Consider the following 57,158-nt stretch of genomic DNA (forward strand, 5'->3'; position numbering starts at 1 on the left):
GATGCCGGCGGTGACGGCGGTAACGATGCCGGCGGTGACGGCGGTAACGATGCCGGCGGTGACGGCGGTAACGATGCCGGCGGTGACGGCGGTAACGATGCCGGCGGTGACGGCGGTAATGACGCCGGCGGTGACGGCGGTAATGACGCCGGCGGTGACGGCGGTAATGACGCCGGCGGTGACGGCGGCACGTCCACCGACGGTGGTTCCTCCACCGACGGCGGCTCCGGCACCTGCACCGTCGAGCTCGACGGCGTCGAGTGCGTCGCCGACGGCTCGACCGGCTCCAACGGTTCGACCGGCTCCAACAACAACACCGACACCCAGCAGGCCGGCAGCCAGCCGGTGCAGCAGGGTGAGGCCAAGGAGGAGCTCGCCGAGACCGGTGCGGCCGAGACCTCGTTCCTGATCATCGGCGCCGCCACCATGATCGCCGGTGGCATCGGCTTCCGCTTCCTGCCGCGCCTCGTCGCGGGCGGGCGCGGCGCCGCCGCCTGATCGACCCAGCGGGCACACAGAAGGGCCGGGGAGGCTTCCTCCCCGGCCCTTCGACCGGTTCCGGCTCGTGTGCGGCCCGCGGGCCCTCCGCGACCCCTGGGGCCGCGGACACCTACACCGTGCGGACCGCCGCCAGCAGTGCCAGTGTCGCCAGCAGGGCGATCACCAGCGTCAGTACCATCGCGGGGGACAGCCCCTGCGGCTCCAGGCGCTCGCGGTTGGCCCTGCAGACGGGGCAGCGACCCTCGGCGACCGGGGCCGCGCAGTTGGCGCACACCAGTCGGTCGTAGGTCATACGCTCTCCTCCTCCCGCACGGGGCTCACACCAGGACAACGCCCGGCACGATCCGGACGTTCCCCCTACCACTCTGCCAGCTCCGCGAGGTTCCGGCGCGCCCCGGCGGCGAACGCCTCTCTTCCGCCCCGAACGGCGAAAAAGGATAAAGCACGCAAGCCAGGACCGCGACTGCGCGGGGCTTCCCGGTTCGCGTAAGGTCACGCACACCTACTCCCGGCCGACCGTGGTGCATTCGTGATCCGATTCGACAACGTCTCCAAGTCCTATCCGAAGCAGAACCGCCCCGCGCTCCGGGATGTCTCCCTGGAGATCGAGAAGGGGGAGTTCGTCTTCCTCGTCGGTTCGTCCGGCTCCGGAAAGTCGACCTTCCTCCGGCTGCTCCTGCGTGAGGAGCGCGCCAGCCAAGGGCAGGTGCACGTCCTCGGCAAGGACCTCGCCAGGCTGTCCAACTGGAAGGTGCCGCACATGCGGCGCCAGCTCGGCACCGTCTTCCAGGACTTCCGCCTGCTGCCGAACAAGACCGTCGCGCAGAACGTGGCCTTCGCGCAGGAGGTCATCGGCAAGCCGCGCGGCGAGATCCGCAAGGCCGTCCCCCAGGTGCTCGACCTGGTCGGCCTCGGCGGCAAGGAGGACCGCATGCCGGGCGAGCTGTCCGGTGGTGAGCAGCAGCGCGTCGCCATCGCCCGCGCCTTCGTCAACCGTCCGATGCTGCTGATCGCCGACGAGCCCACCGGCAACCTCGACCCGCAGACCTCCGTCGGCATCATGAAGCTGCTCGACCGCATCAACAGGACAGGGACCACCGTCGTCATGGCGACCCACGACCAGAACATCGTCGACCAGATGCGCAAGCGCGTCATCGAGCTGGAGAAGGGCCGCCTCGTCCGCGACCAGGCGCGCGGCGTCTACGGCTACCAGCACTGACGGCGGGGGAACCAGAACACCATGCGCGCTCAGTTCGTGCTCTCCGAGATCGGCGTCGGTCTCCGGCGCAACCTGACGATGACCTTCGCGGTCATCGTCTCCGTGGCCCTGTCGCTGGCCCTCTTCGGCGGTGCCCTGCTCATGCGCGAGCAGGTCTCCACGATGAAGGACTACTGGTACGACAAGGTCAACGTCTCCATCTTCCTCTGCAACAAGACGGACGCCGCGGGCTCGCCGAAGTGCGCCAAGGGCGCCGTCACCAAGCAGCAGCGCGAGCAGATCCAGGCCGACCTGCGGAAGATGGACATCGTGGAGAACGTCATCCACGAGACGGCCGAGGAAGCCTTCAAGCACTACAAGGAGCAGTACGGCGACACCGCCATCGCCTCCGTCATCACCCCGGACCAGATGCAGGAGTCGATCCGGGTGAAGCTGAAGGACCCGGAGAAGTACCAGGTGGTCGCCACCGCCTTCGCCGGCCGGGACGGCATCGAGTCCGTCCAGGACCAGCGCTCCATCCTGGAGACGCTCTTCAACATGATGCGGAGCGTCAACTACGCGGCCGTCGCGCTGATGCTGCTCATGCTGGTCATCGCGCTCATGCTGATCATCAACACGGTCCGCGTCTCGGCCTTCAGCCGGCGCCGCGAGACCGGCATCATGCGGCTGGTCGGCGCCTCCAGCTTCTACATCCAGATGCCGTTCATCATGGAGGCCGCGTTCTCCGGTCTGATCGGCGGAGCGTTCGCCTGTGTGCTGCTCCTCGCCGGCCGGTACTTCCTCGTCGACCACGGCCTGAACCTCGCCGAGCAGATGCCACTGGTCAACTTCATCGGCTGGGACGTGGTCTTCGCCCAGCTGCCGCTGGTGATCGTCATCGGCCTGCTGATGCCGTCCGTGGCCGCCTTCATCGCGCTGCGCAAGTACCTGAAGGTGTGAGAAGAGACCTCCGGGAGCGGATGGCGTCCTGAGGCCAAAGCCTCTGTGCGCCGCCGCCTTGTCCTAGAGTGGGCGGCATGCCGGCCGGCCCCGCGCCCCTCTGTCTCCGGCCCCGCGGTCTCGTCCGCGGGGCCGTTCTCACGTTGGTCTTCGCCGGAGTCCTCGCCACCGCCGCCGCGACCGGCGCGCTGCCCCGCGAGGACGCCGGGCCCGAGCCCCGTGCCGGTGCCGGGGACCGGGCCGCCTACGACCGGGCGGCCCTCCACCGCGCCGCCGCCGAGGCCGTCGCCGACGGCAAGTCGGGCAAGCAGGCCGCCGAGGAGTTCGTCAGCCGCAGCGGCGACCGCTGGGGCGCCGTCTACGACCCGCGGGAGTACGCGGAGTTCGAGCAGTCCCTCGACGGCGCCTACACCGGCGTCGGCCTCTCCGCGGGGTCCGCGGGGTCGGCGGGGAACGGGAGGACGCGTACGTCCTCCGATGACGATGACGATGACGGCGACAGCGGCGGCAGCGGCGGCAGCGGTGACTGTGTCCGGGTCACTCGTGTGAGGGACGGCGGGCCCGCGGAACGGGCCGGCCTGCGGACCGGCGACCTGCTGCTGGCCGTCGACGGGCGGGCCACCGACGGCCTGTCCGTCTCCGAGGTCGTCTCGCTGCTGCGCGGCGACGGCGTGCCCGGCTCCGCCGTGACCCTGAGGGTCGGCCGGTCCGGCATGACCTGGACCCAGACCCTGCGCCGGGAGCGGCTCGCGACCGACCCCGTCACCGTCTCCCGCCCCGACCCGAAGACCGTCGTCATCCGGGTCGCCGCCTTCAGCAAGGGCGCCGGCGACCGGGTGCGGGACGCGGTCCGCACCGCCCCGGCCGGCGCGGGGGTCCTGCTCGACCTGCGCGGGAACTCCGGCGGACTGGTCGACGAGGCGGCCGTCGCCGCCTCCGCCTTCCTCGACGGCGGTCTGGTCGCCACGTACGACGTCGAGGGCGAGGAGCGGTCCGTGTACGCGGAGCGTGGCGGCGACACCGGCCGGCCCCTGGTCGCGCTGATCGACGGCGGCACCATGAGCGCCGCCGAACTCCTCACCGGGGCGCTCCAGGACCGGGGGCGGGCGGTCACCGTGGGCTCCAGGACCTTCGGCAAGGGCTCGGTGCAGATGCCGAGCACCCTGCCCGACGGCTCCGTCGCCGAGCTCACCGTGGGCCACTACCGCACCCCCGCCGGGCACGACGTGGACGGGCGGGGCATCGCACCCGACCTGCCGGCCGACGAAGGGGCGGAGGAACGGGCCCGCACGGTATTGAGTGGCCTCGGAGGGGGCTCCTAGTGCGAAAATGACCGCACTATGGCTAAGGGACTCGTCAACGTACAGGGCAAGCCTGCCAAGAAGGCCCAGGACAAGGGGCCCGAGCGCAAGCTGATCGCGCAGAACAAGAAGGCGCGCCACGACTACCTCATCCTCGACACGTACGAGGCGGGCGTGGCGCTCATGGGTACGGAGGTGAAGTCGCTCCGGATGGGGCGGGCCTCGCTGGTGGACGGCTTCGTCCAGATCGAGGGCAACGAGGCGTGGCTGTACAACATCCACGTCCCCGAGTACATGCAGGGCAGCTGGACCAACCACTCGGCGAAGCGGAAGCGGAAGCTGCTGCTGCACCGGGCGGAGATCGACAAGCTGGCGCAGAAGGCGTCGGAGACCGGTCACACGATCGTGCCCCTCGCGCTGTACTTCCTGGGCGGCCGGGTGAAGTGCGAGATCGCGCTCGCCAAGGGCAAGAAGGAGTTCGACAAGCGCCAGACGCTCCGGGAGAAGCAGGACACGCGGGAGACCGCGCGGGCGATCGCGGCCGCGAAGCGGCGCCAGCGGGCCCAGGCGGGTTAATCGCTGGCAACCGTGGCCGCGGGTCACGTACGATGGGCCACGCACCCCACAGAGGGTGCGCGGATTGAAAAATCAACATGGGGATGATCGGTTTCGACAGCGGATGTCGAAGCAGGGGAAGCGTGTCGAGGAAGCGGCAATGATCTCGTTAACCACGCGCCGAAACCAATAATCGCCAACACCAAGCGCGATTCCTTCGCCCTCGCTGCCTAAGTAGCGACTTGCGAAGTGTCAGCCCGGGGCTGTTCCCGACCCGGATCCTGGCATCATGAAGGGGACTAAACCTTGATCCCGGTCACGGGGTGAAGAGGGAAATCAAACAGTGACTGAGCCCGTTCCGGACTTGTCTGGGTGATCCGGAGGGCTGAGAAACTCGTACCAGACTGCACACGGAGAAGCCCTGATTCCGCACCGTTGGACGCGGGTTCGATTCCCGCCATCTCCACTCATCCCATGTGGGCAGAGGCCCGGTGGTCGCGCGAGCGACCGCCGGGCCTCTGTCATTTCCGCGTCCCCCTCCGCGCCGGGCGGCCGACGCCGGTCGCCACGCACAGGGTCAGGGCGAGGGCCGCCGCCGTCACCGGGAGGGCGAAGCCGAGGACGGGGTCCGGGGCGTGGTCCGCCGTCCAGCCGGCGGTGGCGGAGCCGGTGGCGACTCCGGCCAGGAGGGCGGTCACGGCCAGGGTCATGCCCTCGTTCAGCTGCGCGGGCGGGGTCAGCCGCTGGACCAGGGCCATGCCCGTGACCATCGTGGGCGCCGTCGCCATGCCCGCCACCAGAAGCCCGGCGGCCAGCGCGAGGAGGGAGTCCGTCCGGGCCGCGAGCAGCGGCGCCGTCATCACCACCGTCATCGCCAGCAGGCAGGTGCGCAGGCCGGCGGTGCGGCGGGCCCGGCCGTAGAGCAGGCCGGCCGCGCAGGAACCCGCCGCCTGGAGCGCCAGGACCGGGCCCGCGACCGGACCGTCCACGAACGCCAGGGCGGTCACCTCCAGCGAACCGAAGATGGCGCCCGTGGCGAGGAAGACCACGAGCAGCGGGACCATCCCCGGCGCGCGGAGCGGTGAGCCCGCCGCGATGCGCGGGGCGACCGGCGGCTCGGTCGAGCGCTGCGCGGTGAAGAGCAGCACACCGGTCAGCAGCAGCACGGCGGCCATCAGCGTGCCCGCCTGCGGGAAGAGCCCCGAGCAGACCACCGCCGCGAGCACCGGGCCGAGCATGAAGCACAGCTCGTCGGCGGCCTGCTCGAAGGCGTTCGCCGTGTGCAGGGACGCCGGGTCGCCGCGCAGCAGGTGGGCCCAGCGGGCCCGGGACATGCCGCCCGAGTTGGGGGTGGTCGCGGTCGGCAGGATCGCGCAGAACAGCGCCCACGCGGGCGCGTGCCCCCGGACGCACAGCAGGAGCAGCAGATGCCCGAGGACGGCGAACGCGGCGGCCGGTACGGCCACCCGCCGCTGTCCGTGCCGGTCGATCAGCCGGGCGACCAGGGGCGCCGTCAGCGCCCCCGCCACCAGGCCGGTCGCGGTGACCGCGCCCGCCAGGGCGTAGGAGTCGTACGCCGCCGAGATCATGATCACCGCGCTGATGCCGAACATCCCCGAGGGCAGCCGGGCGATCAGGTTCCCGGCGGTGAAGGCGCGCGTACCGGGCAGGGCGAAGAGACGGAGGTAGGGATTGCGGGGGAGCGCGGCGGGGCGCTCCCGGTAGCGAGGGGCCAGGCCCGGGCCCGCCGGGGTGGGGACGAGAAGCTGGTGCGGCATGGCACCAGGCTCCGGCCCGTCCGCCGGAACCGTCCAACACCTGTACGGTCGCCATTCACGCACCTGTGTTGTTGAATGCGGCGGGTGGCCACACCGTACGACATCGACCCCCGGCTGCTGCGCGCCTTCACCGCCGTCGCGCAGGAGCTCCACTTCACCCGCGCCGCGAGCCGCCTCTTCGTCGCCCAGCAGGCGCTCAGCCGGGACATCCGGCGCCTCGAACGCGAGGTGGGCGCACCGCTGTTCGCGCGGACCACCCGGCAGGTCGCGCTCACCCCGGACGGCGAACGGCTCCTCCCGTACGCCCGCCGGGTCCTCGACGCCCACGACGCGCTCCGCGACGCCTTCCGGACCGAGCACCGCCCGCTCCTCGTGGACCTCAACTCACCCGGCCTCGTCCACGACCGCATCCTGCGCCGCGCCCGCGAACTCGCCCCCGAGCAGGAGCTGATGGCCCGCTTCGAGTCCGGGCTCACCGGCGCCGCGGGGGAGATCCTGGCCGGGCGGCTCGACGCCTCCTTCGGACGGTACGGCGGGCTCGCGCCCTCCCTGCGGGCCCGGCTCGACGCGCAGTTCGTGCGGTACGAGCCGATGGCGGTGGTCCTGCCCGAGGACCACCCGCTCGCCGCCCTGCCCGAGGTGCCGCTCGGCCGGCTCGCCGGCGAACACCTCTACGCCGGCGCGGGCAACGACCGCACCCCCGAGTGGACCGACCTGGCCGTCCGGCTGTTCGACGGGCGCGGCATCCACCTCGCGCCGCCCGCGCCGCTCGCCGTCGGCACGGAGGAGTTCCAGCGGATCATGGCCAAGCACCGGCACCCGGTCCTCGCCGTCGTCGGATTCCCGCCCATGCCCGGCTGCGTCCTGCGGCCCCTCGTCGACCCCGTCCCGCTCTCGCCCGTCAGCCTCGTCTGGCGCAAGGGCCTGCGCCACCCCGCCCTCGACGCCCTCCGCGCGGCCGCCGCCGAACTGGGGGAGCGGGAGGGCTGGCGCGACCGGCCGTCCGGCTCCTGGCTGCCGGCGCGGGAGCCGGGAGTGCCGGCGTAGCCCGCCCGCCCCCGCCCATGGCGGCGACTCACACGGCGGCGACTCACACGGGGCGTTTCGTCCGGGTGAGAGCAAGGTTCCGCCGACGTCACCTTGCGGCACCGGGCCGAAACGCGTCCTCCTTAGGGTCGGGGGCACCAGGATCCGGCACCGGATCCGACACCGTGGAGGTGCGAGATGCGCGGGCGCTGGATCGACGTCTGGGAACCCGAGGACGAGACCTTCTGGAAGGAGAAGGGCGAGCGGATCGCCCGGCGCAACCTCGTCTTCTCCGTCCTCTCCGAGCACATCGGCTTCTCCATCTGGAGCCTGTGGTCGGTGATGGTCCTCTTCATGGGACCGGAGTACGGCATCGACGCCGCCGGGAAGTTCTTCCTCATCGGCACCGCGACCTTCGTCGGCGCGCTGATCCGCATCCCGTACACCTTCGTCGTCGCCCGCTTCGGCGGACGCAACTGGACGGTCTTCAGCGCCCTGCTGCTCCTGCTCCCGACCGGCCTCGCCTTCGCCGTGATGGAACCCGGCACTTCCTATTCCACCTTCGTCCTGGTCGCCGCCCTCACCGGCGTCGGCGGCGGCAACTTCGCCTCCTCCATGACCAACATCAACGCCTTCTTCCCGCTCCGGAAGAAGGGCTGGGCGCTCGGCCTGAACGCCGGCGGCGGCAACATCGGCGTCCCCGTCGTCCAGCTCGTCGGCCTCCTCGTCATCGGCACGGCCGGCGCGATGCACCCGAGGATCGTCCTCGGCGTCTACCTGCCGCTGATCATCGTCGCCACCGTCTGCTCCGCCCTCTTCATGGACAACCTCACGCCCGTGAAGAACGACACCGGCGCCTTCCGCGAGGCCGTCCGGGCCCGCCACACCTGGATCATGGCCTTCCTGTACATCGGGACCTTCGGCTCCTTCATCGGCTACAGCTTCGCCTTCGGCCTCGTCCTCCAGACCCAGTTCGGCCGCACCCCGCTCCAGGCCGCCTCGCTCACCTTCGTCGGCCCCCTGCTCGGCTCCCTCATCCGCCCCTTCGGCGGCTCCCTCGCCGACCGGCACGGCGGCGCCCGCATCACCCTCGCCACCTTCGCCGCCATGTCCGCCGCGACCGGCATCGTGATCTGGGCCTCCGTCATCGAGTCGCTGAGCGTCTTCCTCGTCGGCTTCATCGCCCTCTTCGTCCTCAGCGGCCTCGGCAACGGCTCCACCTTCAAGATGATCCCGGCGATCTTCCTCGCCCAGGGGCACCGCAAGGGCCTGAGCGGCGAGACCGCGGAGGCGTACGGACGACGGCTCTCCGGCGCCTCCATGGGCCTCATCGGAGCCGTCGGCGGCCTCGGCGGCCTCGGGATCAACCTCGCCTTCCGCCAGTCCTTCCAGACCGCCGGCAGCGGCACCGCGGCCTTCGTCGCCTTCCTCGCCTTCTACGCCGCCTGCATGATCGTCACCTGGGCGGTATACCTTCGCCGCCCGCCCGTGGTGCCCGACACCGCCGAGGGCGCCGAGGAGCCGGAGACGCGGCCCGGATACGCGAAGGTGTGAGGCGGGGTGCCGGGCGCGTACCGTAACGACCAGGAAATACGCGTGAACCCCGACCGTCACGCGTCCGCGCCACTCTCGATGCCCATGGACCAGCACGAACACGGACCCCTGGCCGGCTTCACCGTCGGCGTCACCGCGGCCCGGCGCGCGGACGAACTCATCGCCCTGCTGCGCCGGCGCGGCGCGGCCGTCGTGCACGGACCCGCGCTGCGGATCGTCCCCCTCGCCGACGACACCGAACTCCTCGCCGCCACCAAGGAGATCATCGGCAACACGCCGGACGTCGTCGTCGCCACCACCGCGATCGGATTCCGCGGATGGGTCGAGGCGGCCGAGGGCTGGGGGTGCGGCACCGAGCTCCTCGACACCCTCCGCGGGGTCGAACTCCTCGCCCGCGGGCCCAAGGTCAAGGGGGCCGTCCGGGCCGCCGGACTCACCGAGTCCTGGTCGCCCTCGTCCGAGTCCATGGCCGAGGTCCTCGACCGGCTCCTCGCCGAGGGCGTCGCCGGGCGGCGGATCGCCCTCCAGCTCCACGGCGAACCGCTCCCCGGCTTCGTCGAGGCGCTCACCACCGCCGGGGCGAGCGTGGTGGGCGTGCCCGTCTACCGGTGGATGCCGCCGGAGGACATCGGGCCGCTCGACCGGCTCATCGACGCGGTGACCGCCGGCTCCGTCGACGCGGTCGCCTTCACCAGCGCGCCGGCCGCGGCGTCGCTCTTCGCCCGGGCGGCGGAGCGGGGGGTACGGGAGCGGGTCGTCGAGGCCCTGCGGCACGAGGTGCTCGCGGTCTGCGTCGGGCCGGTGACGGCGCTGCCCCTCCAGGCCGAGGCCGTCCCCACGTACCAGCCCGAACGGTTCCGGCTCGGGCCGCTCGTGCAGCTCCTCTGCACCGAGCTGCCCGCGCGGTCCCGGGTGCTGCCGGTCGCCGGGCACCGCGTCGAGATCCGTGGCCACGCGGTGCTGGTCGACGGGGCGCTCCGGCCGGTGCCGCCCGCCGGGATGGCGCTGCTCGGACTGCTCGCCCGGCGGCCCGGGTGGGTGGTGTCCCGCGCGGACCTCCTGCGGGCGCTGCCGGGGGCAGGCCGGGACGAGCACGCCGTCGAGACGGCGATGGCCCGTCTGCGTGCCTCCCTCGGGACCCCCAAGCTCATCCAGACGGTCGTCAAGCGCGGCTACCGCCTCTCCCTGGACCCGCTGGCCGACGACGCCGGGACGGGCGGGCGGTAGCGTACGGCGTATGGGTGACGGGGTGGCGATCAGGGAGGCCCGGGACGGGGACGCGGAGGCGCTCGCGGACGCGCTGACGCGGAACCGGGCGCACATGCGGGCCTACGAGCCCGTCCGGGCCGAGCGGTACTACACCGCCGAGGCCCAGGCCGAGCGGCTGGCGGACGGCGGGCGGCGGTGGTTCGCCGTGGACGGGGAGCGGATCGTCGGCGCCGCCATCCTCTCCGGCATCGTGCTCGGACCGTTCCGGAGCGCCAGCCTCGGGTACTGGGTCGACGGGGAGTACAACGGGCGGGGCATCGCCACGGCGCTCACCGAGGAGGTCCTGCGGGCCTCCCGCGACACGCTGGGGCTGCACCGGATCGAGGCGTCCACCATGCTCGACAACCACGCCTCCCAGCGCGTCCTCGCCAAGGCGGGCTTCGAGCGGATCGGGACCGCCCCCCGGTACCTGCACATCGCCGGCGCGTGGCGCGACCACCACCTCTTCCAGCGGATCCTGCACGATCAGGCGCCGCCCCTCGCCTGACACGGCGGCCACCGGTGGCGTACCTTTGACGGCTGCCCAGTGCACGTCAGAAGGGGGCCTTAGTGGCCGCGCAGGAAGCCGTCGACACGGTCAGAGACCGTGAGATCGGCGTCGAGCAGGAACATCTGGACCAGGTCTACCGCCGCCTGGAGGAGAAGATCCACGAGGCGGAGTTCCTGATGAACGACGCCGCCAAGAAGGGACACGTCGGCACGCCCGGCGCCCTCGCCGAGCGCGACGCCCAGGTCTTCCGTGCCGGAGTCCACCTCAACCGGCTCAACAACGAGTTCGAGGACTTCCTGTTCGGGCGGATCGACCTCCTGGACGGGAAGGACGGGGTCAAGGGACCCGACGGGGCCTACACGTCCGTGGAGCCCGCCGACGACGCCATCCGCGCCGACAACACCGCCGACATCGGCGAGACCCTGCACATCGGCCGCATCGGCGTCCTGGACGCCGACTACTCCCCGCTCGTCATCGACTGGCGCGCCCCCGCCGCCGCGCCCTTCTACCGGTCCACCCCCGTGGAGCCGGGCCGCGTCGTCCGCCGCCGGGTCATCCGGTCGAAGGGGCGCCGGGTCCTCGGCGTCGAGGACGACCTGATGCGCCCCGAGCTCAAGGCGAGCCTCCGCGGCGCCGAGCTGCCGGTCATCGGCGACGGCGCGCTCATGGCCGCCCTCGGACAGGCCCGCGGCCACACCATGCGGGACATCGTCTCGTCCATCCAGGCCGAGCAGGACCTCGTCATCCGCGCGCCCGCCGCCTCCGTCACGTATGTCGAGGGCGGTCCGGGCACCGGGAAGACCGCGGTGGCGCTGCACCGGGCCGCGTACCTGCTCTACCAGGACCGCAGGCGGTACGCCGGCGGCATCCTGATCGTCTCGCCGACCCCGCTGCTCGTCTCCTACACCGAGGGCGTGCTGCCCTCCCTCGGCGAGGAGGGGCAGGTCGCCATCCGGGCGCTGGGCGACCTCGCCGAGGACGCCGCCGGGGCCGTCGCCGACGCGTACGACGAGCCCGCCGTCTCCCGGATCAAGGGCTCCTCGCGGATGCTCGCCGTGCTCCGCAAGGCCGCCCGGGGCGCCCTCGACCGGCCCGACACGCCGAGGCTGCTCCGCGTCGTCGCCTTCGGGCGCCGCCTCGAACTGGAGGAGGGCGACCTGCGGCGGATCCGGCAGAACGTGCTCTCCGGCACCGCGCCCGTCAACCTGCTGAGGCCCCGCGCCCGCAGGCTCCTCCTCGACGCCCTCTACGCCCGCTCGGGCGCCGCCGGCCGGCACAGCGACCCCGAGCTCGCCGCCGAGCTGCGCTCCTCCTTCGACGAGGACGTCTCCACCGAGGACGCCTTCATCGGCTTCCTCGACGCCTGGTGGCCCGAGCTGACCCCGCGCCAGGTCCTCGACGCCATGGCCGACGAGAAGCGGCTCGGCCGCTGGGCCCGCCGGGTCCTCAACCCCGGCGAGGTCCGCCGGATCGCCCGCTCGCTGCGCCGCCCGGGCGTCTCCGTCCACGACGTCGCCCTCCTCGACGAGCTCCACACCCTGCTCGGCGCCCCGGCCCGGCCGAAGCGGAAGCGGGAGTACGACCCGCTGGACCAGCTGACCGGTCTGGAGGAGCTGATGCCGGTACGGGAGGAGACCCAGCGCGAGCGGGCCGAGCGGCTCGCCGCCGAGCGCACCGAGTACGCCCACGTCATCGTCGACGAGGCGCAGGACCTGACGCCCATGCAGTGGCGGATGGTCGGCCGCCGCGGCAGGCACGCCACCTGGACGATCGTCGGCGACCCGGCGCAGTCCTCCTGGTCCGACCCGGACGAGGCGGCCGCCGCCCGGGACGAGGCGCTGGGCTCCCGGCCGCGCCGCCGCTTCGAGCTGACGGTGAACTACCGCAACCCTGCCGAGATCGCCGAGCTGGCCGCCAAGGTCCTCGCGCTCGCCATGCCGGGCAAGGAGTCGCCGAGGGCGGTCCGCTCGACCGGTGTCGAGCCGCGGTTCGTCGCCGTCGGCAAGGGCGGCGACACGGCTGGAACCGTGCGGTCCGAGGCGGAGCGGCTGCTCGCCGAGGTCGAGGGCACGGTCGGCGTGGTCGTCGCCATGGACCGCAGGAAGGAGGCGGCCCGCTGGCTCGACGGCCTGGGCGACCGGGTGGTGGCGCTGGGCTCGCTGGAGGCCAAGGGCCTGGAGTACGACGCCACGCTGGTCGTCTCCCCGGCCGAGATCGCCGACGAGTCCCCGGCGGGCCTGCGCGTCCTGTACGTGGCCCTCACCCGTTCGACGCAGGCGCTGACGGTGCTCGCGGGGGAGCGCGACCTGCCGGACGAGGCGGGCGTCCCGGACCTCCTGCGGGACTGAGCGGAGGGCCGGACGGGGGTCTCAGGGTGGCGAATTCAGGTCAACACGCGCCGGGGGAATCACCTTCGCGGAGGCTTTGTTAGCCTGGTTCGTGACACCGGCTCGATCCAAGCCCCCGGGCCCAACCTTCGTCCCTCAGAGGGACCACTTGCCGCGAGGCGAGCATGGCGGGCCGGTGTCACTTAGACGTACATACGAAGTTGAGGCCCCGGTCGTCTTCCGATGACCGGGGCCTCTTCTGTTGTCCGTGTGACTCTCGTATGGTGGAAACTACTTTCCGAAAACAAAATGACCGCATTACCTGCTACCGGCGGGTAGGTGCGACGATCGGAGGGCGCCGCCAGGGCAACCAGCCGGGGCGGCGTGAGCAACGAAGCTAGGGAAAGCAGAGGAATCCGGCCATGGCAACGGCGCCCAGCGTCTCGTACTCGATGACGGTCCGGCTGGAGGTGCCCGCGAGCGGCACCGCGGTCTCGCAGCTCACGGCGGCGGTCGAGTCCCACGGAGGTTCCGTCACCGGCCTCGACGTCACGGCCTCGGGCCACGAGAAGCTCCGGATCGACGTCACCGTCGCCGCGACCTCCACCGCCCACGCCGACGAGATCGTCGAGCGGCTGCGGGACATCGAGGGCGTCGTCCTCGGCAAGGTCTCGGACCGGACGTTCCTGATGCACCTCGGCGGCAAGATCGAGATGGCGTCCAAGCACCCCATCCGCAACCGTGACGACCTCTCGATGGTCTACACCCCGGGCGTCGCCCGCGTGTGCATGGCGATCGCCGAGAACCCCGAGGACGCCCGCCGCCTCACCATCAAGCGCAACACGGTCGCGGTCGTCACCGACGGCTCCGCCGTCCTCGGCCTCGGCAACATCGGCCCGCTGGCCGCCATGCCCGTCATGGAGGGCAAGGCGGCCCTCTTCAAGCGCTTCGCCGGCATCGACGCCTGGCCGATCTGCCTGGACACCCAGGACACCGACGCCATCGTCGAGATCGTCAAGGCGATCGCCCCCGGCTTCGCGGGCATCAACCTGGAGGACATCTCCGCGCCCCGCTGCTTCGAGATCGAGGCCCGGCTCCGCGAGGCCCTGGACATCCCGGTCTTCCACGACGACCAGCACGGCACCGCCATCGTCGTCCTCGCCGCCCTCACCAACGCGCTCCGCGTGGTCGGCAAGGGCATCGGGGACGTACGGGTCGTCATGTCCGGCGCGGGCGCGGCCGGTACGGCCATCCTGAAGCTCCTGCTCGCCGCCGGTGTGAAGCACGCCGTCGTCGCCGACATCCACGGCGTCGTCCACGCGGGCCGCGAGGACCTGGTGGCCGCCCCGGCCGACTCGCCGCTGCGCTGGATCGCCGACAACACCAACCCCGAGGGCGTCACCGGCACCCTCAAGCAGGCCGTCGTCGGCGCGGACGTCTTCATCGGCGTGTCGGCCCCGAACCTGCTGGGCGCGGAGGACGTGGCCGCGATGGCCGAGGACTCCATCGTGTTCGCGCTCGCGAACCCCGACCCGGAGGTCGACCCGGCCGCCGCCCGGCAGACCGCCGCCGTGGTCGCCACCGGCCGCTCGGACTTCCCGAACCAGATCAACAACGTGCTGGTCTTCCCCGGCGTCTTCCGCGGCCTGCTCGACGCGCAGTCCCGCACGGTGAACACCGAGATGATGCTCGCGGCCGCCAGCGCCCTCGCGGACGTCGTCACCGAGGACGAGCTGAACCCGAACTACATCATCCCGTCGGTCTTCAACGACAAGGTCGCGGGCGCCGTCGCCGGAGCGGTCCGCACCGCGGCGAAGGCGGCGGGCGCGGGCGCCTGACGTCAACGGGGAGCGGTACCCCTAGGCGTGTCGCGATTCGCGGAGCCGTAAACCCGCCTTTAGGGTGGCTTTTCGGCTCCGCACCGTTTGGGCGGAGTCGACGCTACGTCACCACCAGGGGGCTCCGGCGCTTTTCGTGTGACCCCAGGGGGCGCCGGATTGGCGTTCCCGCCGCTGGTGGGGGCAGGATGCTCCCCCGAGGACTTCGTCCAGGGGGGACCCCCCAGGGCGCGAGGGATCCACGAGAGACAGCCCCGGTTCCGGGGACTGTCCGAGGCCCCTGGCAGCATCGGCTTCGATCTCACGCCTCACAGGCAAGAAGAACACGGGAGTAACAACATGAACCGCAGTGAGCTGGTGGCCGCGCTGGCCGACCGCGCCGAGGTGACCCGCAAGGACGCCGACGCCGTGCTGGCCGCCCTCGCCGAGACCGTCGGCGAGGTCGTCGCCAAGGGCGACGAGAAGGTCACCATCCCCGGCTTCCTGACCTTCGAGCGCACCCACCGTGCCGCTCGCACCGCTCGTAACCCGCAGACCGGCGACCCGATCAACATCCCGGCCGGCTACAGCGTGAAGGTCTCCGCGGGCTCGAAGCTCAAGGAAGCCGCCAAGGGCAAGTAAGCGGCCTGTAGGCGCACGAAAGGGCGGTCACCCCTCCAAGGGTGGCCGCCCTTCCGTTCGTCCGGGAGAAGGCCCCGCAGGGCCTTTCCCGGGTCCTTCCTAGACCAGAGCGCTGCCCGGCAGCTCGACCTTCGCGCCGAGCTCCACGAGCTTCTCCATGAAGTTCTCGTAGCCGCGGTTGATCAGCTCGATGCCGTGCACCCGCGAGGTGCCCTGGGCGGCGAGGGCCGCGATCAGGTACGAGAAGCCGCCGCGCAGGTCCGGGATGACCAGGTCGGCGCCCTGGAGGCGGGTGGGGCCGCTGACGACCGCCGAGTGGAGGAAGTTCCGCTGGCCGAAGCGGCAGTCGGAGCCGCCCAGGCACTCGCGGTACAGCTGGATGTGGGCACCCATCTGGTTCAGCGCCGAGGTGAAGCCCAGCCGGGACTCGTACACCGTCTCGTGGACGATGGAGAGGCCGGACGCCTGGGTGAGGGCGACGACCAGCGGCTGCTGCCAGTCGGTCTGGAAGCCCGGGTGGACGTCGGTCTCCAGGTGGATCGCGTTGAGCGAGCCGCCCGGGTGCCAGAAGCGGATGCCCTCGTCGTCGATCTCGAAGGCGCCGCCGACCTTCCGGTACGTGTTGAGGAAGGTCATCATCGAGCGCTGCTGGGCGCCGCGCACGTAGATGTTGCCCTCGGTGGCGAGCGCCGCGGACGCCCAGGAGGCCGCCTCCAGGCGGTCCGGGAGCGCCCGGTGGGTGTAGCCGTCGAGCTTGTCGACACCGGTGATCCGGATGGTCCGGTCGGTGTCCATGGAGATGATCGCGCCCATTTTCTGCAGGACGCAGATCAGGTCCTCGATCTCGGGCTCCACGGCGGCGTTCGACAGCTCGGTGACGCCGTCCGCGAGGACCGCCGTGAGCAGCACCTGCTCGGTCGAGCCGACCGAGGGGTACGGGAGGCGGATCTTGCAGCCGCGAAGGCGCTGCGGGGCCTCCAGGTACTGCCCGTCGTCCCGCTTCTCGATGGTCGCGCCGAACTGGCGGAGCACGTCGAAGTGGAAGTCGATCGGCCGGCCGCCGATGTCGCAGCCGCCGAGGCCGGGGATGAAGGCGTGGCCGAGGCGGTGCAGCAGGGGGCCGCAGAAGAGGATCGGGATGCGCGACGAACCGGCGTGGGCGTCGATGTCGGCGACGTTGGCGGACTCGACGTGCGTCGGGTCGAGCACCAGCTCGCCGGGCTCCTCGCCGGGGCGCACCGTCACTCCGTGCAGCTGCAGCAGTCCGCGGACGACGCGGACGTCACGGATGTCGGGCACGTTGCGCAGTCTGCTGGGGCCGCTGCCGAGCAGGGCGGCGACCATCGCCTTGGGCACGAGGTTCTTCGCGCCGCGAACGCGGATTTCGCCTTCCAGCGGGGTTCCGCCATGGACGAGCAGTACATCATGGCTGTCTGTGCCGGTCATGAATCTCGCGTTCCGGAGTCGTCGGTCGGGTGGCCAGAGAAAAGGGTAAGGGGCCATGAGACCCCGATCGGGCCGGTCTGGGTGGTCGGCAGATGTAATGAATTCGGCACAACACTGTCCGTTTCCGCGATCTTGCGGACTGTCACCGTCCGTTTGTTCGGTCCCACCCGTCCGGGGCGTCCCTTCCCGCCCCTCCCGACCTGCGAGGCTCGCCCCCGCCTCCGCCGCTTTCCCGGTATCGCGCCCGAGAACCCCCGCCCCGGCCGAAGATGCGGGATCATGTGTCGCATGACCGAGGTGTCCTCGCTCACAGGACGGCTGCTCGTGGCCACCCCCGCCCTCGCGGACCCGAACTTCGACCGCGCGGTGGTGCTGCTGCTCGATCACGACGACGAGGGCTCGCTCGGCGTCGTCCTCAACCGGCCCACCCCCGTCACCGTCGGCGACGTGCTCGCCGCCTGGGCGGGTCTGGCCGGCGAGCCGGGCGTCGTCTTCCAGGGCGGTCCCGTCTCCCTCGACGCGGCGCTCGGCCTCGCCGTCATCCCCGGCGACGAGGGGCCGCTCGGCTGGCGCCGGGTCTTCGGCGCGATCGGCCTCGTCGACCTGGAGACCCCTCCCGAACTCCTCGGCCCCGCGCTCGGCGCGCTCCGCATCTTCGCCGGATACGCCGGCTGGGGCCCCGGCCAGCTGGAGACCGAACTGACCGAGGGCGCCTGGTACGTCGTCGAGTCCGAGCCCGGCGACGTCTCCTCGCCGACCCCCGAGACGCTCTGGCGCCAGGTCCTCCGCCGGCAGCGCGGCGAGCTCGCGATGATCGCGACCTACCCGGACGACCCGTCGCTCAACTGAGGCCCGGCGCTCCCAGTACCCTTGGGTCCCATGAGCACTCTCGAGCCCGAGCGCGGGGCAGGTACGGGGACCCTCGTCGAGCCGACGCCGCAGGTGTCCCACGGTGACGGCGACCACGAGCGCTACGCCCATTACGTCCAGAAGGACAAGATCATGGCGAGTGCCCTCGACGGCACTCCCGTCGTCGCCCTCTGCGGGAAGGTCTGGGTGCCGGGGCGCGACCCCAAGAAGTACCCCGTCTGCCCCATGTGCAAGGAGATCTACGAGTCCATGGGCTCGGGCGGCGACAAGGACAAGGGCAAGGGCGGCAAGGACGGCAAGGGGAAGTAGCCCCTCCTCCGGTCCCGTCGGGAACGGCCCCCGTCACACGCACCAGCGGTGCGCGTGACGGGGGCCGTTCCGCGTTTCCGGGCCGTTTCCGGGCCGCTTCCGGGCCGTTCCCGAGCCCGCGCAGGGGTCGCGCAGGGTCCGTGCGGAGTCCGCGCCGGGCGTCGGACCGGGGCCCGAAGTGGTCGAGACCTCTTGTCGTGATCGCCGGGCACGCCTAACCTCACCGCTGTTGTTGTGCAATGCGAAACGCTCGTTGCGTATGTTGCAACGCCTGCTCGGAGGGGAACCCATGAAGCTTCCTGCCCGGATCACCGCCCCCGTCGCCCTGCCGCTGGCCGCCCTCGTCCTGGCCGCCTGCGCGCCGCAGACCTCCGCACCCGCCGCCGGCGGGGACGAGAAGAGCGGAACCCTGCGCGTCTGGCTCTTCCAGGAGGTCGCCAACCAGCCCAAGGAGAAGGTCGTCGACGAGGCCGTCGCCGCCTTCGAGAAGAAGCACCCCGGCGCGGACGTCGAGGTGGAGTACATCCCCGTCGAGACCCGCGCCCAGCGCGTCAAGGCGGCCTTCAACGACCCGAAGTCCGCCCCCGACGTCATCGAGTTCGGCAACACCGACACCGCCGGCTACGTCAAGGACGGCGGACTCGCCGACGTCACCGCCGAGTTCTCCGCCTGGGACCAGGCCGCCGACAGCGACCCCACCGCCAAGCAGTCCGTCACCGTCGGCGGCAAGGTCTACGGCGCCCCGCTCTTCGTCGGCGTCCGCGCCCTCTACTACCGCACCGACGTCTTCTCCGAGCTCGGCCTCGCCGCCCCCAAGACCCAGGACGAACTCGTCGCGACCGCCCGGAAGATCCGCAAGGCGAAGCCGGAGCTGTACGGCATCGCCGTCGGCGGCGCCTACACCTACGGCGCCCTGCCCTTCGTCTGGGCCGCCGGCGGCGACCTCGCCACCGGGGACGGCTCCGGCGCCTACAAGGCCGCCCTGAACAGCGAAGCCGCCGTCAAGGGCATCGGCACCTACACCTCGCTCCTGGCCGACGACAACTGCCCCGCCGCCACCTGCGCCCAGATGGGCGGCAACGCCACCGTCACCGCCTTCGCCGCCGGCAAGGCCGGCATGGCCATCGGCGGCGACTTCAGCCACGCCGCCGTCGAGGCCGGCCAGGTCAAGGGCAAGTACGCCGTCGTCCCGCTGCCCGGCACCACGCCCGGCTCCGTCGCCCCGGCCTTCGCCGGAGGCAACAACATCGGCGTCCTCAGGTCCACCTCGCACCGCACCCTCGCCGTGGAGCTGATGAAGAGCCTCGCCGGCAAGGAGACCCAGACCAAGCTCTTCGACGCGATGGGCTTCCTGCCCACCTTCACCGACGTCCGCACCGCCGCCGCCGAGCGCAAGCCCTTCGTGAAGCCCTTCATCGACACCCTCGCCGCCGGCACGAAGTTCGTCCCCGCCACCGCCGCCTGGGGCCGGATCGACTCCTCGCTCGTCGTCCCCACGATGCTCCAGGAGATCGCCAGCGGCCGGAAGGACGTGAAGACCGCCGCCGGCGACGCGGCGAAGAAGATGGACGCGGCCTTCGCCGAGGCGGGCTGACCCGCATGACGCTCACCGCCCCCGCACCGCCCGCCCCCGCGGGCACCGCGAAAGAACCCGCGCGCCGCCGCCGGAACCGCAACGGCACCTCCGCCTGGACCCCCTGGCTCTACCTCCTGCCCGCCCTCGCCGTCCTCGGCGCCCTCCTCGTCTACCCCGTCTACCAGCTCGGCCTGATCTCCTTCCTGGAGTACACCCAGGCCCAGGTCAGCGGCGGCGAACCCACCTCCTTCCAGGGCTTCGGCAACTACACCGCCCTCTTCACCGACCCGCAGTTCCGCCAGGTCCTGCTCGCCACCGTCGTCTTCGCCGCCGCCTGCGTGGCCGGCACCCTCGCCGTCGGCTGCACCCTCGCCGTCCTGCTCACCCGGGTACGGGCGCTGCCCCGGCTCGCCCTGATGCTCGCCGCGCTCGGCGCCTGGGCCACCCCCGCCGTGACCGGCTCCACCGTCTGGGTCTTCCTCTTCGACGCCGACTTCGGACCGGTCAACCGGCTCCTCGGCCTCGGCGACTTCTCCTGGACCTACGGGCGGTACAGCGCCTTCGCGCTCGTCCTCCTCGAAGTCGTCTGGTGCTCGTTCCCCTTCGTGATGGTCACCGTCTACGCGGGGATCCGGGCCGTCCCCACCGAGGTCCTGGAGGCCGCCGCCCTCGACGGCGCCTCCCAGTGGCGGATCTGGCGCACCGTGACCGCGCCACTGCTCCGCCCGATCCTGGCCGTCGTCACCATCCAGTCCGTCATCTGGGACTTCAAGGTCTTCACCCAGATCTACGTGATGACCAACGGCGGCGGCATCGCCGGCCAGAACCTCGTCCTCAACGTCTACGCCTACCAGCAGGCCTTCGCCTCCTCCCAGTACAGCCTGGGCGCGGCGATCGGCGTCGTCATGCTCCTGCTCCTGCTCGCCGTGACCCTGGTGTACCTGCGGCTGCTGCGCCGCCAGGGGGAGGAACTGTGACCACCTTCCGGATACCCGGCGTCCGCCGCCCCGGGCGGCTGCTCGCCGAGGCGGCGGCCCTGCTCACCGCCGTCGTCGTCGCCTTCCCGCTGTACTGGATGGTCCTCTCGGCCTTCAAGCCGGCCGGCGAGATCCAGTCGACCGAGCCGAGGCCGTGGACGCTCTCGCCCTCCCTCGACTCCTTCCGGCGCGTCTTCGAACAGCAGGACTTCGGGCGCTACTTCCTCAACAGCCTGCTGGTGGCGACCGCCGTCGTGCTCGCCTCCGCCGTCATCGCCTTCCTCGCGGCGACCGCCGTCACCCGCTTCCGCTTCAAGTTCCGCACCACCCTCCTGATCATGTTCCTGGTGGCGCAGATGGTGCCGGTCGAGGCGCTGACCATCCCGCTCTTCTTCCTCATGCGGGACGCCGGGCTCCTCAACACCCTCGGCTCGCTCGTCCTGCCGCACATCGCCTTCTCGCTGCCCTTCGCGATCTGGATGCTCCGCGGCTTCGTACGGGCCGTGCCGGAGGCCCTGGAGGAGCAGGCCCGGATCGACGGGGCGAGCCACGCCCGCTTCCTGTGGACGATCCTCTTCCCGCTGGTCCTGCCGGGGCTCGTGGCGACCAGCGTCTTCTCGTTCATCTCGACCTGGAACGACTTCCTCTTCGCCAAGTCCTTCCTCATCAGCGACACCTCGCAGTCCACCCTCCCGATGGCGCTGCTGGTCTTCTTCAAGCCCGACGAGAACGACTGGGGAGGAATCATGGCCGGGTCGACCGTGATGACGATCCCGGTCCTCGTCTTCTTCGTACTCGTACAGCGCCGCCTGGTCTCCGGACTGGGCGGGGCGGTGAAGGACTGACGTGATGACAGACACGGACCTGATCCCCGCGCCCCTGACGGCCGCCCACCGGGAGGGCCTGCTCCCGCTCGACGCGACCACCGCCCTCGACGCCGGCCCCGGCACCGGGGCCACCGCCCGCTGGCTCCGCTCCGTCCTCGGAGCCGCCACCGGCCTGCCCCTCCCCGACGGCGGGGGACCCGGCGCGATCCGGCTGCGGCTCTCCCCGGAGACGGCGCGGGAGTACGGCCCCGAGGGCTACCGGCTCTCCGTGACCGGGGACGGCGTCCTGCTCGACGGCGGCGGCCCCGCCGGGCTCTTCTGGGGCGCCCAGACCCTGCGCCAGCTCCTCGGGCCCGACGCGTACCGGCGGGCGCCGCTGCCCGGCCGGACCTGGCGGCTGCCGTACACCGAGGCCGCCGACCGCCCCCGCTTCGGCTGGCGCGGCCTCCTCCTCGACGTGGCCCGGCACTTCACCGCCAAGGAGGACGTGCTGCGGCTGCTCGACCTGATGGCCGCGCACAAGCTGAACGTCTTCCACTTCCACCTCACCGACGACCAGGGCTGGCGGATCGAGATCGAGCGGTACCCGCGCCTGACCGAGACGGGCTCCTGGCGGGCCCGCTCCAAGTGGGGGCACCGGGCGTCGCCGCTGTGGAACGACACGCCGCACGGCGGCTTCTACACGCGGGACGACATCCGGGAGATCGTCGCGTACGCCGCCGAGCGGCACATCACCGTCGTCCCCGAGATCGACCTCCCCGGCCACTCGCAGGCCGCCATCGCCGCGTACCCCTGGCTCGGCAACACCGACGTCGTCGACACCGCCGCCCTCACCCCCTGGGACTCCTGGGGCGTGAACCCGAACGTCCTCGCTCCCACCGAGGAGGTGCTGCGCTTCTACGAGGGCGTCTTCGAGGAGGTCCTGGAGCTCTTCCCGTCGACCTTCGTGCACGTCGGCGGCGACGAGTGCCCCAAGGACCAGTGGAAGGAGTCCCCGGCCGCCCAGGCCCGGATCGCGGAGCTGGGGGTGGGCGACGAGGACGGGCTCCAGTCCTGGTTCATCCGCCACTTCGACCGCTGGCTCGCCGACCGCGGCCGCCGCCTCATCGGCTGGGACGAGATCCTGGAGGGCGGCCTCGCCGAGGGCGCGGCCGTGTCGTCCTGGCGGGGGTACGGCGGCGGGATCGCCGCCGCCGAGGCCGGGCACGACGTCGTCATGTGCCCGGAGCAGCAGGTCTACCTCGACCACCGGCAGGACGGCGGCGAGGACGAGCCCGTGCCCATCGGCTTCGTCCGCACCCTGGAGGACGTGTACCGCTTCGAGCCCGTCCCGCCCGGCCTCTCCGAGGCGGCGGCCCGTCACGTCCTGGGTACCCAGGCCAACGTGTGGACCGAGGTGATGGAGAACCGGGCCCGCGTCGACTACCAGGTCTTCCCCCGCCTCGCCGCCTTCGCCGAGGTCGCCTGGTCCGCGCTCCCCGCCCCCGCCGACCGCGACACGGCCGGCTTCCTGCGCCGCATGGAGACCCACTACCGCCGCCTCGACGCCCTCGGCGTCGCCTACCGCCCGCCGGGCGGCCCCGCCCCCTGGCAGCGCCGCCCCGGACTCCTCGGCCGCCCGATCGACGGACCGCCCCCGATCGTGTGAGCCACCTCGCGTCCCGGGGTCACCCGGGAGCGGCGAAACGGGAGTTACCTTCTCTGTCAGGACGTCCCGGGGCGTCCGGGGGTGTCTGCGGACATCCCGGGCGTCCCGGGTGTCCCCGACGCCCCGGCGGAAGGGGCAGCGCGCGGCCCCTCGCTCCGGACGGCTCGGAAGATGTGCCAGAGTTGCCACGTCCGGCCTGTGAGCACGTACGGTACGCCCACACACAGGCGCGCCGTGCGCCCGCTCGCACGCGCGGCGGCCGGGCACAGTCGGGGACGGACCGGGACAACCGGGAAGGGGCAGCGGGTTGACCACGCACGCACCACAGACGGCGCAGTCCGTGACGCTGCCCGCCTCGCTCGACGAGGCCGTGGCCGCGCTCACCGCCATGCCGGCCGCCGTGCCCGTCGCCGGCGGCACCGACCTGATGGCGGCCGTCAACCGCGGCCAGCTCCGCCCCGCCGGGCTCGTCGGCCTCAGCCGCATCAACGAGATCCGCGGCTGGCAGTACCAGGACGGCCACGCCCTCCTCGGCGCCGGCCTCACCCACGCGCGCATGGGCCGCCCCGACTTCGCCGCCCTCATCCCGGCCCTCGCCGCCGCCTCCCGCGCCGCGGGACCGCCCCAGATCCGCAACGCCGGCACCCTCGGCGGCAACGTCGTCACCGCCGCGCCCACCGGCGACTCGCTGCCCGTGCTCGCCGCGCTGGAGGCCGACCTCGTCGTCATCGGCCCGCTCGGCAGCCGCGAGATCCCCGTCTCCCACCTCCTCGCCGGCCGCGACCTGCTCGCCCCCGGCGAGCTCGTGGCCTTCGTCCGGGTGCCGCTGCTGCACGCCCCCCAGGTCTTCCTCAAGGCCACCGGCCGCACCGGCCCGGCCCGCGCCACCGCCTCCGTCGCCGTCGTCCTCGACCCGGCCCGGCGCGGAGTCCGCTGCGCCGTCGGCGCGGTCGCCCCGATGCCGCTGCGCCCGCTGGAGGCCGAGCGCTGGATCGCGTCCCTGGTCGACTGGGACAACGACCGGGGGCTCGCCCCGGAGGCGCTGACCGCCTTCGGCGAGTACGTCGCCGCCGCCTGCGTCCCCGATCCGCCGGGCGACGAGCAGCTGCCGCCCGCCGTCCTGCACCTGCGGCGCACCGTCGCCACTCTCGCCCGCCGGGCACTGGGGAGGGCCCTGTCGTGAGCACCAGCAACCACGAGCCGCACGAGACCGCGGCCCAGGCCGCGCCGGGCGGCTGGGAGCCGATCCCGCAGAGCGAGGGGTACGACGAGGGCGCGACCGCCTTCGTCCACCTGCCGCCGGAGTTCATGCTGGACGGGGTGCCGCTGGAGGCCCCCGGCCACGGGTACACGCCGCCGATGATCGTGCCCCTCCAGCCGCTGCCGCAGGCGGAGCGGGCCGGCGAGGGCGTGGAGTTCTTCGCGCCGGAGCAGGGCCCCTTCACGGAGGGGCCCGAGCCGCTGCCGCACGGGTACGGCGAGGAGTCCGCCGGCGGGCCGATGGCGCGTCCGTACATGGAGCACGACCCGCACGCGACGGCGGAGTGGCACTTCGGCGGGACGGGCCAGTGGGAGGTCCCGCCGGTGCCGGAGGCGCCGTCGCACGACTTCGCGGCCGGGCACGTCACCGAGGCGCCCGTCGCACAGGCGCCCGCTGAGGTGCCCTTCGCGGAGGCGCCCACCGAGGTGCCCGAGCCCGTCTCGTACGAGCAGGCGCCGCCGACCCTGCCGGGCGGCGCGCCGGCGCCGTGGGCGGCCCCCGGGCCCGTAGAGGAGCCGGCCGCCGAGCAGGCCGCGGAGTTCGCGGGGAAGTTCGGCGGGGAGTACACCGAGCGAGCCGTCGAGGGGTACACCGAGGAGTACGCGGAGGAGTACGCCGGGGAGTACGCGGACGGAGCCGCCGAGGAGTCCGCCGGAGAACCGGACGCCGAGGTCCAGGCCCAGGCCCAGGCCCTGGCCGGTCCCGACGCCGGGCCCGACGCCGCGTCCGAGCCCCCGGCCGGGCCCGCGCCCGACCGCGAGCCGGAGCCCGAGGCCGCCGAGGCGGCGGCGACCGCCGCGGCGGAGCCCGAGGCCGTGCCGGACGCCCCGGTGCCCTCGTACACCTCCGTCGACAGCGACGAGCACCCGCACACCTCGTACGTCCTGCGGGTCAACGGCGCCGACCGGCCCGTCACGGACTCCTGGATCGGCGAGTCGCTGCTCTACGTGCTCCGCGAGCGGCTCGGCCTCGCCGGGGCCAAGGACGGCTGCTCGCAGGGCGAGTGCGGCGCGTGCAACGTCCAGGTCGACGGGCGGCTCGTCGCCTCCTGCCTGGTGCCGGCCGCCACCGCCGCCGGCTCCGAGGTGCGCACGGTCGAAGGGCTCGCCGTGGACGGCGAGCCGTCCGACGTGCAGCGGGCGCTCGCCCGCTGCGGCACCGTCCAGTGCGGCTTCTGCATCCCCGGCATGTGCATGACCGTGCACGACCTGCTCGAAGGCAACCACGCCCCCACCGAGCTGGAGACCCGCCAGGCCCTCGCGGGCAACCTCTGCCGCTGCTCCGGCTACAAGGGCGTGCTCCAGGCCGTCGAGGACGTCGTCGCCGAGCGCGGGGCCGCCGCCGAGCACGCCACCGCGGGCGAGGACGACGCCTCGCCCCGCATCCCGCACCAGCACGACGGAGGCAGGGCGTGAGCAGCGACGCGACGACCGCCATTCCCACGCTCCCCTTCGCGGAGGCCGCCGGGGCCGCGCCGGAGCCCGAGACCCCGCTCCTCGGGCTCGGCGCCTCCCTCCCGCAGGCCGACGCCCGCGCCAAGGCCGAGGGCACCTTCCCGTACGCCGCCGACCTCTGGGCCGAGGGCCTCCTCTGGGCCGCGATCCTGCGCTCCCCGCACGCCCACGCCCGGATCGTCTCCGTCGACACCTCCGCCGCCGAGGCCATGCCCGGCGTCCGGGCCGTGGTCACCGCCGCCGACGTGCCCGGCACGGCCACCTACGGGCGGCGCGTCGCCGACCGGCCCGTCTTCGCCGACGGCCTGGTCCGGCACCACGGCGAGGCCATCGCCGCCGTCGCCGCCGACCACCCCGACACCGCCCGGCTCGCCACCGCCGCCATCCTCGTCGAGTACGAGCTCCTGGAGCCCGTCACCGACCCGGAGAAGGCGTTCGCCGCCGAACCGCTCCACCCCGACGGCAACCTGATCCGGCACATCCCGCTCGCCTTCGGCGACCCCGAGGCCACCGGCGAGGTCGTCGTCGAAGGGCTCTACCGGGTCGGCCGCCAGGACCCCGCCCCCATCGGCGCCGAGGCCGGCCTCGCCGTCCCCCGCCCCGACGGCGGCGTCGAGCTCTACACCGCCTCCACCGACCCGCACACCGACCGCGACCTCGCCGCCGCCTGCTTCGGCCTCGCCCCGGACCAGGTCAAGATCGTCGTCACCGGAGTCCCCGGCGCCACCGGCGACCGCGAGGACCCCGGCTTCCAGATCCCGCTCGGCCTGCTCGCGCTGCGCACCGGCTGCCCGGTGAAGCTCACCGCCACCCGCGAGGAGTCCTTCCTCGGCCACGCCCACCGCCACCCCACCCTGCTGCGCTACCGCCACCACGCCGACGCCGAGGGCCGGCTGCTCAAGGTCGAGGCGCAGATCCTCCTCGACGCGGGCGCCTACGCCGACTCCTCCTCGGAGTCCCTGGCCGCCGCCGTCGCCTTCGCCTGCGGCCCGTACGTCGTCCCGCACGCCTTCGTCGAGGGCTGGGCGGTCCGCACCAACAACCCCCCCTCCGGCCACGTCCGGGGCGAGGGCGCGATGCAGGTGTGCGCCGCGTACGAGGCCCAGATGGACAAGCTCGCCGGCCGGATCGGCGTCGACCCCGCCGAGCTGCGCATGCGCAACGTCCTGTCCACCGGCGATCTGCTGCCCACCGGGCAGACCGTCACCTGCCCCGCCCCGGTCGCCGAACTCCTCTCCGCCGTACGGGACTTCCCGCTGCCCGCCCTCCCCAAGGACACCCCCGAGGAGGACTGGCTGCTGCCCGGCGGCCCGGAGGGCGCGGGCGAACCCGGGGCCGTCCGCCGGGGCGTGGGATACGCGCTCGGCATGGTCCACATGCTCGGCGCCGAGGGCACCGACGAGGTCTCCACGGCCACCGTCCGGGTCCTCGACGGCGTCGCCACCGTCATCTGCTCGGCGGTGGACACCGGTTCGGGCTTCTCCACCCTCGCCCGCCAGATCGTCCAGGAGACCCTGGGCGTCGACGAGGTCCACGTCGCCCCCGTCGACACCGACCAGCCCCCGGCCGGCGCCGCCACCCACGGCCGGCACACCTGGGTCTCCGGCGGCGCCGTCGAGCGCGCCGCCAAGATGGTCCGCACCCAGCTCCTCCAGCCGCTGGCCCACAAGTTCGGCATGTCGACCGAGCTGCTCCAGATCAGCGACGGCAAGATCACCTCGTACGACGGCGTCCTCTCGACGACGGTCGCCGAGGAGATGGACGGCAAGGAGCTGTGGGCCACCGCGCAGTGCCGCCCGCACCCCACCGAGCCGCTGGACGAGTCCGGGCAGGGCGACGCCTTCGTCGGCCTCGCCTTCTGCGCGATCCGCGCGGTGGTCGACGTCGACATCGAGCTCGGCGCGGTCCGGGTCGTGGAGATGGCCGTGGCCCAGGACGTCGGCCGGATCCTCAACCCCGCCCAGCTCGCCACCCGCATCGAGGCCGGCGTCACCCAGGGCGTCGGCGCGGCCCTCACCGAGAACCTGCGCACCGCGCGCGGTCTGGTCCGCCACCCCGACCTCACCGGCTACGCCCTGCCGACCTCGCTGGACGCCCCGGACATCCGGATCGTGAAGCTCGTCGAGGAGCGCGACGTCGTCGCCCCCTTCGGGGCGAAGCCGGCGAGCGCCGTCCCCGTCGTCACCTCGCCGGCCGCGGTGGCGGCGGCGGTCCGCGCGGCGACCGGCCGCCCGGTCAACCGCCTCCCGATCCGCCCCCAGTCGGCGGTGGCGGCGAACGCATAGGGCCGAGGAGGCCGGGCGACGGGCGGGCGACGGGCGGGTGATGCCCCCGCCGGCGGTCGGCCGCTCGATGCCGCCCGCTCGTCGCCGGCCGCCCGCCGAGGCGGTGGCGCGGTCCGGGCCGGTCCGGTGCGGGCCGGGTCGGTCAGTCCTCCGCGGTCCCGGCGATCTCCACCCGGGAGGTCAGCTGGGAGAGCACCAGCACGGTGCCGCGCGTGAGGAGCGCGGCGAGCAGGATCGTCCCCCACCCCGCGATGTGCATCGGCGAGACCTTCGGCCCCAGCCAGGACAGCAGCCACCAGATCAGCGCGTCCTGCGCGAACCCGATCCCCCCGAACACGGCGAGCATCGGCACCGGCACCCGCCCGGAGGGCCCGACATACACGAGCTGGGTGAGCACGACCATCACCAGCGTCGTGATCAGCAGGGCGAGGACGGCGTCGACGGTCTCCCCGTCGAAGGTGATGCCGGGCAGCAGCCATCCGGCCGCGAAGACCCCTATGAGGGTGCCCAGCCTGCGTCTGAAGTGATCGTTCATGCGGCGGACTGTGACACAGGGGCGGGCCCCGTGGAAGGGATGTATGTCGGACAGTTGGAGACCGTGGCGGGATTCGAACCCGCGTCACTCGCTTTGCAGACGAGCCCCTGAACCACTCGGGCACACGGTCGTGTCGGTGTGGCGACAACGACGACGTTACGGGGGCTCGGGGGAGGGGCTCAAGGGGGATCGGGGGTGTGCCACGGGACTGCAACACGGCTGCCACATTGCGTTCATGATGGGGGGACGTGGTCGTGGCGCGCTCGATAGCGGGAGTGAATTTTCGGTCAGGCGGCTGGTTCGGTACTGCTTTGCACCCGGCCGGAACTCGATGCGTACGTCTGTGCGTGCCCATGTGCATGCGTAAACTCCGGCTCCTCAAAGGCGGACGGGGGGAAGCGTGACGTTCGAGGACGAGTGGGCCCGGGCGAAGGGCGCCGCGATGCGGCTCAACGGGGTGCCGGCCGACCCGGGGCGGTGGAGTCCCGGTGTCGACCTCTCCGTGAAGCAGGACCACCTCGGCGCGATCGGCCACGCCGCCTACGAGCTGCACGGCCGGCTCGCCAGGGACGGGAACCACGCCCGTATGGACAGCGCGGAGGCGGTGACCGCGCTGTCCGCCCACGGGTTCCGTACGGCAGCGGCTCTGGAGACCGTCCACGAGACCTGGGGGTTCCAGCTCCGCACGCTGCTGCACGCCGTCGCCCACATCTCCAACCACCTCGACCACAGCGTGGCCTCGCACGCGAAGGACGACGCGGAGATCGCCACCTCCCTCTCCGTGTCCAAGATCAGCGAGTACTTCAAGTAGCGGAGAGGGACGGAAAGACGGTGCTCACCTTCGACGACGTGCTCCGGGCCCCCCTCGGCCGGCTGAAGGACGCGGCCGACCGCTGGGCCGAGATGAAGCGCAAGCTGGACGAACTCGCCCAGGACGCGCACCTGACGATGGCCACGCAGGCCAGGGCGGAGGACTGGCGCGGCCTGAACGCCGAGGTCACGAAGCCGTTCATCGACAAGACCACGCAGGAGTTCAGGGACGCGGCCAAGGCGGCGGACGGCATCCGCAGGATCCTGGAGGACGGCTACGGCGCCTTCAAGAGGGCCCAGGGCGAGCTGAAGAAGATCACGGAGGTCGAAGCCCCCGCCCAGGGGCTCGTGGTGAAGGCGAACGGGACCGTGGAGGTCCGCCGCCCGATCGCCGAGAACACCGCCGCCCGCCACGACCCGGCCTTCGAATCGGCCCTCCGCAAGGAGGAGGCCGAGGTGGCCGCCATGAAGCGGCGCATCGACGCGATCGTCGAGACCTGCGACGACGCCGACGTGGCCTGCGCGAACGCGCTGCGGGCCAACATCACCGGCGACGCCCACAACTTCAGCGCCCCGAAGTACACGAGCCTCGACGCCGAGGAGGCCGCCCGCGCCGCCGAACTGGCCCGGAAGGGCCGGGACCTCACGCACGCGGAGCTGGAGCGGCTCAACGAACTGCTCGCCGACAACCGGAAGGCGGGGGAGTTCTCCCGGAACTTCTACGACCGGCTCGGCGCCAAGGGTGCGCTGGAGTTCTTCGGCGAGCTGGCGTCCGACACCGGCGGGCAGGGCTCGCCGGAACGGGACAAGGAGCGCCTGGCGGACGTCCAGGCCCTCCAGAAGAACCTGGGCCTCAACCTCGCGAACGCCACACGCGGGGACGAGGCGTGGGCCAAGGAGTGGTCCGCCGAGCTGCGGAAGCTCGGCACGGAGCGCGTCCCGCTCCCCTCACGGCCCGACGGCACCGGCCCGTACGGCTACCAGCTGCTCGGCGGGCTCCTCCGCCACGGCGACTACCACCCGAAGTTCCTCGTCCCGATCGCCGAGCACGTCACCCAGCTCCACGCGAAGGAACCGGACCTCTTCAAGCCCGACCGCACGCTGCTGGGCCCACGCTCCGAGGGCACGTACAACCCCTCCGGAGTCAACGGGCACGGCTACGACCCGGTGATCCCGGTGCTGGAGGCGCTCGGACACAGCCCGGAGGCGGCGAAGCAGTTCTTTTCGGCCGAACCCACGGCGTACGAGCGGGACGGGAGGGTGGGCGGGACGCTGGATCTTGGACAGGACAAGGACGGCAAGGACGTCAGGGGCTATCTCGACTACTTCGCCTCAGAGAAGTACGCGTCCTTCTCTGACAACGTCAGCGGGGACGACGCCTCGAAGGCCAAGGACTACATGCCGGACGCACTGGGGCACGCGCTGGAGGCGGCGACGCTCGGGCACGCCTGGGACGATCCGCACCCTGAACTCCGTAGGGACGAGACAAGCGCCACGATCATGAAGGATGTCGTGGCGATCTACTCTGGCGACGCCGAGTTCGTCAAGAAGCACCACTCAGCTCTGGCCGACAGTCTGGGCAACATGGGGGCCGGGTACATCGACGACCTGAGCTGGGCACTGACCGACAATGACCCGAAGTCGCCCTATGCGCCGGACGTCGAGGGCAAGTCGCTGAGGGATGCAGCTGACATCGCGGCGCGCCATCCGAAGTTCGGCGAGCAGGGCGCCGTCGATTTCCTGAGCGTCCTCGGCCAGTACCCGGACGCGTACGCGACCATGTCCACGGCGGACCGCCTCTACACCGTGAGCATGCTGGAGGCGCAGGTCGGCGCCGATGGGCGGATCAACGAGAGCGATGCCATCGAGGCAGCGCGCAGGGGGGCTCAGCTTCAGGGGGTCCTGGACGAGTCCCGCGCCGGCCAGATCAAGGCCGAGGGCGAGAAAGCCATCGAGGACTACGAGAAGGCGCAGGAAGAGCGAGGGGCGTGGGTGCAGTTCGGGGCGACCGCCGCCATCGCGGCGGGCGTCGCCTTCGTGCCGGCCACCGCTGCCGCCGCGGGTGCTGCCGCGATTCTCGTCCCGCTCGCGGTCGACACCGGCTCGGGAGCCTTGGAAACGCTTGCCGGTGTGGTCGTGGGGGACTGGTCCGAGAAGTCCAAGGAGGAGTTCAAGGACTCCACGGAGGACAAGGTCGGTGAGGACAGGGAAGCCGTGTACACGGCAGGCAGGCACAGTGCGCTTTCCCCTTCGAAGCATTTCGCCGACGCCCATGCCGGTCAGGGGAGCAATGGGTTCGAGGGGACCCTCGGGCTTGCCGCCGGACTCGGCTACACCGAGGGCAACTCGCTCGCCGGCCAGGTCGGCCACGGACCGGAGACGGGGTGAGTACGTGCGGCTGCTGAGGACTTCCTCGGGAAGGGCGATGAGGAGTGCTGCCTCCGGGCTGGCCGTGTGTCTTCTCGCCACCGCTTGCGGCGGGGAGAAGGAACCGGAGCCGGAACGCGTCGTGGCAGAGCAGCAGTGCGATGGCACCCTCTCGCCGGACGCGGCGCGGGCCCTGGAGACCGTGCTGAACACGAAGCGGTTCTCGGACGACCCGAGGGGCGGGTTGGAGCGAGCTACGAGCGCGCTGGTCGAGGACTACCCCGAGTCCTGGAGGAGGACGCCGGCACACTCCCTGTGCCGTACCTCTCCCCCTACAGGCATGGCCGAGGTCGAGATCGAATTCCGCCTTCTCCGGCGGGACGCCGATCTTCCCGGAAATCAGCATGCGGCGGACCTGCATCCCTACGACATGGGAGTGGAAGCCCTGTCCGGGCCGAGAGCGGCGCAGCTCTACGTCAGGTGTGTCAGTTCTGGGCTCGGGGGGTCCGACAAGCGCCCCGCCCTCATCATGGCGCAGCTCGATTTCCTCAGGTCCAAGCTCCCCGACACCGTCCCCATCCGAGAAGCGAACCTCACCATCCTCCACTCCACCACCCTCGCCGTCGTCCGCGAGCTCGGCTGTGAGAACGACGCCGGTCTGAGCGAGAAGCCCGTTTTCAAGGCGCTGCCCGAGTAGCGGAGACGTAGGACCAAAGGGGGAAGCGCGCATCCGTCCCGCGACAGGGGTCATCCACGGCTACGGCCCTTACCCTGTGGGAATGAGCGCCCTTGAACCCCGTGAGGCCGGCACCGACGCCGGGCCCATAGCCGCCGTCGACGCACCCCGTGGCTCCGTCCTGGACGGGGCCCATCGCGCGCTCAGCGTCGGGATCGTCTCCGTCGTGCTGCTCGTCGCGTTCGAGGCGACGGCGGTCGGGACGGCGATGCCGGTGGCGGCGCGGGAGCTGAACGGCGTGTCGGTGTACGCGTTCGCGTTCTCCGCGTACTTCACGACCAGCCTCTTCGGGATGGTCGTGGCCGGGCAGTGGTCCGACCGGAACGGGCCGCTCGTGCCGCTGACGGCCGGGATGAGCGCCTTCGCGGCCGGGCTGGTGCTGTCGGGGACGGCGGGCGGGATGGGGGTGTTCATCCTCGGGCGGGCCGTGCAGGGGCTCGGCGGCGGGCTGGTGATCGTCGCGTTGTACGTGGTCGTCAGCCGGGCGTACGAGGAGCACCTGCGGCCCGCGATCATGGCGGCGTTCGCCGCGGCCTGGGTCGTGCCGTCCGTGGTCGGGCCGCTCGCCTCCGGGACGATCACCGAGCACCTGGGGTGGCGGTGGGTCTTCGTCGGGATCCCGGCGCTGGTCGTGCTGCCGCTCGCCCTCGCGCTCCCGGCGATCCGCCGGACCGCCTCCGGGCCCGCCGACCCCTCGGCGCCGCTCGCGCCCTGGGACCGGCGCCGGATCCTGCTGGCCCTCGCGATCTCGGCGGGCGCCGGGCTCCTCCAGTACGCGGGGCAGGAGCTGCGCTGGCTGTCGCTGCTGCCCGCCGTCGTCGGCGCGGCGCTGCTCGTGCCGGCCGTGCGCGGGCTGCTGCCGCGCGGCACGGTCCGGGCGGCGCGCGGGCTGCCGGCCGTGATCCTGCTGCGCGGTGTGGCCGCCGGGTCCTTCATCGCGGCCGAGTCGTTCGTGCCGCTGATGCTCGTCACCCAGCGCGGGCTCAGCCCGACGCTCGCGGGGCTCTCGCTGGCCGCCGGCGGACTGACCTGGGCGCTCGGATCCTGGATCCAGTCGCGGCCGTGGACGGAGCCGTACCGGGAGCGGCTGGTCGTGCTCGGGATGCTGCTCGTCGCGCTCGCGATCGCCGCCGCTCCGAGCGTGCTGCTGCCGGCGGTGCCGGTGTGGGTGGTCGCCGTCGCCTGGGGCTTCGGCTGCCTCGGCATGGGTGTGGTGATCGCCTCGACGAGCGTGCTGCTGCTGAAGCTGTCGCCGCCGGAGGAGGCCGGGGCGAACTCCGCGGCGCTCCAGATCTCCGACGGGCTCTCGAACGTGCTGCTGCTCGCCGTCGGCGGCGCGGCCTTCGCCGCGCTGGGCGGGGGCGCGGCCGGACACGCGGTCGCCACCGCCGGCGACGCCTCGCACCCGGGCGCCTTCGTGGTCGTCTTCCTGCCGATGGCGGGGGTCGCGGCGGCGGGGGCGTGGGTGGCGACGCGGCTGCGAGGGCATGCCGCACCGTGAGTGGTACCACTCTGACCCCACCGGGCGGTACCGTTCTGGTATGGCCATGAACCTGCGTCTTCGCGACGACCAGACGGAAGCCCTCAAGCTGCGCGCCGAGCAGGAGGGCACCAGCATGCACGCCATACTCCTCAGGGCGGTCGACGACTATCTGTCCCGCACCGCGCAGGAGGCGATCGTGCGGAAGACGGCCATGGATCAGGCGGCCAAGTGGCACGAGCTGATGGAGCGGCTGAAGTGAGCTGCGTCTACCTGTCCACGGAGGACGTCCTGGTCGTCGCCGAGCACGCGGTCGACGACCAGAAGGTCGTCGTCCGGGACGCGGGGCTGCTGGACTCCGCCGTGCACCGGCCGTCGGCGGCGATGTTCGGCGAGGAGGCGTACCCCGATCTCCTCACGAAGGCCGCGGCCCTGCTCCAGTCGCTCGCCGTGAACCATCCGTTCGTCGACGGGTACAAGCGGACGGCCTGGCTGTCCTGCGTCACCTTCCTCGCCATGAACGGCGTCCAGCTCCGGCCGGACATCGACGCGGCGGAGCGCCTGGTCATCGCCGTGGCGACCGGTGAGACCGACGACGTCGCGGCCATCACGGACGGCCTGCGCGCCTTGATCGACACGGACGACCGCGGCGCGTGACACCGGCGTGAGGTGGGTCGCAAAGGGCGCGCCTCCGCACCGTTTCGATCGAGGTTCCGCCCGCCCCGCCGGTAAGGTGGCCCGGTTGTCATATCTGGACGAGCGTCTGGACGAGCGTCGAACCGTGACCGGAGATCGTGACTACCACCACCGCCACCTCCTCTCATCACCTCTCTCCCGCCTTCCCCGGCCGTGCTCCCTGGGGCACCGCCAACAAGCTGCGAGCCTGGCAGCAGGGCGCGATGGAGAAGTACATCCAGGAGCAGCCCCGTGACTTCCTCGCGGTCGCCACACCCGGCGCCGGCAAGACCACCTTCGCGCTGACCCTCGCGTCCTGGCTGCTGCACCACCACGTCGTGCAGCAGATCACCGTCGTCGCCCCCACCGAGCACCTGAAGAAGCAGTGGGCGGCGGCCGCGGCGCGGATAGGGATCAAGCTGGACCCGGAGTACAGCGCCGGGCCGCTCAGCAAGGAGTACGACGGCGTCGCCCTCACGTACGCCGGCGTCGGCGTACGGCCCATGCTCCACCGCAACCGCTGCGAACAGCGCAAGACCCTCGTCATCCTCGACGAGATCCACCACGCCGGTGACTCGAAGTCCTGGGGCGAGGCGTGCCTGGAGGCGTTCGAGCCCGCCGCGCGGCGGCTCGCCCTCACCGGCACGCCCTTCCGCTCCGACACCAACCCGATCCCCTTCGTGACGTACGAGGAGGGGAACGACGGCATCCGGCGCTCCTCCGCCGACTACACCTACGGATACGGGAACGCGCTCGGCGACGGCGTCGTCCGGCCGGTCATCTTCCTCTCCTACAGCGGCAACATGCGCTGGCGGACCAAGGCCGGCGACGAGATCGCCGCCCGGCTCGGCGAGCCGATGACCAAGGACGCCATCTCGCAGGCCTGGCGCACCGCGCTCGACCCGCGCGGCGACTGGATGCCGAACGTGCTCCGCGCCGCCGACCAGCGCCTCACCGAGGTACGGAAGTCGATCCCGGACGCGGGCGGCCTGGTGATCGCATCCGACCAGGACTCGGCCCGCTCCTACGCCAAGCTGATCCGCGAGATCACCGGCACCAAGGCGACCGTCGTGCTCTCCGACGAGGCCGCCTCCTCGGACCGCATCGACGAGTTCAGCGAGAACACCGACCGCTGGATGGTCGCCGTCCGCATGGTGTCCGAAGGCGTCGACGTGCCCCGCCTCGCCGTCGGCGTGTACGCGACGACCATCTCCACGCCCCTGTTCTTCGCGCAGGCCGTCGGCCGCTTCGTGCGATCGCGCAGGCGCGGCGAGACCGCGTCCGTGTTCCTTCCCACCATCCCGAACCTCCTCGGCTTCGCCAGCGAGATGGAGGTCGAGCGCGACCACGTGCTCGACAAGCCGAAGAAGGAGGGCGAGGAGGACCCGTACGCCGAGTCCGAGAAGGAGCTCGCCGAGGCCGAGAAGCAGCAGGACGAGGACACCGGCGAGCAGGACATGCTGCCCTTCGAGGCGCTGGAGTCCGACGCCGTCTTCGACCGCGTCCTCTACAACGCCGCCGAGTTCGGCATGCAGGCGCACCCCGGCAGCGAGGAGGAGCAGGACTACCTCGGCATCCCGGGTCTGCTCGAACCCGACCAGGTGCAGCTGCTGCTCCAGAAGCGGCAGGCCCGGCAGATCGCGCACAGCCGCAAGCGGCCGGACAGCGAGGCGGACCTGCTGGAGCTTCCGGCGGAGCGGCGCCCCGTCGTTTCCCACAAGGAGCTGCTCGAACTGCGCAAGCAGCTCAACACGATGGTCGGCGCGTACGTCCACCAGAGCGGCAAGCCGCACGGCGTGATCCACACCGAGCTGCGGCGGGTCTGCGGCGGGCCGCCGAGCGCCGAGGCCACCGCCGGGCAGATCCGCGAGCGGATCAAGAAGGTGCAGGAGTGGGCCACCCGGATGCGGTGACCCCGGCGGCCGTGACACCGGCCCGGGACATGGGAGAGGCCCGTACGACGGCGGTCGTACGGGCCTCTCCGCCGTTCCGTGCGAAGCGGTCCGGCACCGGGGCCGGCCCCCACGGACGGCCATCCGGCACCCTCCACGCTACGGGCACGACATAGCCGCATCTGTCAGCCAAAGTCCCGAGGAGGGCCGACGAAGGTCCTGAACCGTCCGCATCCGGTCGCTCGCGCCCGGATTCTGGACGAGGTCTTCCGCTGAGCGGAGCGGGTCGCTACTGTCCCCGCACAAAGCAACCGCCCCGTGGCAGCGCCGCCGCGGAGCGCAGCCGGTGTACCCCTTCCTGCCGGCGGCCTCTGACGTGCGTCGCCGACGGGACCGGCGCCGCGAACCCCGTGGGAGCCCGCCGTCACTCACCTTCGAAGGAGAGGGCGTCGTGACCGCGGAGACCTCCCAGACGCTCGACAGAGGACTCAGAGTCCTCAAGCTGCTCGCCGACACCGACCACGGCCTGACGGTCACCGAGTTGTCCAACAAACTCGGTGTCAACAGGACCGTGGTCTACCGTCTGCTCGCCACGCTCGAACAGCACGCCCTCGTCCGCCGCGACCTCGGCGGCCGGGCCCGCGTCGGCCTGGGCGTGCTGCGCCTGGGCCGACAGGTCCACCCGCTGGTGCGGGAGGCGGCCCTGCCCGCGCTGCGCTCGCTCGCCGAGGACATCGGCGCGACCGCGCACCTCACGCTCGTCGACGGGGCGGAGGCGCTCGCCGTCGCCGTCGTCGAGCCCACCTGGACGGACTACCACGTGGCCTACCGGGCCGGCTTCCGGCATCCGCTGGACCGGGGCGCGGCAGGCCGGGCCATCCTCGCCGCCCGCCAGGGCACCCTGATCGACCCCGGCTTCACCCTCACCCACGGCGAGCTGGAGGCCGGGGCGAGCGGTGCGGCGGCCCCGCTGGTCGGCGTGACCGGCGTGGAGGGCAGCGTCGGCGTCGTCATGCTGGCGGACGCGGTGCCGGAGCGCGTCGGCCCCCGCGTCGTGGACGCGGCCCGCGAGGTCGCGGACGCGCTGCGGTAACCACCGGGGCGCCGTACGCGGGGAGGGGGCATCCGTACCGGCACGGGTGCCCCTTTCGCCTGCCGCGGGGCGGCGAGGACCGCGCCCCGCGCCCGCCGGCCGACCCGCCCCAAGGGCCGTGGCGCGGCCGCGTGGCCCGCCGGAGGGCCCCGGACTCCAGCGTGCCCCCGAAGGCCCCAGACGGCCCCGAGGGCGGTGAAGGGCGCGCGAGGGCGGTGGACGGCGTACAAGCGGTCGCGGGTCACGGCTTCGCGGCCGGCCACCGCACGGGGCGCGACCTTCCTCGGCCACGGGGCGGCCCGCGCCCGCCGGTGACCTCCGGCCAGTAGATTGGGTGCGTGCTCTCCCGTCTCTCCCGTATGCCCCGGTCCCGAGTGCTCGCGGCGTGCGCCGTGCCCGTCGTGGCGCTGGTCGCCGTGGCGGGCCTCGCGCCGCTGCCGTTCGCCATCGCCCAGCCCGGGTCCACCGCCGACGTCCTCGGGAAGGACAAGGGCCGGGAGGTCATCACGATCACCGGCGCCCCGGTCCGGCCCACCACCGGCCAGCTGCGGATGACGACCATCCTCGCCACCGGCCCCGGCACCGACGTGGACCTCGGGGACGTGGCCGACGCCTGGTTCCGGACCGACCGGGCGGTGCTGCCGCACGACTCCGTCTACCCGCCGGGGAAGTCCGACGCCGAGATCGAGAAGCGGAACCTCGGGCAGATGAAGCAGTCCCAGGACGCCGCCGCCCTCGCCGCCCTCGGCTACCTCGACCTCGACCCGAAGCAGGTGAAGGTGGACCTCCACCTCGCCGACGTCGGCGGGCCGAGCGCCGGGCTGCTCTTCGCCCTCGGCGTCGTCGACAAGCTCGACGGGGACGGCGACGGCGGCGAGCTCACCGGGGGCAGGAACGTCGCCGGTACGGGCACGATCGCGTCGGACGGGAAGGTCGGCGCGGTCGGCGGCGTCTCCCTCAAGACCCAGGCCGCCGCGCGCGACGGCGCCACCGTCTTCCTCGTACCGAAGGACGAGTGCTCCGACGCGGAGGCCGAACTCCCCGACGGCATGCGGCTCGTGCCCGTCTCCACCCTCAGCGACGCGGTGGCGTCCCTGCGGGCCCTGGGGCAGGGGCAGGACGCGAAGGTTCCGGCCTGCTAGCCGCCGCGTCCGCCGTCGCCGGCCCGGCGTCCAGACCGCGCCAGGCGGGGAACACCGCCGGGGCCAGCGTCACCAGGAAGTAGAGCGCCGCGACCCCGAGCAGCGTCGCCGTCAGCCCCGCCCGCTCCACCACGAGACCCGTCACCAGGCCCCCCAGCGGCGTCGCCATCAGGACCCCCGCCGTACTGGCGCCGGCCACCCGGCTGCGCAGCTCCTCCGGCACCCGCTCGTACATCACGGTCGCCAGGATCGGGTTGAGCACCCCGGCGCCGAGCCCCGCCGTCACCGCCACCACGAGGAGCGGCGCCACCGTCCCCGTCAGCGCCGCCACCACGAACAGCGGGGCGCCGGTGAGGACGAAGCCGACCGTGAAGACCCCCCGGCGCGGGAAGCGGTGCCCCACCGCGCCGTAGAGCAGCGCCCCGGTGAGCGCGCAGCCCGCGAAGACGGCGACCAGCAGACCCTGCGCCGCGGGGCCGCCCAGGTTCTCCTTGGCGTGCAGCGGCAGGAGCACCGAACTCCAGCTCAGCGCCAGCCCGTTGGTGACCATGACCATCAGCGTGATGCCGAGCATCAGCCGGTCCCCGAAGAGGTACGCGTACCCCTCCCGCAGGTCCGCGCGGTAGCGCGCGGCGGAGAGCGGCGGCCCGTCCCGGCGCGGCGCGGCGGCGGCGAACCGGCGCAGCCCGGCGGCCGTGAGCGCGGCCGACACCCCGAACGTGGCCGCGTCGAGGAGGAGCACCGTGTCCGCGCCGACCGTCGCCACCAGCACGCCGCCGAGCGCCGCGCCGCCCATCCGCGCTCCGCGCGACACCGCGTCGTACAGGCTCGCGGCCCGCGACAGCGGCGTCCCGGCCCGCGTGGCGAGGTCCGGCAGAAGGACGTGCCTGGCCGTCTCCCCGGGGGCGTGGAAGAGCCCGCTGACCCCCATCAGCACGCACAGCATCCAGTAGGAGAGGAGGCCGGCGTGGTGCAGCACCGGGATCGCGGCGAGCGCGACTCCGCACACCACGTCGGACGTGACGCCGACCCGCCGCCGGCCGATCCGGTCGACGACCGGCCCGCCGGCGATCGCGGACAGCACCACCGGCAGGGCGGCGCAGAAGGCGACGAACCCGGCCTTGCCGGGGGAGCCCGTGGTCTCCAGGGCGAACCACGGCACGCCGATCAGCGTGAGCGAATTGCCCGCGATCGAGATCGCGTTGGCGGTCAGGACGGTGAACAGGGGCCTCTTGTCCGCCCCCTTGAGCTGCGTTCCCCCTGGCGCGCTCATGCGGCGGTCGTCCGGTGCGGGGGGAGGTGGATGGCGGCGTGCATGTCTCGCGGTCCCTTCCGTGCGGTGGGTGCGGGGGTGCGGGCATGCGGGCGTGCGGGCGTGCGATGGGGGGCCGCTGCGCGGGGCCGTCCCCCACCCCGCCTGAATGTCGGCCCGCCCGGCGCTTGAGGGCACGGCCGCAGGCCGTACGGGGGTCTGGGGGCTCGCCCCCGGTTCGGGAAGGGGCGGGGTGGGGAAGGGCTCCGCGCAGCGGCTTTCGCGCCCCCGCGCCCCCGCCCCCGCACCCCCGCCCCCTCACTCCTCGCGCTGCGGAAACGCGTGCAGGTGGAGCCGTACGCGCGCCGCGTCCGGCGCCTGGGCCTCGGGGCTGTCGCGGTACTCGTCGATGAGGGCGTGCATGCGTGCGGAGAGCTCGCGCAGGGCGGCCGGCGGCAGCCGTACGGCGAAGTCGCTCATGTCCGCCGCGCCGGACCAGGCGTCGTCCCAGTCGTGGCGGGTCGCGATCCAGGTGGACAGTTCCTGGGTGTGGCTGGAGGCCACCTCGTGCAGCAGGAGGTCGGCGGCGCCCCGCACCTCGGGGTCCGGGTCGCGGTAGAGCGAGTCGTCCCAGCTGATGCCCTGCTGGACCGCCTTCCACCAGCGCTCCCGTCCCTTGCCGCGGGTCGGGTCGTCCTCGACGAAGCGGTGGGCGGCGAGCTGGCGCAGGTGGTAGCTGGTGGCGCCGCTGGACTCGCCGAGGCGTTCGGCGAGCTGGGAGGCGGTGGCGGGTCCGGACTGGCGCAGGAGGCGCAGCATCTGGATGCGCAGGGGGTGGGCGAGACCGCGCAGGGAGCGCGGATCGAGCACACGGGTGTCGTGCGGCCGCGGGGTCTCGCGCGGGGCCTTCTCGGGCTCGGGCATGCCCTGAGCGTAGGCATGCAAAGAAGGTGTTGCAAGGGTTTCTTTGCAACACCTTCTTTGCAAGACCTTCTTCGCATCAGGGGCCGGGGGTCAGTCCGCCTCCCCCTCCGCCGCCTGCTCCACCAGCGGGATGATCCGCAGCGGCACCGCGTTCTCCATCACGATCGCCGTCGACGCCCGCACGATCCCCTCGAAGGCCACCACCTTGTCGATCACCCGCTGGAGGTCCGCGTTCGACCGCGCCACCAGCCGGCACAGCATGTCCCCGTGGCCCGTCGTCGTGTGCAGCTCCAGCACCTCCGGCACCGTCGCCAGGTGCTCCCGCACGTCCGCGCCCTGACCCTGCTTGATCTCCAGCGTCGCGAAGGCCGTCACCGGATACCCGAGGGCCGCCGGGTCCACCTGCGGGCCGAAACCGCGGATCACCCCGCTCGCCTGGAGCCGGTCGAGCCGCGCCTGGACGGTGCCCCGGGCCACCCCCAGCCGCCGCGACGCCTCCAGGACGCCGATCCGCGGTTCCCGCGCCAGCAGCACGATCAGCCGCCCGTCCAGATGATCGATCGCCACAGCACCCTCCGAATGGTCACGATGTACAAGTCGCCCGGCCATACTCGCTGGTCGCTGTACAGATTGCCCACCCCTGCGGCGAACTATTGCGCACCTTGCGGGTCGGCGGGACCCTCTTCCCATGACTGAGACCCTTGACCACACCCCTTCCACCGCGCGTGAGGCCGACCCCTTCCCGGTGAAGGGCATGGACGCGGTCGTCTTCGCCGTCGGCAACGCCAAGCAGGCCGCGCACTACTACTCCACGGCCTTCGGCATGAAGCTGGTCGCCTACTCCGGACCGGAGAACGGCAGCCGCGAGACCGCCAGTTACGTCCTCACCAACGGCAACGCCCGTTTCGTGTTCACCTCCGTCATCAAGGCGACCACCGACTGGGGCCGGTTCCTCGACGAGCACGTCGCCGAGCACGGCGACGGCGTCATCGACCTCGCCATCGAGGTCCCCGACGCCCGCGCCGCGTACGCCCACGCCGTCGCGCAGGGCGCCACCGGCCTCGTCGAGCCGTACGAGCTGAAGGACGAGCACGGCACCGTCGTCCTCGCCGCCATCGCCACGTACGGCAAGACCCGCCACACCCTCGTCGAGCGCTCCGGCTACACCGGCCCCTACCTCCCCGGCTACACCGCCGCCGCCCCGATGGTCGAGCCGCCGGCCAAGCGCACCTTCCAGGCGATCGACCACTGCGTCGGCAACGTCGAGCTCGGCAAGATGAACGAGTGGGTGGCGTTCTACAACGACGTCATGGGCTTCACCAACATGAAGGAGTTCGTCGGCGACGACATCGCCACCGAGTACTCCGCCCTCATGTCGAAGGTCGTCGCGGACGGCACCAAGAAGGTGAAGTTCCCGATCAACGAGCCGGCGATCGCGAAGAAGAAGTCGCAGATCGACGAGTACCTGGAGTTCTACAACGGCCCGGGCGTCCAGCACATCGCCCTCGCCACCAACGACATCGTCGCCACCGTGCGCGCGATGCGCGCCGCCGGCGTCGAGTTCCTGTCCGTCCCGGACGCCTACTACGACACCCTCGGCGAGTGGGTCGGCGACACCCGGGTGCCGATCGACGAGCTGCGCGAGCTGAAGATCCTCGCCGACCGCGACGAGGACGGCTACCTGCTCCAGATCTTCACCAAGCCGGTCCAGGACCGCCCGACCGTCTTCTTCGAGATGATCGAGCGCCACGGCTCCATGGGCTTCGGCAAGGGCAACTTCAAGGCCCTCTTCGAAGCCATCGAGCGCGAGCAGGACAAGCGCGGCAACCTCTAGGACCGGCTTCCGCGTCCGGGACGGGGCACGGGGCCCGTCCCGGACGCGAGGTCAACCCGCCTTCGTCTCCCGGGCCTCCGCCTTCTCCCTCTCCGCGTCCGCCTTCTGCTCCGCCTCCGCCCGCTCGGCGGCCCGGCGGTCCAGGTCCTCCCGCGACAGCGCGTCCTCCGGGACCGCGTCCAAGTCCGGTGCGCCCAGGCGCGCGAGCGCCGCCCGCGCCCGGGGGGCGTGCAGCGGCGAGAAGGACGGGTGGATCCGCAGCGCCTCCTCCAGATGCCGCCGGGCCGCCCCCGTCCGCCCGAGCGCACCCTCGATCTCGCCCAGGTGGTACGTGTACGAGGCGCTGCGCAGCCCCTCGTCGGTGGCCCGCCGGGCGTACGGCAGCGCCTCCTCCGGCTCGCCCGCCCGGTACAGCGCCCAGCCCAGCGCGTCCGCCACCGCCACCGACCGGTGGCCCCGCGCCCACGCGGCCTTCAGCCGGGCCACCGCCGCCGCCGGATCGCCGTGGTCGGCGTCGAGGAGACCGAGCACGACCTCGGTCGACGGCGAGGCCCAGCCGCCGCCCCGCAGCCGCGCGTACGCAGCCGCCGCGTCCCGGCCCAGGCCCAGCGCCTCGTCCAGCTCCCCGGACTCCAGGACGTACTCCGGCAGCGGCTGCCCGGCCAGCGCTCCCCGCCAGTCCCGCCGCGCCTCGTCGGTCCGCCCCAGCGCCGCCAGCGCCCGCGCCCGGCCCGCCAGCGCCGGCGCGTGGTCCCGGACGAACCGCAGCGCCGTCCCGTACCGCTCCAGCGCCTCGGCCGGCTCCCCGCGTTCCCACGCGAACTGCCCGAGCCGGGTGTGCGCCGCCGCCCGCTCCGCGTCCGTCGCCGCCAGCGCCGCCGCGTCCAGGGCCGTGGCGTCGGCGTCCTCCCGCCACCCCCGGTCCCGGTGGACCTGCGCCGCCCGGCCCCGCACCACCGACCCGCCGTGCAGCTCCTCCAGCCGCTCCATCGCCTTCCGGGCCGCCGGATAGTCCCCGAGGCCGTTGTACGCGTCGATGAGCAGCGGATACGTGTTCCACCGCCGCGGCGCGGCCTTCCTGACGCGCTCACCCCACTCCTTCGCGCCCTTCCAGTCGCCCCGCGCCCCCGCGAGCACCCCGAGCCCCAGCTGCGCGTCCACGTTCCCCCGCCCCGCCGGCAGCTCCGCCAGCGACCGGTTCAGCGCCCGCTCGGCCCGCGGCAGGTCCCGTACGTCCCCGAGCCGGGTGCCCCGCTCCGTGTAGGCCGCGCCCAGCACCGCCCAGGACGGCGCGTCGTCCGGGTGTCTCCTCAGCCACTTCTCCCGCTCCCCGATCAGCGCCACGAGGTCCGGCAGCGCCGCGGGCGCCCCCGCGTGCGCGGCGCTCGCCGCCCGCTCGGCCGGCCCCGGGGGCCGCGCCGCGTCCCGGTCCAGGAACTCCGGCAGGTACAGCAGCGCCGTCGCGGCGAGCACCGCCCCCACCCCGGAGGCGAGCACCACCCGCGACACGTTCTGGCTCTTCATGGGGCTCATGCGCCTCACTGTGCGCCCGGCCGCGCTCGTACGAAGAGCACACCGGCCACCCGCCCCGGCGGGTTCACACCGTTGGCCCCGAGTGCCAGGCTGGGGGCATGGACGATCTTCAGACGCTCCACGCGGCACTCCGCGCCGGGCTCCCCGCCGACGCCGTCCTCACCGACCCGGACGTGACGGCCTCCTACACCCACGACATGGCGAGCTTCTGCGACGCGGGCACCCCCGCGGTCGTCGTGCTGCCGCGCACCGTCGAACAGGTCCAGCACGTCATGCGGACAGCGACCGAGCACCGCGTCCCGGTCGTGCCGCAGGGCGCCCGCACCGGACTGTCCGGGGGCGCCAACGCCTCCGAGGGCTGTGTCGTGCTCTCCCTCGTCAAGATGGACCGCATCCTGGAGATCGACCCGGTCGACCGCGTCGCCGTCGTCGAACCGGGCGTGGTCAACGCCGTGTTGTCCCGCGCCGTCGACGCACACGGCCTGTACTACCCGCCGGACCCCTCCAGCTGGGAGTCCTGCACCATCGGAGGCAACATCGGCACCGCCTCCGGCGGGCTGTGCTGCGTCAAGTACGGCGTCACCGCCGAGTACGTCCTCGGCCTGGAGGTCGTGCTCGCCGACGGACGGCTCCTCACCACCGGTCGGCGCACCGCCAAGGGCGTGGCCGGATACGACCTCACCCGGCTCTTCGTCGGCTCCGAGGGCAGCCTCGGCATCGTCGTGAAGGCGACCCTCGCGCTCAAGCCGCGGCCGCCCGCCCAGCTCGTCCTCGCCGCCGAGTTCCCCTCCACGGACGCCGCCTGCGCCGCCGTCTGCGCGATCATGGAGAGCGGCCACACCCCGTCCCTCCTCGAACTCATGGACCGCACCACCGTCCGGGCCGTCAACCGGATGGCCAGGATGGGCCTCCCGGAGACCACCGAGGCGCTGCTGCTGTGCGCCTTCGACACGCCCGACCCGACCGCCGACCTCACCGCCGTCGGCGAGCTCTGCGCGGCCGCCGGCGCCACCGAGGTCGTCCCCGCCGCCGACGCCGCCGAGTCCGAACTCCTCCTCCAGGCCCGCCGGCTCTCCCTCACCGCCCTGGAGACCCTCAAGCCCGCCACGATGATCGACGACGTCTGCGTGCCCCGCACCCGGCTCGCCGAGATGCTCGCCGGGACCACCGCCATCGCCGAGAAGTACGCCCTCACCATCGGCGTCTGCGCCCACGCCGGCGACGGCAACACCCACCCCGTCGTCTGCTTCGACCACACCGACGAGGACGAGTCCCGGCGCGCCCGGGAGTCCTTCGACGCGATCATGGCGCTCGGCCTCTCCCTCGGCGGCACCATCACCGGCGAACACGGCGTCGGCGTCCTGAAGAAGGAGTGGCTGGCCCGCGAACTCGGGCCGGTCGGACTCGGGATCCAGCGGGAGATCAAGCGCGTCTTCGACCCGCTGGGCCTGCTCAACCCGGGCAAACTCTTCTGAGCCCACCGGTACGGGTTCACAGCTCGCCGTCCTGCGACTCGTCCGACGGCCACGGGTCGCGCAGCCACAGGTCGTCGCCGACCACCGTGGTCGCCAGCAGCTCCGCCAGCCCGTCGTCGATGCCCAGACGCTCCGACTCCGTGCCCGGCGGCACCGTGCGCAGGGTCCGCTCCAGCCAGGCGGACACCTGCGCCGACGGCGCCTCCAGGAGCGCGTCGCCGTCGGGCGAGGAGAGGGCCATCAGGATGACGCTGCGCCCGTCGAGCTTGGTCGGCCAGATCCGCACGTCCCCGTGACCGCACGCCCGGAAGACGCCCTCGACGAGGAGTTCACGGGCGAAGGTCCAGTTCACCGGGTGGTCGGAGCCGATGTGGAAGGTCATGTGCACGGCGTACGGATCGTCCGTGCGGTAGGCCAGCCGGGCCGGCACCGGGACCGAGCGCTCGGGGGACAGGACCAGCTTCAGCTCCAGCTCGCGCTCGACGGTGGTGGGCTCGGTGTTGTTCCGCATGGCTGCTGCCTCTCGGGTGGGGGCCCCGGACGGGCCTTCACCTGGAGAGAGCGCGGTCCCCGCGGTTCATTACGCGACTTCGGGAAGTTTTTTCGGGAAGTTTTTTCCGGACCCCCGCCGGACCCCGCCGGACCCCTGCCCACCCCTCCCGTTCGGGCCCTCGTTCCCTCGATCTGCGGGCCCGAACCTCACGTGGAGTGAGCGATTCCGGCCCGTGTCGCCCGAAGGCGGCCTTTCTCGCGGGCTCTTTCTTCCCTCGGCGGTGTTCTTCGTTACTGTGCCTCCTTAGTGTGGTGACGGAACGTTGTGACTGAACGGAGTCGGGGCAGTGGCTACTCCTCCCGGAGGCGGCGGCGAGGTACCGCAGGCGGGGTACTACCCCGATCCGTCGATCCCCGGATACATCCGGTACTGGAACGGCGGCTCCTGGGTGCCCGGTACGAGCCGGCCCGCCCCGAAGGACGGCGAGGGCGCACCGGTCCCGCCCGCGTCGGCCATGCCGGCCGGGCCGGTCCTCGCCCCGAGCCCCGCGCCGGCCCCGGTGCCGGCGCCCTCCCCCGAACCCGGCCCGGCCCCGGCCCCGGTCCCCGCCGTCGCCGCCGTCGAGGAGACCGGACCGGTCTTCTTCGACGAGGAGCCTCCCGTACGGGAACCGGCCGCCGCATGGCGCGCCGACGCCTCACGGCAGTCCGCCCCCGCGGGCGGACAGGACCGGCAGCCGGCCGCCTGGGGCACGCCCCAGCCCACCGCGCCCGCGCCCGCCGCCGAGCCGGCGCCCGCGCCCGCCGTGCCCGACCCGAGGTCCCCGGTCGAGTGGCCCGCCGCACCCGCGCAGGCCGAGGCCCCCGCCGCGGACCCCCGGCTCGCGAGCGCCCCCGCGCGCCTCGGCGGGATGCCGGTCACCCCCGCGCCCGTCCACGAAGCACCCGCCCCGGCCCCGGCCCCCGTCCACGAGGCCCCCGCCCCGGCCCCCGCGCCCGTACAACCCCAGCCCCAGCCCCAGCCCCACCCGCAGCCCTACGCGCACCCCCAGCCCGCCCCGGCTCCGGCCCCCGCCCCCGCTCCGGCCCCCGCGCCCTCCTGGGCGCAGCCGCAGCCGCAGCAGCCCGCCACCCCGGAACAGCGGGCGCAGCAGGGACAGCAGGCGCAGCAGCCGGTCGTGCCGTGGAAGCCGCCCGTCGAGGACCCCTTCCTCCAGGCCGTCCGCGAGCAGTCCTCCGCGCCGCCGGCGGGACTCGGCCGCCGGCTCCTCGCCCGGCTGGTCGACACCCTCCTCCTCGGCGCGATGGCGGTCGGCGCGGGCTTCCCCTTCGTCACCGCCGCGCTCGACCACATCCAGGAGAAGATCGACGCGGCCAAGCGGTCCGGCGTCACCGTCCAGGTCTGGCTGGTCGACGGCACCACCTCGGTCCAGTTCGGCATCGCGCTCGGTCTGCTGCTCGTCCTCGGCGTGCTCTACGAGGCGCTGCCCACGGCCAAGTGGGGCCGCACGCTCGGCAAGAAGCTGTGCGGGATCCAGGTCAGGGACATCGAGGCGCACGAACCGCCGACCTTCGGCCGGTCGCTGCGCCGCTGGTTCCTCTACACCTTCCTCGGCCTGCTGGTGATCGGCGTCCTCAACGTGCTCTGGTGCGTCTTCGACCGCCCGTGGCGCCAGTGCTGGCACGACAAGGCGGCCGGCACCTTCGTCGCCAGGGCCTGACGCCGACCTGCCGGGGGATCAGGTCCCTCGAACGGGGGCCCATCCGTTGCGGGCCCCCGGTGGCCGGGATGCGATGCCCCCATGAGCACCGACCAGCCGCCGCCCGGCCCGCCCCCCGACGACGACCCGTTCAGCAAGCGGCCCCAGGACCCGCCGCCGGGCTCCCCGCCGCCGGGCTCCCCGCCGCCGGGCTCGCCGCCCCCGGGCTCGCCGCCCCCGGGGAGCCCGTACGACTCCCCGTACCCGCCCCCGCCCCCGTACGGCGGCTACGGCGGGGGCTACGGCGGCACCGACCCGCTCTCCGGGATGCCGCCGCTCGCCGAGACCGGGCGCCGGATCCTCGCCCGGCTCGTCGACTGGGTGATCGTCGCGGTGCCGCTGGCGATCATCGGCATCCCCTTCGACATCTACGACCGGGCCACCCGGGACGACACCGACTTCCAGGACGCCGTGACCGGCGGCAGCTCGCTCGTCTTCCAGCTGCTCACGATCGTCGCCTACGTCGCCTACGACACCGTGCTCACGGCGCAGAACGGGCAGACCCTCGGCAAGCGGCTGATGAAACTGCGCGTGGCCATGCTCAACGACGGCTCCACGCCCCCCATGAGCCAGTCCCTGCTGCGCGCCGTCGTGCTCTGGCTGCCCGCGCTGGTCTGCTGCGCCTGCCTGTGGCCGCTGCTCATCCTGATCCTGATCCTGGTCGACAAGCCCTACAAGCAGGGTCTGCACGACAAGGCGGCGAAGACGGTGGTCGTCACGGCGGCGCGGTAGCCGCCGGCGGACGGACGGTCCCTCACGCTCCGGTCCGGGTATCGGCTCCCGCGCCCACCTGCGCGGCCGGTACCCGGACCGCGTCGTTCCCCGGGCTCGCGCCGGGGGCGTCGGGGGCGTCGGGGGTCTTGACGCGCCGCGCCGCTCCCGGCATCGTCACCGCCACGAGAACGCCGAGCAGCAGTCCGGCGAGACAGGCCGCGGCGATGCCGGGCGGCCCGGTGGCGCCGGTCAGGAGCAGGAGCGCGGCGGTCGCGAGGACCACGACGGCCGAACCGTAGGCGTACTGCGCTGCGTTCGGACGCTGCATGACGGATACCGCCCCTCCGGACTTCCGGTCGACTCTACGACGCTCGATGCCCGGCGGGAACGACGGGTAAGCGTGACCTGACCCACGGTGCCGGAGCACGGGGGGCGCACGGGTCGCACGGACGGGTGCGGAGCGGGCGGGATGCCGCCGGAACACCCGAACTTTCCCTTTCTTTACCCGACTTGACCGTCCGCATATCGGATTTCGATCCCCGCATAGTGCACTTGGTGTGTGCAAGTCAAGATCTGTCTTTTCTCGGCTCCCTCCGGTCGAATGTCGTCACTTGTGACGCGCGCCCTGCCGGACGGGACACCCCACCTCCTGGTCCCGAGGCGTGGGCGCCGGGGAGGAACGACACCAAGTGACCAACAGACGACGGGCGATTCGGGCGTCCGCGGTCGTCGTGGCGCTCGCGGCCACCGCCGCCACCGCCTCGACCTTCGGCACCGCCTGGGCGAACGACAACGGCAGGGTCTCCGCGGCGGACGTCCGCCACGATCCGGCCCCCGGGCACGACCACGGCCACGGTCCGGACAAGACCACGGTCGACCACGACCTCGACGGCCCCTTCAGCAAGCAGCAGGCGCAGCAGCGCAAGGCCGCCCTGGAGCAGGTCCTGAAGGGCGACGCCAAGGTCGAGAACCGCGGCGGCTCCAAGGTCGTCAAGCTCGACGCGAAGAAGTACGTCGAGCTCGGCCGCGAGAAGACCGACAAGATCTTCACCATCCTCGTCGAGTTCGGCGACCAGGTGGACACCACCACCCTCGTCGACCGCAAGGACGACGACACGGACGAGCTGAAGCCGAAGTTCGGCGGCACGCCCGGCCCCCTGCACAACCAGATAGCCCAGCCGGACCGCAAGAAGGACAACTCGACGGCCTGGCAGGCGGACTACAACCAGAAGCACTTCCAGGACCTGTACTTCGGCACCGGCAAGGACAAGAAGACCGGTCAGCAGAAGCAGTCCCTGAAGACCTACTACGAGCGCACCTCGTCCGGCCGCTACTCGGTCGACGGCATGGTCTCCGACTGGGTCAAGGTCCCGTACAACGAGGCCCGTTACGGCTCCAACTACTGCGGCCAGACCAACTGCGCCAACGTGTGGGACACCGTGCGCGACGGCGTCGACGCCTGGGTCGCCGACCAGAAGGCCAAGGGCAGGACCGACGCCCAGATCAAGGCCGACATGGCCGCCTACGACCAGTGGGACCGCTACGACTTCGACGCCGACGGCAACTTCAACGAGGCCGACGGCTACATCGACCACTTCCAGATCGTCCACGCGGGCGAGGACGAGTCGGCCGGCGGCGGCGCCCAGGCGACCGACGCCCTGTGGGCCCACCGCTGGTACGCCTACGGCACCAGCGCGGGCAAGACCGGCCCGGCGAACAACAAGGCCGGCGGCACCCCGATCGGCGACACCGGCATCTGGGTCGGCGACTACACGATGCAGCCCGAGAACGGCGGCCTCGGCGTCTTCGCCCACGAGTACGGCCACGACCTCGGCCTGCCGGACCTGTACGACACCGCGGGCGGCGAGAACTCGACCGGCTTCTGGTCGCTGATGTCCTCCGGCTCCTGGCTGGGCCTGGGCAAGGACTCCATCGGCGACATGCCGGGCGACATGAACTCCTGGGACAAGCTCCAGCTCGGCTGGCTCAACTACACCAAGGTGAGCAACGAGCAGCGCGCGTCCAAGTCCACCCACAAGCTGGGCGTCTCGGAGTACAACACCAAGAACCCGCAGGCACTCCTCGTCGAGCTGCCGAAGAAGGCCGTCACCACCGACATCGTCGCCCCCGCCGAGGGCGCGACCCAGTGGTGGTCCGGCATGGGCGACGACCTCAAGAACACCCTCACCCGCCCGGTCGACCTGACCGGCAAGTCGTCCGCCACCCTGACCTACAAGGGCTGGTACGACATCGAGGCCGAGTACGACTACCTCTACACCGAGGTGTCGACGGACGGCGGCGCCAACTGGACCGCCCTGGACGGCACGGCCGACGGCAAGCCGATCGACCGTGACGCGGCCGGCACCCCGGCGCTGTCCAGCGTCTCCGGCGGCTACAAGTCGCTCTCCTTCGACCTCTCGTCCTACGCGGGCAAGAAGTTCGACCTCCGCTTCCGCTACCAGACGGACGGCGGCCTGGCGCTCAAGGGCTTCGCGGCCGACGCCATCACGCTGACCGCCGACGGCGCCACCGTCTTCTCCGACAACGCGGAGAACGGTGACAACGGCTGGACGGCCAAGGGCTTCACGCGGATGGGCAAGGGCTTCACGAAGGAGTACGAGCAGTACTACATCGCGGAGAACCGTCAGTACGTCTCGTACGACGCCACCCTCAAGGTCGGCCCGTACAACTTCGGCTTCACCGGGGACAAGGCGAGCTGGGTCGAGCACTACCCGTACCAGAACGGTCTGCTCATCTGGAAGTGGGACCTGTCCCAGAAGGACAACAACACCTCCGCCCACCCGGGTGAGGGCCTGATCCTTCCGATCGACGCCCACCCGACGCCGCTGAAGTACAACGACGGCACGCTGATGCGCAACCGCGTCCAGGCGTACGACTCGACCTTCGGAACGTACCGGACGGACGCTTTCCGTCTGCACAAGGCCGACGTCCCGACCTGGGTCCGCTCGCAGCCGGGCAACCCGGTCTTCGACGACCGCAAGGGCACGTACTGGTACCCGGAGACCGAGCGCGCCGGCGTCAAGGTCACTGACACCAACACCAAGATCCAGGTCGTCAAGGAGCCGTCGAACGGCCAGACGGTCACGGTCCAGGTGGGCCCGTCGACTCGTTGATCGACTAGCGTTTCGGTAAAACAGCAGGTCAAAGCATGATCGGCCGTCGCCCTCTAGCGGGCGGCGGCCGATCGTGTTTAGGTGCAGCTGACCGAGTTCTCATGGACTCCTTATTGACAGTCGGCTCACGGGGGAGTGGTTCCGCATGCCCGGTGGAGGGTTCTGCAAGTTGCCGGGAGGCAGCGTGGTGGTCGCGATAGGACTGCCCAGTCCGGCCGGGGACGGCGCGAACGTACGCTTCCTCGTCCACGCCGCGAACCGCGCCAGGGCCCTGACCAGGCTCCGAAACCTGGGCCTGCGGTCGGTTTACCTGCGGGGGAACGCCGAGCCGCCCACCCCGGACGAGATCACGGCCGTCCTGCACCACCCGGACGGGCTGCTGTGGAGATCCGCGCCGGGCGCCGCACAGGAGCTGTGGCACCCGGCCAGAACCCTCCCGCAGGCCCCCGCCGCCTGACGGGTCCCCTGCGGCTAGCCGACGACGGGGACGCCGGAGAGTTCCACCCCGGCCTCGCGGAGCTCCACGAGGGCACGCTCGGTCGTCTCGCGGGCGACTCCGGCCGTCAGGTCGAGCAGGACCCGGGTGCGGAAGCCCTCGCGGGCCGCGTCCAGGGCGGTGGCCCGGACGCAGTGGTCGGTGGCGATGCCCACCACGTCGACCTCGGTGACGTCCCGCTCGCGCAGCCACCGCGCCAGCGTCCGCCCGTTCTCGTCCTGCCCCTCGAAGCCGCTGTACGCGGCGTCGTAGGCGCCCTTGTCGAAGACGGCCTGCACCGCGCCGCCGGCGACGGCGGGGGCGAAGTTCGGGTGGAAGCCGACGCCCTCGGTGCCGGCGACGCAGTGCCGCGGCCAGGAGCTGACGTAGTCCGGGGCCTCGCCGTCCGGGGCGAAGTGGGCCCCCGGGTCGATGTGGTGGTCCCGGGTCGCGACGACGTGCCGGTAGGCGGCGCCCGCCGCCTCGCCCACGAGCTCGGTGATGGCGGCGGCGACGTCCGCGCCGCCCGTCACCGCGAGGCTGCCGCCTTCGCAGAAGTCGTTCTGTACGTCCACGACGATCAGTGCGCGGTGCATGGCGGGTGTCCTCGGGTGGTCGGATGGGATGGGACGAGCCTAGAGACTTCCCCTCCGGATGGGGAGGGGAACGCCTCCACGCTCTGCCGGGTCTCTCCCGGGCTCTGTCTCTAGATGTACTCCGTCGGGAGCACCGGCTCGCCGCGGGAGAGCTGGATCGCCGACATCGGCAGGCCGGCGCGGGCCGCGATGTGGCGGGCGCGGGCGGCCTCCAGGGGCTCCCGGGCGACCACCTCGCCGCCCTTGACCAGCTCGACCAGCAGCTGGTCGGCGGCGAGCGCGTCGGGGACCGGGCCGGTGCCGATCACCTCTGCCACGGCGACGCCCTCGGCGTCCCTGCGGCGCGCCGCCCACTTGCGGCCGCCGACGGACGCCTTGCCGCCCAGCGACTTCTTGGCGACCGGGACCAGCGGGGCCTTCGGGTCGGCCGAGGCGGCCCGGGCGACCAGCTTGTAGACCATGGAGCAGGTGGGGTGGCCGCTGCCGGTGACGAGCTGGGTGCCCACGCCGTACGCGTCGACCGGCGCGGCGGCCAGCGAGGCGATGGCGTACTCGTCGAGGTCGGAGGTGACCACGATCCGGGTGTCCCGGGCGCCGAGCTCGTCCAGCTGGGCCCGGACCCGGTGGGCGACGAGCAGCAGGTCGCCGGAGTCGATGCGGACGGCGCCGAGCTCGGGCCCGGCGATCTCGACGGCGGTGCGGACGGCCTCCGCCACGTCGTAGGTGTCGACGAGGAGGGTGGTGCCCCGGCCGAGGCTGTCGACCTGGGCCCGGAAGGCGTCCCGCTCGCTGTCGTGGAGCAGGGTGAAGGCGTGCGCGGAGGTGCCGACGGTCGGGATGCCGTAGCGGAAGCCCGCGGCGAGGTCGGAGGTCGAGTCGAAGCCGCCGACGTAGGCGGCGCGGGAGGCGGCGACGGCGGCCAGCTCGTGGGTGCGGCGGGCGCCCATCTCGATCAGGCGCCGGCCGCCGGCCGCCGCCGACATCCGGGAGGCGGCCGCGGCGATGGCCGAGTCGTGGTTGAGGATCGAGAGGATCACCGTCTCCAGGAGCACGCACTCGGCGAAGGAGCCCTCGACCCGCAGCACGGGGGAGCCGGGGAAGTACACCTCCCCCTCGGGGTATCCCCAGATGTCGCCGGAGAAGCGGTATCCGGCGAGCCATTCGAGGGTCGGCTCGTCGACGATCGACCGCTCGCGCAGGAAGCCGAGCACGGCCGGGTCGAAGCGGAAGTTCTCGACGGCGTCCAGCACCCGGCCGACGCCGGCGAGGACGCCGTACCGCCGGCCCTCCGGCAGCCTTCGGGTGAAGACCTCGAAGACGGAGCGCCGGTCGGCGGTGCCGGCCCGGAGGGCCGCCTGGAGCATGGTGAGCTCGTACTGGTCGGTGAAGAGCGCGGTCGACGGCACGTCCACCGGGAGCCCAAGGTCCGCAGCGTTCATGCCGACGATGCTAGCGCAGTATTCGTCAGTTTGACGAATACTGCGCCGGGCGGCCTCTCCGAGGTGGCCCGTTTGTGCGACGGGGGGGCCCGGGTGGCAGCATGGGACGAGTGAGCATCGCGCCTATCGAGATCGAACGGACCGAGTCGGCCGAGGAGGTCTCCGCGGTCGTCGAGCCCGACGTCCCCTGGGTCACCCTCGTGCACAACGACCCGGTGAACCTGATGAGCTATGTCACCTACGTCTTCCAGTCGTATTTCGGTTACTCGAAGGACAAGGCGCACAAGCTGATGCTCGACGTGCACAACAAGGGCCGCGCGGTGGTCTCCAGCGGCACCCGCGAGGAGATGGAACGGGACGTGCAGGCGATGCACGGCTACGGACTGTGGGCGACGCTCACCCAGGACCGCGGCTGATGGCCGGCCACTTCGAGGCCGTCCCGGGCGGCGGAGCGGCCGTCGCCCTCGACCAGGTCGAGGTCTCCATCCTGCGCTCCCTCTCCGTCCAGCTCCTGGAGCTGATCGGGCCGGGCGACGAACCCGAGGCGGACGCCGACCCGCTCGCCGCCCTCTTCGCCGAGGGCCCCAGCGAGCCCCCGTCCGACCCCGCCCTGCGCCGGCTCTTCCCCGACGCCTACGGGGACGACACCGAGGAGCTGCGGGCCGCCGCGGCCGACTTCCGCCGCTTCACCGAGAACGACCTGCGGGCCCGCAAGCGCGAGGACGCCCTCGCGGTGGTCCGCGCCCTGGACGGACTGAGCAGCGGGGGACCGGAGGAGTCCGCCCTCCTGAAGCTGACCCCGGACGAGTCCCGGGCCTGGCTCGGCACCCTCAACGACCTGCGGCTGACCATCGCCACCCGGCTCGACATCACCGAGGACGAGGAGAGCGAGCGGCTCTACCGGCTGCCGGACAGCGATCCGCGCAAGCCGATGGTGATGGCGTACCTCTGGCTCGGCGCGCTCCAGGAGTCGTTGGTCGAGACGCTGATGTCCTGACGGGTGCCCGTCCTCGGGTGTTCGCTCAGCGGACGCTCAAATCCAGATAACGAACTCGTTATCCGAGCGAACACCTTGCCGTCTTGTATCCCTCTTGTCCGTATTTATTTGTGGCGCGCACCACACCCAACTCCGTCGAACGTGCCCCGGACCGTGATAAATCTTCACGACCGCTCGGGCACGCCACCCCTGTTCCCGAGGGCGCCCCAGCCGGCTGACCGCCGGTGGCACTCCATCCATATCCGGGGGGATCAGGACCTGATCCGCAGCAGACGCACTCGATGTCGCGCGGATCAGCATGGAGAAAGGCGCACCACCATGACCTCAGTGCAGGTCGACAAGCAGAACGACGGCACCGACGGGGCCGTGGACGGCGGCGAGGGCTACCAGCGTGGCCTCGGCGCCCGCCAGATCCAGATGATCGCCATCGGCGGCGCGATCGGCACCGGGCTCTTCCTCGGCGCCGGCAAGGCCATCCACAAGGCCGGACCCAGCCTCATCCTGGCGTACGCGATCGCCGGTCTGGTCATCTTCTTCATCATGCGGGCCCTGGGCGAACTGCTCATGTACCGCCCGGTGTCGGGCTCCTTCGCGGAGTACGCCCGCGAGTTCGTCGGCCCCTTCGCGGGCTTCGTCACCGGCTGGACGTACTGGCTCTTCTGGGTCGTCACCGGCATCACCGAGGTCACCGCCGCGGCCACCTACATGACGTACTGGTGGGACATCCCGCAATGGATCTCCGCCCTCGTCTTCACCGTGATCCTCTACGGCGCCAACCTGATCTCCGTGAAGCTCTTCGGCGAGCTGGAGTTCTGGTTCTCCATGGTCAAGGTCACCGCCATCATCGGCATGATCCTGATCTGCGCCGGCATCCTCACCGTCGGCTTCTCCGACGCCGGTGACACCGCCACCGTGGCCCACCTCTGGAACCAGGGCGGCTTCTTCCCCAACGGCGTCGGCTCCACGCTGATGACCCTCCAGATCGTGATGTTCGCCTTCCTCGCCGTCGAACTCGTCGGCGTCACCGCGGGCGAGTCCAAGGACCCGAAGACCGTCCTGCCCAAGGCCATCAACACCGTGCCGTGGCGCATCGCCGTCTTCTACGTCGGCGCCCTGATCATGATCCTCTCGGTCGTCCCGTGGACCGAGTTCCAGCCGGGCGTCTCCCCGTTCGTCGCCGCCTTCGAGAAGATGGGCCTCGGCGTCGGCGCCGCCATCGTCAACTTCGTCGTCCTGACGGCCGCGCTCTCCTCCTGCAACTCCGGCATGTACTCCACCGGCCGCATGCTGCGCGACCTCGCGCTCAACGGCCAGGGCCCGAAGGTCTTCACCCGCCTCACCAAGGGCGGCACCCCGCTCCTCGGCCTGACCTTCTCCGCCGCGCTCATGCTCGTCGGCGTCTGGATCAACTACGTCGCCCCGGGCAAGGCCTTCGAGTACGTCGTCTCCTTCGCCACCATCTCCGGCATGTGGGCCTGGATCATGATCCTCGTCAGCCAGATCCGCTACCGCCGCAAGTGCGACCGGGGCGAACTGCCCGAGTCCACCTTCAAGGCCCCCGGCGCCCCCTGGACGAGCTGGTTCGCGCTCCTCTTCATCGGCATGGTCATCGTGATGATGGGCATCGACGAGGGCGCCCGCGTCTCGCTCTACTGCGCCCCCGTCTGGGGCCTGATCCTCACCGTCTCCTACCTGGTGCTCAAGGCCCGCAACCCCGAGGGCGCCGCCTTCG

Annotated in this window: 51 protein-coding genes, 1 tRNA gene and 1 other RNA gene (1 of these 53 running past the window's edge); 40 read left to right on the forward strand and 13 right to left on the reverse strand. The window is 72.3% G+C overall.

What is annotated here, in order from left to right; all coding sequences use genetic code 11:
- A partial coding sequence (locus tag ACFYT9_RS00005) for an LPXTG cell wall anchor domain-containing protein (protein ID WP_389159920.1) occupies positions 1–498 on the forward strand: 498 nt, incomplete at its 5' end.
- 112 nt (positions 499–610) lie between these two features.
- Here ACFYT9_RS00005 and ACFYT9_RS00010 read toward each other — a convergent pair.
- Positions 611–793 carry a hypothetical protein gene (locus ACFYT9_RS00010; RefSeq protein ID WP_376604703.1) on the reverse strand — a complete coding sequence of 61 codons (183 nt, stop codon included), beginning with the start codon at positions 791–793 and terminating at the stop codon, positions 611–613.
- 237 nt (positions 794–1,030) lie between these two features.
- On the opposite strand from ACFYT9_RS00010, the gene ftsE reads away from it, so the two are divergent.
- The 5 genes from ftsE (at position 1,031) to ssrA (ending at position 4,984) form a co-directional block, all read left to right on the forward strand.
- Entirely contained in the window at positions 1,031–1,720 is a 690-nt protein-coding gene (ftsE, locus tag ACFYT9_RS00015; protein ID WP_053648390.1) for a cell division ATP-binding protein FtsE, read from the forward strand.
- 21 nt (positions 1,721–1,741) lie between these two features.
- Positions 1,742–2,659, forward strand: coding sequence for a permease-like cell division protein FtsX (gene ftsX, locus ACFYT9_RS00020; protein ID WP_376604705.1), 918 nt, complete (start codon positions 1,742–1,744; stop codon positions 2,657–2,659).
- Positions 2,660–2,736: 77 nt separating this feature from the next.
- Positions 2,737–3,981, forward strand: a complete 1,245-nt coding sequence (locus ACFYT9_RS00025; protein WP_389159922.1) for a S41 family peptidase — start codon at positions 2,737–2,739, stop codon at positions 3,979–3,981.
- 18 nt (positions 3,982–3,999) lie between these two features.
- Positions 4,000–4,536 (forward strand): SsrA-binding protein SmpB, encoded by a 537-nt coding sequence (smpB, locus tag ACFYT9_RS00030; RefSeq protein ID WP_376604709.1) that lies wholly within the window; start codon positions 4,000–4,002, stop codon positions 4,534–4,536.
- Between the two features lie 79 nt (positions 4,537–4,615).
- Positions 4,616–4,984: a transfer-messenger RNA gene (gene ssrA / locus ACFYT9_RS00035) on the forward strand.
- Between the two features lie 52 nt (positions 4,985–5,036).
- Here the strand turns inward: ssrA and ACFYT9_RS00040 are convergent.
- Positions 5,037–6,293, reverse strand: coding sequence for an MFS transporter (locus tag ACFYT9_RS00040; protein WP_389159924.1), 1,257 nt, complete (start codon positions 6,291–6,293; stop codon positions 5,037–5,039).
- Between the two features lie 84 nt (positions 6,294–6,377).
- On the opposite strand from ACFYT9_RS00040, the gene ACFYT9_RS00045 reads away from it, so the two are divergent.
- The 7 genes from ACFYT9_RS00045 to ACFYT9_RS00075 all read left to right on the forward strand — a co-directional run bounded on the left by ACFYT9_RS00045 (position 6,378) and on the right by ACFYT9_RS00075 (position 15,418).
- Entirely contained in the window at positions 6,378–7,340 is a 963-nt protein-coding gene (locus ACFYT9_RS00045) for a LysR family transcriptional regulator (RefSeq protein ID WP_387274569.1), read from the forward strand.
- 177 nt (positions 7,341–7,517) lie between these two features.
- Positions 7,518–8,873, forward strand: coding sequence for a nitrate/nitrite transporter (locus ACFYT9_RS00050; RefSeq protein ID WP_387274571.1), 1,356 nt, complete (start codon positions 7,518–7,520; stop codon positions 8,871–8,873).
- A gap of 84 nt (positions 8,874–8,957) precedes the next feature.
- Positions 8,958–10,100, forward strand: a complete 1,143-nt coding sequence (locus ACFYT9_RS00055) for a uroporphyrinogen-III synthase (protein ID WP_389159926.1) — start codon at positions 8,958–8,960, stop codon at positions 10,098–10,100.
- A 10-nt stretch (positions 10,101–10,110) separates the two neighbouring features.
- On the forward strand, positions 10,111–10,629 hold the full coding sequence (locus ACFYT9_RS00060; protein ID WP_389159928.1) for a GNAT family N-acetyltransferase: 519 nt from the start codon (positions 10,111–10,113) through the stop codon (positions 10,627–10,629).
- 62 nt (positions 10,630–10,691) lie between these two features.
- Positions 10,692–12,980: a HelD family protein gene (locus ACFYT9_RS00065; protein ID WP_387274575.1), complete on the forward strand. Its 2,289-nt coding sequence runs from the start codon at positions 10,692–10,694 to the stop codon at positions 12,978–12,980.
- A 401-nt stretch (positions 12,981–13,381) separates the two neighbouring features.
- Complete coding sequence (locus ACFYT9_RS00070; protein ID WP_376601061.1) at positions 13,382–14,797, forward strand: NAD-dependent malic enzyme; 1,416 nt, start codon at positions 13,382–13,384, stop codon at positions 14,795–14,797.
- 339 nt (positions 14,798–15,136) lie between these two features.
- Positions 15,137–15,418, forward strand: a complete 282-nt coding sequence (locus ACFYT9_RS00075; RefSeq protein WP_017237029.1) for an HU family DNA-binding protein — start codon at positions 15,137–15,139, stop codon at positions 15,416–15,418.
- Positions 15,419–15,517: 99 nt separating this feature from the next.
- Here ACFYT9_RS00075 and murA read toward each other — a convergent pair whose 3' ends face one another.
- Entirely contained in the window at positions 15,518–16,864 is a 1,347-nt protein-coding gene (murA, locus tag ACFYT9_RS00080) for a UDP-N-acetylglucosamine 1-carboxyvinyltransferase (protein ID WP_376601060.1), read from the reverse strand.
- Between the two features lie 288 nt (positions 16,865–17,152).
- Here murA and ACFYT9_RS00085 point away from each other — a divergent pair, with 288 nt between their 5' ends.
- The 9 genes from ACFYT9_RS00085 to ACFYT9_RS00125 all read left to right on the forward strand — a co-directional run bounded on the left by ACFYT9_RS00085 (position 17,153) and on the right by ACFYT9_RS00125 (position 28,071).
- The gene (locus ACFYT9_RS00085; protein ID WP_043227504.1) at positions 17,153–17,713 is read left to right on the forward strand and encodes a YqgE/AlgH family protein; all 561 of its coding nucleotides are present in this window, start codon (positions 17,153–17,155) and stop codon (positions 17,711–17,713) included.
- 30 nt (positions 17,714–17,743) lie between these two features.
- The gene (locus ACFYT9_RS00090) at positions 17,744–18,043 is read left to right on the forward strand and encodes a DUF3039 domain-containing protein (RefSeq protein WP_376601058.1); all 300 of its coding nucleotides are present in this window, start codon (positions 17,744–17,746) and stop codon (positions 18,041–18,043) included.
- A 289-nt stretch (positions 18,044–18,332) separates the two neighbouring features.
- Positions 18,333–19,637, forward strand: a complete 1,305-nt coding sequence (locus ACFYT9_RS00095) for an extracellular solute-binding protein (protein WP_387274578.1) — start codon at positions 18,333–18,335, stop codon at positions 19,635–19,637.
- Between the two features lie 5 nt (positions 19,638–19,642).
- Complete coding sequence (locus tag ACFYT9_RS00100) at positions 19,643–20,596, forward strand: carbohydrate ABC transporter permease (RefSeq protein ID WP_376603411.1); 954 nt, start codon at positions 19,643–19,645, stop codon at positions 20,594–20,596.
- A complete protein-coding gene (locus tag ACFYT9_RS00105; RefSeq protein ID WP_376603412.1) occupies positions 20,593–21,441 on the forward strand; it encodes a carbohydrate ABC transporter permease in 849 nt (282 codons plus the stop codon). Before ACFYT9_RS00100 ends, ACFYT9_RS00105 begins: the two co-directional genes overlap by 4 nt.
- A 4-nt stretch (positions 21,442–21,445) precedes the next feature.
- Positions 21,446–23,071: a beta-N-acetylhexosaminidase gene (locus ACFYT9_RS00110; RefSeq protein ID WP_387274581.1), complete on the forward strand. Its 1,626-nt coding sequence runs from the start codon at positions 21,446–21,448 to the stop codon at positions 23,069–23,071.
- Between the two features lie 307 nt (positions 23,072–23,378).
- A complete protein-coding gene (locus tag ACFYT9_RS00115) occupies positions 23,379–24,254 on the forward strand; it encodes an FAD binding domain-containing protein (protein WP_376603414.1) in 876 nt (291 codons plus the stop codon).
- Positions 24,251–25,747: a (2Fe-2S)-binding protein gene (locus ACFYT9_RS00120; RefSeq protein WP_389159932.1), complete on the forward strand. Its 1,497-nt coding sequence runs from the start codon at positions 24,251–24,253 to the stop codon at positions 25,745–25,747. The genes ACFYT9_RS00115 and ACFYT9_RS00120 overlap by 4 nt, the downstream gene beginning before the upstream one ends.
- Complete coding sequence (locus ACFYT9_RS00125) at positions 25,744–28,071, forward strand: xanthine dehydrogenase family protein molybdopterin-binding subunit (protein ID WP_387274585.1); 2,328 nt, start codon at positions 25,744–25,746, stop codon at positions 28,069–28,071. The genes ACFYT9_RS00120 and ACFYT9_RS00125 overlap by 4 nt, the downstream gene beginning before the upstream one ends.
- A gap of 142 nt (positions 28,072–28,213) precedes the next feature.
- On the opposite strand, the gene ACFYT9_RS00130 is transcribed toward ACFYT9_RS00125, so the two are convergent.
- Together ACFYT9_RS00130 and ACFYT9_RS00135 are read right to left on the reverse strand one after the other, a co-directional pair.
- Positions 28,214–28,606: a hypothetical protein gene (locus ACFYT9_RS00130; RefSeq protein ID WP_389159934.1), complete on the reverse strand. Its 393-nt coding sequence runs from the start codon at positions 28,604–28,606 to the stop codon at positions 28,214–28,216.
- Positions 28,607–28,661: 55 nt separating this feature from the next.
- Positions 28,662–28,736, reverse strand: a tRNA-Cys gene (locus ACFYT9_RS00135).
- Between the two features lie 270 nt (positions 28,737–29,006).
- On the opposite strand from ACFYT9_RS00135, the gene ACFYT9_RS00140 reads away from it, so the two are divergent.
- The 9 genes from ACFYT9_RS00140 to ACFYT9_RS00180 all read left to right on the forward strand — a co-directional run bounded on the left by ACFYT9_RS00140 (position 29,007) and on the right by ACFYT9_RS00180 (position 38,801).
- Entirely contained in the window at positions 29,007–29,417 is a 411-nt protein-coding gene (locus tag ACFYT9_RS00140; RefSeq protein WP_376601469.1) for a hypothetical protein, read from the forward strand.
- A 20-nt stretch (positions 29,418–29,437) separates the two neighbouring features.
- Positions 29,438–31,804 (forward strand): hypothetical protein, encoded by a 2,367-nt coding sequence (locus ACFYT9_RS00145; protein ID WP_389159936.1) that lies wholly within the window; start codon positions 29,438–29,440, stop codon positions 31,802–31,804.
- Positions 31,805–31,808: 4 nt separating this feature from the next.
- Entirely contained in the window at positions 31,809–32,480 is a 672-nt protein-coding gene (locus ACFYT9_RS00150; protein ID WP_389159938.1) for a hypothetical protein, read from the forward strand.
- Positions 32,481–32,562: 82 nt separating this feature from the next.
- Positions 32,563–34,020, forward strand: a complete 1,458-nt coding sequence (locus ACFYT9_RS00155; RefSeq protein ID WP_389159940.1) for an MFS transporter — start codon at positions 32,563–32,565, stop codon at positions 34,018–34,020.
- 40 nt (positions 34,021–34,060) lie between these two features.
- Positions 34,061–34,261 carry a CopG family transcriptional regulator gene (locus ACFYT9_RS00160; RefSeq protein ID WP_376601462.1) on the forward strand — a complete coding sequence of 67 codons (201 nt, stop codon included), beginning with the start codon at positions 34,061–34,063 and terminating at the stop codon, positions 34,259–34,261.
- Entirely contained in the window at positions 34,258–34,656 is a 399-nt protein-coding gene (locus ACFYT9_RS00165) for a type II toxin-antitoxin system death-on-curing family toxin (RefSeq protein WP_389159942.1), read from the forward strand. Before ACFYT9_RS00160 ends, ACFYT9_RS00165 begins: the two co-directional genes overlap by 4 nt.
- A gap of 137 nt (positions 34,657–34,793) precedes the next feature.
- The gene (locus ACFYT9_RS00170) at positions 34,794–36,587 is read left to right on the forward strand and encodes a DEAD/DEAH box helicase (protein WP_376601458.1); all 1,794 of its coding nucleotides are present in this window, start codon (positions 34,794–34,796) and stop codon (positions 36,585–36,587) included.
- 430 nt (positions 36,588–37,017) lie between these two features.
- Positions 37,018–37,659, forward strand: a complete 642-nt coding sequence (locus ACFYT9_RS00175; protein ID WP_376599112.1) for an IclR family transcriptional regulator — start codon at positions 37,018–37,020, stop codon at positions 37,657–37,659.
- A gap of 359 nt (positions 37,660–38,018) precedes the next feature.
- Positions 38,019–38,801 carry a S16 family serine protease gene (locus ACFYT9_RS00180; RefSeq protein WP_389159944.1) on the forward strand — a complete coding sequence of 261 codons (783 nt, stop codon included), beginning with the start codon at positions 38,019–38,021 and terminating at the stop codon, positions 38,799–38,801.
- Here ACFYT9_RS00180 and ACFYT9_RS00185 read toward each other — a convergent pair.
- The 3 genes from ACFYT9_RS00185 to ACFYT9_RS00195 form a co-directional block, all read right to left on the reverse strand.
- Positions 38,734–40,074 carry an MFS transporter gene (locus ACFYT9_RS00185; protein WP_389159946.1) on the reverse strand — a complete coding sequence of 447 codons (1,341 nt, stop codon included), beginning with the start codon at positions 40,072–40,074 and terminating at the stop codon, positions 38,734–38,736. The genes ACFYT9_RS00180 and ACFYT9_RS00185 overlap by 68 nt on opposite strands.
- 297 nt (positions 40,075–40,371) lie before the next feature.
- Entirely contained in the window at positions 40,372–40,977 is a 606-nt protein-coding gene (locus ACFYT9_RS00190; RefSeq protein ID WP_389159948.1) for an ArsR/SmtB family transcription factor, read from the reverse strand.
- A 90-nt stretch (positions 40,978–41,067) separates the two neighbouring features.
- Entirely contained in the window at positions 41,068–41,544 is a 477-nt protein-coding gene (locus ACFYT9_RS00195; protein WP_376599104.1) for an Lrp/AsnC family transcriptional regulator, read from the reverse strand.
- A 121-nt stretch (positions 41,545–41,665) separates the two neighbouring features.
- Between ACFYT9_RS00195 and hppD the strand changes: the two genes are divergently transcribed.
- A complete protein-coding gene (hppD, locus tag ACFYT9_RS00200; RefSeq protein ID WP_389159950.1) occupies positions 41,666–42,811 on the forward strand; it encodes a 4-hydroxyphenylpyruvate dioxygenase in 1,146 nt (381 codons plus the stop codon).
- A gap of 51 nt (positions 42,812–42,862) precedes the next feature.
- Here hppD and ACFYT9_RS00205 read toward each other — a convergent pair whose 3' ends face one another.
- Positions 42,863–44,344, reverse strand: a complete 1,482-nt coding sequence (locus ACFYT9_RS00205) for a tetratricopeptide repeat protein (protein ID WP_389159952.1) — start codon at positions 44,342–44,344, stop codon at positions 42,863–42,865.
- Between the two features lie 98 nt (positions 44,345–44,442).
- Between ACFYT9_RS00205 and ACFYT9_RS00210 the strand changes: the two genes are divergently transcribed.
- Positions 44,443–45,819, forward strand: coding sequence for an FAD-binding oxidoreductase (locus tag ACFYT9_RS00210; RefSeq protein ID WP_389159954.1), 1,377 nt, complete (start codon positions 44,443–44,445; stop codon positions 45,817–45,819).
- A gap of 16 nt (positions 45,820–45,835) precedes the next feature.
- Here ACFYT9_RS00210 and ACFYT9_RS00215 read toward each other — a convergent pair whose 3' ends face one another.
- A complete protein-coding gene (locus tag ACFYT9_RS00215; protein ID WP_376599096.1) occupies positions 45,836–46,330 on the reverse strand; it encodes an SsgA family sporulation/cell division regulator in 495 nt (164 codons plus the stop codon).
- 328 nt (positions 46,331–46,658) lie between these two features.
- On the opposite strand from ACFYT9_RS00215, the gene ACFYT9_RS00220 reads away from it, so the two are divergent.
- Both ACFYT9_RS00220 and ACFYT9_RS00225 read left to right on the forward strand, forming a co-directional pair.
- Positions 46,659–48,032, forward strand: coding sequence for an RDD family protein (locus tag ACFYT9_RS00220; RefSeq protein ID WP_389159956.1), 1,374 nt, complete (start codon positions 46,659–46,661; stop codon positions 48,030–48,032).
- Positions 48,033–48,113: 81 nt separating this feature from the next.
- Positions 48,114–48,803 (forward strand): RDD family protein, encoded by a 690-nt coding sequence (locus tag ACFYT9_RS00225; RefSeq protein WP_389159958.1) that lies wholly within the window; start codon positions 48,114–48,116, stop codon positions 48,801–48,803.
- A gap of 22 nt (positions 48,804–48,825) precedes the next feature.
- Here the strand turns inward: ACFYT9_RS00225 and ACFYT9_RS00230 are convergent, their stop codons facing one another.
- Positions 48,826–49,113 (reverse strand): hypothetical protein, encoded by a 288-nt coding sequence (locus ACFYT9_RS00230; RefSeq protein ID WP_389159960.1) that lies wholly within the window; start codon positions 49,111–49,113, stop codon positions 48,826–48,828.
- A gap of 361 nt (positions 49,114–49,474) precedes the next feature.
- Between ACFYT9_RS00230 and ACFYT9_RS00235 the strand changes: the two genes are divergently transcribed.
- Together ACFYT9_RS00235 and ACFYT9_RS00240 are read left to right on the forward strand one after the other, a co-directional pair.
- The gene (locus ACFYT9_RS00235) at positions 49,475–51,919 is read left to right on the forward strand and encodes an immune inhibitor A domain-containing protein (protein ID WP_389159962.1); all 2,445 of its coding nucleotides are present in this window, start codon (positions 49,475–49,477) and stop codon (positions 51,917–51,919) included.
- 145 nt (positions 51,920–52,064) lie between these two features.
- Entirely contained in the window at positions 52,065–52,376 is a 312-nt protein-coding gene (locus ACFYT9_RS00240) for a hypothetical protein (RefSeq protein WP_376599087.1), read from the forward strand.
- Between the two features lie 14 nt (positions 52,377–52,390).
- Here the strand turns inward: ACFYT9_RS00240 and ACFYT9_RS00245 are convergent, their stop codons facing one another.
- Together ACFYT9_RS00245 and ACFYT9_RS00250 are read right to left on the reverse strand one after the other, a co-directional pair.
- Positions 52,391–52,990, reverse strand: a complete 600-nt coding sequence (locus tag ACFYT9_RS00245; protein WP_376599085.1) for an isochorismatase family protein — start codon at positions 52,988–52,990, stop codon at positions 52,391–52,393.
- Positions 52,991–53,100: 110 nt separating this feature from the next.
- Positions 53,101–54,429, reverse strand: coding sequence for a nicotinate phosphoribosyltransferase (locus tag ACFYT9_RS00250; protein WP_389159964.1), 1,329 nt, complete (start codon positions 54,427–54,429; stop codon positions 53,101–53,103).
- A gap of 101 nt (positions 54,430–54,530) precedes the next feature.
- Here ACFYT9_RS00250 and clpS point away from each other — a divergent pair, with 101 nt between their 5' ends.
- From clpS to ACFYT9_RS00265, 3 genes are all read left to right on the forward strand, one after another.
- On the forward strand, positions 54,531–54,845 hold the full coding sequence (gene clpS, locus ACFYT9_RS00255; protein WP_376604397.1) for an ATP-dependent Clp protease adapter ClpS: 315 nt from the start codon (positions 54,531–54,533) through the stop codon (positions 54,843–54,845).
- Positions 54,845–55,426 carry a DUF2017 domain-containing protein gene (locus tag ACFYT9_RS00260; RefSeq protein ID WP_387273731.1) on the forward strand — a complete coding sequence of 194 codons (582 nt, stop codon included), beginning with the start codon at positions 54,845–54,847 and terminating at the stop codon, positions 55,424–55,426. Before clpS ends, ACFYT9_RS00260 begins: the two co-directional genes overlap by 1 nt.
- A gap of 318 nt (positions 55,427–55,744) precedes the next feature.
- Positions 55,745–57,158: the 5' portion of an amino acid permease gene (locus tag ACFYT9_RS00265; protein ID WP_376604393.1), read on the forward strand. It continues 14 nt past the right edge of the window; only the first 1,414 of its 1,428 coding nucleotides appear in the window; the start codon lies at positions 55,745–55,747; its stop codon lies off the right edge, out of view.

Source organism: Streptomyces sp. NPDC004435 (assembly GCF_042873895.1).
Taxonomy (GTDB): Bacteria; Actinomycetota; Actinomycetes; order Streptomycetales; family Streptomycetaceae; genus Streptomyces.

Coding starts and splice junctions, on each gene's coding strand:
- ACFYT9_RS00180 (WP_389159944.1), top strand. CDS start 38,019: ATGCCCCGGTCCCGAGTGCTCGCGGCGTGCGCCGTGCCCGTCGTGGCG.
- ACFYT9_RS00050 (WP_387274571.1), top strand. CDS start 7,518: ATGCGCGGGCGCTGGATCGACGTCTGGGAACCCGAGGACGAGACCTTC.
- clpS (WP_376604397.1), top strand. CDS start 54,531: ATGGGACGAGTGAGCATCGCGCCTATCGAGATCGAACGGACCGAGTCG.
- ACFYT9_RS00110 (WP_387274581.1), top strand. CDS start 21,446: ATGACAGACACGGACCTGATCCCCGCGCCCCTGACGGCCGCCCACCGG.
- ACFYT9_RS00250 (WP_389159964.1), bottom strand. CDS start 54,429: ATGAACGCTGCGGACCTTGGGCTCCCGGTGGACGTGCCGTCGACCGCG.
- ACFYT9_RS00260 (WP_387273731.1), top strand. CDS start 54,845: ATGGCCGGCCACTTCGAGGCCGTCCCGGGCGGCGGAGCGGCCGTCGCC.
- ACFYT9_RS00095 (WP_387274578.1), top strand. CDS start 18,333: ATGAAGCTTCCTGCCCGGATCACCGCCCCCGTCGCCCTGCCGCTGGCC.
- ACFYT9_RS00205 (WP_389159952.1), bottom strand. CDS start 44,344: ATGAGCCCCATGAAGAGCCAGAACGTGTCGCGGGTGGTGCTCGCCTCC.
- ACFYT9_RS00190 (WP_389159948.1), bottom strand. CDS start 40,977: ATGCCCGAGCCCGAGAAGGCCCCGCGCGAGACCCCGCGGCCGCACGAC.
- ACFYT9_RS00225 (WP_389159958.1), top strand. CDS start 48,114: ATGAGCACCGACCAGCCGCCGCCCGGCCCGCCCCCCGACGACGACCCG.
- ACFYT9_RS00240 (WP_376599087.1), top strand. CDS start 52,065: ATGCCCGGTGGAGGGTTCTGCAAGTTGCCGGGAGGCAGCGTGGTGGTC.
- ACFYT9_RS00060 (WP_389159928.1), top strand. CDS start 10,111: ATGGGTGACGGGGTGGCGATCAGGGAGGCCCGGGACGGGGACGCGGAG.
- ACFYT9_RS00100 (WP_376603411.1), top strand. CDS start 19,643: ATGACGCTCACCGCCCCCGCACCGCCCGCCCCCGCGGGCACCGCGAAA.
- ACFYT9_RS00055 (WP_389159926.1), top strand. CDS start 8,958: ATGGACCAGCACGAACACGGACCCCTGGCCGGCTTCACCGTCGGCGTC.
- ACFYT9_RS00025 (WP_389159922.1), top strand. CDS start 2,737: ATGCCGGCCGGCCCCGCGCCCCTCTGTCTCCGGCCCCGCGGTCTCGTC.
- hppD (WP_389159950.1), top strand. CDS start 41,666: ATGACTGAGACCCTTGACCACACCCCTTCCACCGCGCGTGAGGCCGAC.
- ACFYT9_RS00130 (WP_389159934.1), bottom strand. CDS start 28,606: ATGAACGATCACTTCAGACGCAGGCTGGGCACCCTCATAGGGGTCTTC.
- ACFYT9_RS00160 (WP_376601462.1), top strand. CDS start 34,061: ATGGCCATGAACCTGCGTCTTCGCGACGACCAGACGGAAGCCCTCAAG.
- murA (WP_376601060.1), bottom strand. CDS start 16,864: ATGACCGGCACAGACAGCCATGATGTACTGCTCGTCCATGGCGGAACC.
- ACFYT9_RS00085 (WP_043227504.1), top strand. CDS start 17,153: ATGACCGAGGTGTCCTCGCTCACAGGACGGCTGCTCGTGGCCACCCCC.
- ACFYT9_RS00185 (WP_389159946.1), bottom strand. CDS start 40,074: ATGAGCGCGCCAGGGGGAACGCAGCTCAAGGGGGCGGACAAGAGGCCC.
- ACFYT9_RS00090 (WP_376601058.1), top strand. CDS start 17,744: ATGAGCACTCTCGAGCCCGAGCGCGGGGCAGGTACGGGGACCCTCGTC.
- ACFYT9_RS00230 (WP_389159960.1), bottom strand. CDS start 49,113: ATGCAGCGTCCGAACGCAGCGCAGTACGCCTACGGTTCGGCCGTCGTG.
- ACFYT9_RS00070 (WP_376601061.1), top strand. CDS start 13,382: ATGGCAACGGCGCCCAGCGTCTCGTACTCGATGACGGTCCGGCTGGAG.
- ACFYT9_RS00075 (WP_017237029.1), top strand. CDS start 15,137: ATGAACCGCAGTGAGCTGGTGGCCGCGCTGGCCGACCGCGCCGAGGTG.
- ACFYT9_RS00245 (WP_376599085.1), bottom strand. CDS start 52,990: ATGCACCGCGCACTGATCGTCGTGGACGTACAGAACGACTTCTGCGAA.
- ACFYT9_RS00215 (WP_376599096.1), bottom strand. CDS start 46,330: ATGCGGAACAACACCGAGCCCACCACCGTCGAGCGCGAGCTGGAGCTG.
- ACFYT9_RS00155 (WP_389159940.1), top strand. CDS start 32,563: ATGAGCGCCCTTGAACCCCGTGAGGCCGGCACCGACGCCGGGCCCATA.
- ACFYT9_RS00210 (WP_389159954.1), top strand. CDS start 44,443: ATGGACGATCTTCAGACGCTCCACGCGGCACTCCGCGCCGGGCTCCCC.
- ftsX (WP_376604705.1), top strand. CDS start 1,742: ATGCGCGCTCAGTTCGTGCTCTCCGAGATCGGCGTCGGTCTCCGGCGC.
- ACFYT9_RS00040 (WP_389159924.1), bottom strand. CDS start 6,293: ATGCCGCACCAGCTTCTCGTCCCCACCCCGGCGGGCCCGGGCCTGGCC.
- smpB (WP_376604709.1), top strand. CDS start 4,000: ATGGCTAAGGGACTCGTCAACGTACAGGGCAAGCCTGCCAAGAAGGCC.
- ACFYT9_RS00010 (WP_376604703.1), bottom strand. CDS start 793: ATGACCTACGACCGACTGGTGTGCGCCAACTGCGCGGCCCCGGTCGCC.